Source organism: Paenibacillus glycanilyticus (assembly GCF_051200795.1).
Classification (GTDB): domain Bacteria; phylum Bacillota; class Bacilli; order Paenibacillales; family Paenibacillaceae; genus Pristimantibacillus; species Pristimantibacillus glycanilyticus.
The window spans coordinates 15,001-72,671 of record NZ_CP195155.1; the positions used below are offsets into that span (position 1 = coordinate 15,001).

The 57,671-nt window shown below is 51.4% G+C and carries 57 protein-coding genes, 2 rRNA genes and 1 riboswitch (2 of these 60 only partly in view); of the genes, 54 read left to right on the forward strand and 5 right to left on the reverse strand.

Annotation, left to right across the window (positions count from 1 at the left end; translation table 11 throughout):
* Window positions 1-1,357, forward strand: a 23S ribosomal RNA gene (locus ACR9FF_RS00065); it begins 1,576 nt to the left of the window's first position.
* 137 nt (window positions 1,358-1,494) lie between these two features.
* Window positions 1,495-1,611, forward strand: a 5S ribosomal RNA gene (gene rrf, locus ACR9FF_RS00070).
* Between the two features lie 51 nt (window positions 1,612-1,662).
* Here the strand turns inward: rrf and ACR9FF_RS00075 are convergent.
* Window positions 1,663-2,193 carry a transposase gene (locus ACR9FF_RS00075; protein WP_435168130.1) on the reverse strand — a complete coding sequence of 177 codons (531 nt, stop codon included), beginning with the start codon at window positions 2,191-2,193 and terminating at the stop codon, window positions 1,663-1,665.
* A gap of 175 nt (window positions 2,194-2,368) precedes the next feature.
* Between ACR9FF_RS00075 and ACR9FF_RS00080 the strand changes: the two genes are divergently transcribed.
* From ACR9FF_RS00080 to rsmI, 10 genes are all read left to right on the forward strand, one after another.
* The gene (locus tag ACR9FF_RS00080; RefSeq protein WP_127497050.1) at window positions 2,369-2,560 is read left to right on the forward strand and encodes a sigma factor G inhibitor Gin; all 192 of its coding nucleotides are present in this window, start codon (window positions 2,369-2,371) and stop codon (window positions 2,558-2,560) included.
* 90 nt (window positions 2,561-2,650) lie between these two features.
* Complete coding sequence (locus tag ACR9FF_RS00085) at window positions 2,651-4,123, forward strand: aminotransferase class I/II-fold pyridoxal phosphate-dependent enzyme (protein WP_435168132.1); 1,473 nt, start codon at window positions 2,651-2,653, stop codon at window positions 4,121-4,123.
* A gap of 110 nt (window positions 4,124-4,233) precedes the next feature.
* Window positions 4,234-4,887 (forward strand): dTMP kinase, encoded by a 654-nt coding sequence (tmk, locus tag ACR9FF_RS00090; protein ID WP_201008808.1) that lies wholly within the window; start codon window positions 4,234-4,236, stop codon window positions 4,885-4,887.
* Between the two features lie 59 nt (window positions 4,888-4,946).
* A complete protein-coding gene (locus ACR9FF_RS00095; protein WP_012772016.1) occupies window positions 4,947-5,276 on the forward strand; it encodes a cyclic-di-AMP receptor in 330 nt (109 codons plus the stop codon).
* A gap of 16 nt (window positions 5,277-5,292) precedes the next feature.
* Window positions 5,293-5,736, forward strand: a complete 444-nt coding sequence (locus tag ACR9FF_RS00100) for a YaaR family protein (RefSeq protein WP_127497044.1) — start codon at window positions 5,293-5,295, stop codon at window positions 5,734-5,736.
* Window positions 5,737-5,751: 15 nt separating this feature from the next.
* On the forward strand, window positions 5,752-6,729 hold the full coding sequence (gene holB, locus ACR9FF_RS00105; protein ID WP_127497042.1) for a DNA polymerase III subunit delta': 978 nt from the start codon (window positions 5,752-5,754) through the stop codon (window positions 6,727-6,729).
* Between the two features lie 4 nt (window positions 6,730-6,733).
* Window positions 6,734-7,543: a PSP1 domain-containing protein gene (locus tag ACR9FF_RS00110; protein ID WP_127497040.1), complete on the forward strand. Its 810-nt coding sequence runs from the start codon at window positions 6,734-6,736 to the stop codon at window positions 7,541-7,543.
* Between the two features lie 32 nt (window positions 7,544-7,575).
* On the forward strand, window positions 7,576-7,992 hold the full coding sequence (locus tag ACR9FF_RS00115; RefSeq protein ID WP_201008806.1) for an initiation-control protein YabA: 417 nt from the start codon (window positions 7,576-7,578) through the stop codon (window positions 7,990-7,992).
* Window positions 7,993-8,108: 116 nt separating this feature from the next.
* Entirely contained in the window at window positions 8,109-8,759 is a 651-nt protein-coding gene (locus tag ACR9FF_RS00120) for a tRNA1(Val) (adenine(37)-N6)-methyltransferase (protein ID WP_435172012.1), read from the forward strand.
* Window positions 8,760-8,789: 30 nt separating this feature from the next.
* On the forward strand, window positions 8,790-9,677 hold the full coding sequence (gene rsmI / locus ACR9FF_RS00125; RefSeq protein WP_435168136.1) for a 16S rRNA (cytidine(1402)-2'-O)-methyltransferase: 888 nt from the start codon (window positions 8,790-8,792) through the stop codon (window positions 9,675-9,677).
* Between the two features lie 122 nt (window positions 9,678-9,799).
* Here rsmI and ACR9FF_RS00130 read toward each other — a convergent pair whose 3' ends face one another.
* Window positions 9,800-10,054, reverse strand: a complete 255-nt coding sequence (locus ACR9FF_RS00130) for an AbrB/MazE/SpoVT family DNA-binding domain-containing protein (RefSeq protein ID WP_012772023.1) — start codon at window positions 10,052-10,054, stop codon at window positions 9,800-9,802.
* Window positions 10,055-10,338: 284 nt separating this feature from the next.
* Here ACR9FF_RS00130 and ACR9FF_RS00135 point away from each other — a divergent pair, with 284 nt between their 5' ends.
* From ACR9FF_RS00135 to spoVT, 21 genes are all read left to right on the forward strand, one after another.
* Entirely contained in the window at window positions 10,339-11,634 is a 1,296-nt protein-coding gene (locus tag ACR9FF_RS00135) for an HD domain-containing protein (protein ID WP_201008804.1), read from the forward strand.
* A 30-nt stretch (window positions 11,635-11,664) separates the two neighbouring features.
* A complete protein-coding gene (locus ACR9FF_RS00140) occupies window positions 11,665-12,438 on the forward strand; it encodes a TatD family hydrolase (RefSeq protein ID WP_127497030.1) in 774 nt (257 codons plus the stop codon).
* Between the two features lie 183 nt (window positions 12,439-12,621).
* Window positions 12,622-12,831, forward strand: a riboswitch (cyclic di-AMP (ydaO/yuaA leader).
* 244 nt (window positions 12,832-13,075) lie between these two features.
* Window positions 13,076-14,209, forward strand: a complete 1,134-nt coding sequence (locus tag ACR9FF_RS00145; protein WP_174806595.1) for a 3D domain-containing protein — start codon at window positions 13,076-13,078, stop codon at window positions 14,207-14,209.
* A 155-nt stretch (window positions 14,210-14,364) separates the two neighbouring features.
* Window positions 14,365-14,910 (forward strand): ribonuclease M5, encoded by a 546-nt coding sequence (gene rnmV / locus ACR9FF_RS00150; RefSeq protein WP_248757487.1) that lies wholly within the window; start codon window positions 14,365-14,367, stop codon window positions 14,908-14,910.
* Window positions 14,911-14,915: 5 nt separating this feature from the next.
* The gene (gene rsmA, locus ACR9FF_RS00155; protein ID WP_280525717.1) at window positions 14,916-15,812 is read left to right on the forward strand and encodes a 16S rRNA (adenine(1518)-N(6)/adenine(1519)-N(6))-dimethyltransferase RsmA; all 897 of its coding nucleotides are present in this window, start codon (window positions 14,916-14,918) and stop codon (window positions 15,810-15,812) included.
* 1,200 nt (window positions 15,813-17,012) lie between these two features.
* Entirely contained in the window at window positions 17,013-17,906 is an 894-nt protein-coding gene (yabG, locus tag ACR9FF_RS00160; RefSeq protein WP_127497025.1) for a sporulation peptidase YabG, read from the forward strand.
* A gap of 155 nt (window positions 17,907-18,061) precedes the next feature.
* The gene (gene veg / locus ACR9FF_RS00165) at window positions 18,062-18,337 is read left to right on the forward strand and encodes a biofilm formation stimulator Veg (protein ID WP_012772031.1); all 276 of its coding nucleotides are present in this window, start codon (window positions 18,062-18,064) and stop codon (window positions 18,335-18,337) included.
* 155 nt (window positions 18,338-18,492) lie between these two features.
* Complete coding sequence (locus ACR9FF_RS00170; protein WP_012772032.1) at window positions 18,493-18,678, forward strand: small, acid-soluble spore protein, alpha/beta type; 186 nt, start codon at window positions 18,493-18,495, stop codon at window positions 18,676-18,678.
* Window positions 18,679-18,804: 126 nt separating this feature from the next.
* Window positions 18,805-19,659 carry a 4-(cytidine 5'-diphospho)-2-C-methyl-D-erythritol kinase gene (gene ispE / locus ACR9FF_RS00175; protein WP_201008801.1) on the forward strand — a complete coding sequence of 285 codons (855 nt, stop codon included), beginning with the start codon at window positions 18,805-18,807 and terminating at the stop codon, window positions 19,657-19,659.
* A gap of 81 nt (window positions 19,660-19,740) precedes the next feature.
* The gene (gene purR / locus ACR9FF_RS00180; protein WP_012772034.1) at window positions 19,741-20,565 is read left to right on the forward strand and encodes a pur operon repressor; all 825 of its coding nucleotides are present in this window, start codon (window positions 19,741-19,743) and stop codon (window positions 20,563-20,565) included.
* Between the two features lie 62 nt (window positions 20,566-20,627).
* Window positions 20,628-21,023 (forward strand): RidA family protein, encoded by a 396-nt coding sequence (locus tag ACR9FF_RS00185; protein WP_127497020.1) that lies wholly within the window; start codon window positions 20,628-20,630, stop codon window positions 21,021-21,023.
* A 129-nt stretch (window positions 21,024-21,152) separates the two neighbouring features.
* Entirely contained in the window at window positions 21,153-21,437 is a 285-nt protein-coding gene (spoVG, locus tag ACR9FF_RS00190; RefSeq protein WP_012772036.1) for a septation regulator SpoVG, read from the forward strand.
* 228 nt (window positions 21,438-21,665) lie between these two features.
* Entirely contained in the window at window positions 21,666-23,066 is a 1,401-nt protein-coding gene (gene glmU / locus ACR9FF_RS00195) for a bifunctional UDP-N-acetylglucosamine diphosphorylase/glucosamine-1-phosphate N-acetyltransferase GlmU (RefSeq protein ID WP_435168143.1), read from the forward strand.
* A gap of 60 nt (window positions 23,067-23,126) precedes the next feature.
* The gene (locus ACR9FF_RS00200; protein ID WP_127497014.1) at window positions 23,127-23,780 is read left to right on the forward strand and encodes a 50S ribosomal protein L25; all 654 of its coding nucleotides are present in this window, start codon (window positions 23,127-23,129) and stop codon (window positions 23,778-23,780) included.
* A 126-nt stretch (window positions 23,781-23,906) separates the two neighbouring features.
* Complete coding sequence (pth, locus tag ACR9FF_RS00205; protein ID WP_127497012.1) at window positions 23,907-24,467, forward strand: aminoacyl-tRNA hydrolase; 561 nt, start codon at window positions 23,907-23,909, stop codon at window positions 24,465-24,467.
* A 63-nt stretch (window positions 24,468-24,530) separates the two neighbouring features.
* Window positions 24,531-24,761 (forward strand): anti-sigma-F factor Fin family protein, encoded by a 231-nt coding sequence (locus ACR9FF_RS00210; RefSeq protein WP_012772040.1) that lies wholly within the window; start codon window positions 24,531-24,533, stop codon window positions 24,759-24,761.
* Window positions 24,762-24,887: 126 nt separating this feature from the next.
* Window positions 24,888-28,415 (forward strand): transcription-repair coupling factor, encoded by a 3,528-nt coding sequence (gene mfd, locus ACR9FF_RS00215; RefSeq protein ID WP_435168146.1) that lies wholly within the window; start codon window positions 24,888-24,890, stop codon window positions 28,413-28,415.
* A gap of 128 nt (window positions 28,416-28,543) precedes the next feature.
* Window positions 28,544-29,650 (forward strand): foldase protein PrsA, encoded by a 1,107-nt coding sequence (locus tag ACR9FF_RS00220; RefSeq protein ID WP_435168148.1) that lies wholly within the window; start codon window positions 28,544-28,546, stop codon window positions 29,648-29,650.
* A gap of 122 nt (window positions 29,651-29,772) precedes the next feature.
* Window positions 29,773-30,645 (forward strand): SPFH domain-containing protein, encoded by an 873-nt coding sequence (locus tag ACR9FF_RS00225; RefSeq protein WP_127497008.1) that lies wholly within the window; start codon window positions 29,773-29,775, stop codon window positions 30,643-30,645.
* A gap of 12 nt (window positions 30,646-30,657) precedes the next feature.
* Entirely contained in the window at window positions 30,658-30,843 is a 186-nt protein-coding gene (locus ACR9FF_RS00230; RefSeq protein ID WP_201008796.1) for a hypothetical protein, read from the forward strand.
* 491 nt (window positions 30,844-31,334) lie between these two features.
* Complete coding sequence (gene spoVT / locus ACR9FF_RS00235; RefSeq protein WP_127497006.1) at window positions 31,335-31,874, forward strand: stage V sporulation protein T; 540 nt, start codon at window positions 31,335-31,337, stop codon at window positions 31,872-31,874.
* Between the two features lie 71 nt (window positions 31,875-31,945).
* Here the strand turns inward: spoVT and ACR9FF_RS00240 are convergent, their stop codons facing one another.
* Window positions 31,946-32,800, reverse strand: coding sequence for an AraC family transcriptional regulator (locus ACR9FF_RS00240; protein WP_435168151.1), 855 nt, complete (start codon window positions 32,798-32,800; stop codon window positions 31,946-31,948).
* A gap of 186 nt (window positions 32,801-32,986) precedes the next feature.
* Here ACR9FF_RS00240 and ACR9FF_RS00245 point away from each other — a divergent pair, with 186 nt between their 5' ends.
* Window positions 32,987-34,285, forward strand: a complete 1,299-nt coding sequence (locus ACR9FF_RS00245) for an alpha-glucosidase/alpha-galactosidase (protein ID WP_435168153.1) — start codon at window positions 32,987-32,989, stop codon at window positions 34,283-34,285.
* Between the two features lie 490 nt (window positions 34,286-34,775).
* Here the strand turns inward: ACR9FF_RS00245 and ACR9FF_RS00250 are convergent, their stop codons facing one another.
* The gene (locus ACR9FF_RS00250) at window positions 34,776-35,399 is read right to left on the reverse strand and encodes a GyrI-like domain-containing protein (RefSeq protein ID WP_435168155.1); all 624 of its coding nucleotides are present in this window, start codon (window positions 35,397-35,399) and stop codon (window positions 34,776-34,778) included.
* A 21-nt stretch (window positions 35,400-35,420) separates the two neighbouring features.
* Entirely contained in the window at window positions 35,421-36,560 is a 1,140-nt protein-coding gene (locus ACR9FF_RS00255; RefSeq protein ID WP_435172013.1) for a glycerate kinase, read from the reverse strand.
* Window positions 36,561-36,920: 360 nt separating this feature from the next.
* Between ACR9FF_RS00255 and mazG the strand changes: the two genes are divergently transcribed.
* The 20 genes from mazG to nadA form a co-directional block, all read left to right on the forward strand.
* Window positions 36,921-38,399, forward strand: coding sequence for a nucleoside triphosphate pyrophosphohydrolase (gene mazG, locus ACR9FF_RS00260; protein WP_435168157.1), 1,479 nt, complete (start codon window positions 36,921-36,923; stop codon window positions 38,397-38,399).
* Window positions 38,400-38,601: 202 nt separating this feature from the next.
* Window positions 38,602-38,874 (forward strand): HU family DNA-binding protein, encoded by a 273-nt coding sequence (locus ACR9FF_RS00265; RefSeq protein WP_012772051.1) that lies wholly within the window; start codon window positions 38,602-38,604, stop codon window positions 38,872-38,874.
* A 3-nt stretch (window positions 38,875-38,877) separates the two neighbouring features.
* On the forward strand, window positions 38,878-39,156 hold the full coding sequence (locus ACR9FF_RS00270) for an RNA-binding S4 domain-containing protein (protein WP_012772052.1): 279 nt from the start codon (window positions 38,878-38,880) through the stop codon (window positions 39,154-39,156).
* Between the two features lie 154 nt (window positions 39,157-39,310).
* Window positions 39,311-40,051, forward strand: coding sequence for a hypothetical protein (locus ACR9FF_RS00275; protein WP_435168159.1), 741 nt, complete (start codon window positions 39,311-39,313; stop codon window positions 40,049-40,051).
* A gap of 158 nt (window positions 40,052-40,209) precedes the next feature.
* The gene (locus ACR9FF_RS00280; RefSeq protein ID WP_127497000.1) at window positions 40,210-41,025 is read left to right on the forward strand and encodes a DUF817 domain-containing protein; all 816 of its coding nucleotides are present in this window, start codon (window positions 40,210-40,212) and stop codon (window positions 41,023-41,025) included.
* A gap of 109 nt (window positions 41,026-41,134) precedes the next feature.
* Complete coding sequence (gene yabP / locus ACR9FF_RS00285; RefSeq protein ID WP_127496999.1) at window positions 41,135-41,419, forward strand: sporulation protein YabP; 285 nt, start codon at window positions 41,135-41,137, stop codon at window positions 41,417-41,419.
* Window positions 41,416-42,024, forward strand: coding sequence for a spore cortex biosynthesis protein YabQ (gene yabQ / locus ACR9FF_RS00290; RefSeq protein ID WP_435168162.1), 609 nt, complete (start codon window positions 41,416-41,418; stop codon window positions 42,022-42,024). Before yabP ends, yabQ begins: the two co-directional genes overlap by 4 nt.
* 18 nt (window positions 42,025-42,042) lie before the next feature.
* Window positions 42,043-42,354, forward strand: coding sequence for an FtsB family cell division protein (locus tag ACR9FF_RS00295; protein ID WP_012772057.1), 312 nt, complete (start codon window positions 42,043-42,045; stop codon window positions 42,352-42,354).
* 97 nt (window positions 42,355-42,451) lie between these two features.
* Window positions 42,452-42,940 carry a S1 domain-containing RNA-binding protein gene (locus ACR9FF_RS00300; protein ID WP_127496997.1) on the forward strand — a complete coding sequence of 163 codons (489 nt, stop codon included), beginning with the start codon at window positions 42,452-42,454 and terminating at the stop codon, window positions 42,938-42,940.
* 692 nt (window positions 42,941-43,632) lie between these two features.
* Window positions 43,633-46,125 carry a stage II sporulation protein E gene (gene spoIIE, locus ACR9FF_RS00305; RefSeq protein ID WP_127496996.1) on the forward strand — a complete coding sequence of 831 codons (2,493 nt, stop codon included), beginning with the start codon at window positions 43,633-43,635 and terminating at the stop codon, window positions 46,123-46,125.
* Window positions 46,126-46,352: 227 nt separating this feature from the next.
* A complete protein-coding gene (locus tag ACR9FF_RS00310; RefSeq protein ID WP_127496995.1) occupies window positions 46,353-47,081 on the forward strand; it encodes a vWA domain-containing protein in 729 nt (242 codons plus the stop codon).
* Entirely contained in the window at window positions 47,065-47,982 is a 918-nt protein-coding gene (locus ACR9FF_RS00315) for a serine/threonine protein kinase (RefSeq protein WP_201008787.1), read from the forward strand. The genes ACR9FF_RS00310 and ACR9FF_RS00315 overlap by 17 nt, the downstream gene beginning before the upstream one ends.
* A gap of 53 nt (window positions 47,983-48,035) precedes the next feature.
* Window positions 48,036-49,463, forward strand: a complete 1,428-nt coding sequence (gene tilS / locus ACR9FF_RS00320) for a tRNA lysidine(34) synthetase TilS (RefSeq protein WP_435168165.1) — start codon at window positions 48,036-48,038, stop codon at window positions 49,461-49,463.
* A 54-nt stretch (window positions 49,464-49,517) separates the two neighbouring features.
* Window positions 49,518-50,057, forward strand: a complete 540-nt coding sequence (gene hpt, locus ACR9FF_RS00325) for a hypoxanthine phosphoribosyltransferase (protein WP_012772064.1) — start codon at window positions 49,518-49,520, stop codon at window positions 50,055-50,057.
* 104 nt (window positions 50,058-50,161) lie between these two features.
* On the forward strand, window positions 50,162-52,174 hold the full coding sequence (gene ftsH, locus ACR9FF_RS00330) for an ATP-dependent zinc metalloprotease FtsH (RefSeq protein ID WP_435168168.1): 2,013 nt from the start codon (window positions 50,162-50,164) through the stop codon (window positions 52,172-52,174).
* Between the two features lie 329 nt (window positions 52,175-52,503).
* Window positions 52,504-53,571, forward strand: a complete 1,068-nt coding sequence (locus tag ACR9FF_RS00335) for a BMP family lipoprotein (RefSeq protein ID WP_127496991.1) — start codon at window positions 52,504-52,506, stop codon at window positions 53,569-53,571.
* Window positions 53,572-53,680: 109 nt separating this feature from the next.
* Window positions 53,681-55,225: an ABC transporter ATP-binding protein gene (locus tag ACR9FF_RS00340; protein WP_435168170.1), complete on the forward strand. Its 1,545-nt coding sequence runs from the start codon at window positions 53,681-53,683 to the stop codon at window positions 55,223-55,225.
* A gap of 6 nt (window positions 55,226-55,231) precedes the next feature.
* A complete protein-coding gene (locus ACR9FF_RS00345) occupies window positions 55,232-56,326 on the forward strand; it encodes an ABC transporter permease (RefSeq protein WP_127496989.1) in 1,095 nt (364 codons plus the stop codon).
* The gene (locus ACR9FF_RS00350) at window positions 56,323-57,285 is read left to right on the forward strand and encodes an ABC transporter permease (protein ID WP_201008784.1); all 963 of its coding nucleotides are present in this window, start codon (window positions 56,323-56,325) and stop codon (window positions 57,283-57,285) included. The genes ACR9FF_RS00345 and ACR9FF_RS00350 overlap by 4 nt, the downstream gene beginning before the upstream one ends.
* A gap of 250 nt (window positions 57,286-57,535) precedes the next feature.
* Window positions 57,536-57,671: the 5' end (the start) of a quinolinate synthase NadA gene (gene nadA, locus ACR9FF_RS00355; RefSeq protein WP_012772070.1), read on the forward strand. 803 nt of this gene lie beyond the right edge of the window; the window shows 136 of its 939 coding nt (coding positions 1-136); the start codon lies at window positions 57,536-57,538; its stop codon lies beyond the right edge, outside the window.

Here is a 57,671-nt window from a genome sequence, read left to right on the forward strand (position 1 = left end):
ATGGGGAGCGAAAATTGCAGTAGCGAAGGTCATGTACTCCGGCTGTCAAGAAAAGCCTCTAGCCAGGTGAAGGTGCCCGTACCGCAAACCGACACAGGTAGGCGAGCAGAGCATGCTAAGGCGCGCGGAAGAACTCTCGTTAAGGAACTCGGCAAAATGACCCCGTAACTTCGGGAGAAGGGGTGCCTCGGTAGGGTGAATAGCCCGAGGGGGCCGCAGTGAAAAGGCCCAAGCGACTGTTTAGCAAAAACACAGGTCTGTGCGAAGCCGTAAGGCGAAGTATACGGGCTGACGCCTGCCCGGTGCTGGAAGGTTAAGGGGAGCGGTTAGGAGCAATCCGAAGCTGTGAACCGAAGCCCCAGTAAACGGCGGCCGTAACTATAACGGTCCTAAGGTAGCGAAATTCCTTGTCAGGTAAATTCTGACCCGCACGAATGGCGTAACGACTTGGGCGCTGTCTCAACGAGAGATCCGGTGAAATTTTAATACCTGTGAAGATGCAGGTTACCCGCGACAAGACGGAAAGACCCCATGGAGCTTTACTGCAGCTTGATATTGGACTTTGGTACGATCTGTACAGGATAGGTGGGAGCCTGAGAAGCATGAGCGCCAGCTTGTGTGGAGGCGACGTTGGGATACCACCCTGATCGTATCGGAGTTCTAACCTGCTACCCTGAATCGGGTAGAGGGACCGTGTCAGGTGGGCAGTTTGACTGGGGCGGTCGCCTCCTAAAATGTAACGGAGGCGCCCAAAGGTTCCCTCAGAATGGTTGGAAATCATTCGTAGAGTGCAAAGGCATAAGGGAGCTTGACTGCGAGACCAACAAGTCGAGCAGGGACGAAAGTCGGGCTTAGTGATCCGGTGGTACCGAATGGAAGGGCCATCGCTCAACGGATAAAAGCTACCCTGGGGATAACAGGCTTATCTCCCCCAAGAGTCCACATCGACGGGGAGGTTTGGCACCTCGATGTCGGCTCATCGCATCCTGGGGCTGAAGTAGGTCCCAAGGGTTGGGCTGTTCGCCCATTAAAGCGGTACGCGAGCTGGGTTCAGAACGTCGTGAGACAGTTCGGTCCCTATCTGTCGCGGGCGCAGGAAATTTGAGAGGAGCTGTCCTTAGTACGAGAGGACCGGGATGGACGTACCGCTGGTGTACCAGTTGTTCCGCCAGGAGCACCGCTGGGTAGCCAAGTACGGACGGGATAAGCGCTGAAAGCATCTAAGCGTGAAGCCCCCCTCAAGATGAGATTTCCCAATTAGTAAGACCCCTTGAAGACGACGAGGTTGATAGGTTCGGGGTGGAAGCACAGCAATGTGTGGAGCTGACGAATACTAATCGGTCGAGGGCTTATCCTAAACAAACCCCAAAAAGTGAAGTTAAGCGTTGCAGCTTATTCCGATTACTTTTCGGGGACCCCGCAAGAAACTTAAGGAATTCATAATTTCGCATCCAGTTTTCAAGGCGCAAGCTTTGAATAAGCCAAGAGCTTACGTTTGGTGGCGATGGCGGAGGGGAACCACGCGTTCCCATACCGAACACGACCGTTAAGCCCTCCAGCGCCGATGGTACTTGGACCGCAGGGTCCTGGGAGAGTAGGACGTCGCCAAGCAATGAAGAACCTGCCGCATTTCGCGGCAGGTTTTTTGTTTTGTCCCGGTATTTATTGATGATAATAAGAGGCTTCGTTTTTTTGGAGGCGGAGAATTCCGTCTTTACGCTGCTTGCGGAAGGCAAGAGATAAGAGCATGCGAGGGACGATAAGCCATAAATGCCAGCAGAGGATGCTGATCAAGAGGGACGGCTGGATCCATGGATACATAACCGCAACTGCGCAGAGGCCAATCCAGAAGAGATGGCGGTGTACGCGGCGGTATAGGGCAAGGCGGATATCGTTGGCGGGCTTAAAGCCGAACCATGGCGGCGTAATTCCCCAAACCCAGCGCCGGTCTACGGCATCGTCAACGCGTATAAAGGCAAGCAGCAGTATAACAAGATGAATGACCTGTATGATGGCAAAGCCAAGGAGCCAACTGAACAAGCCGTCCATGCGGTACATCAGCAGCTGGAAGGCCAGCAGGATGACTGCAATGAGGATATGGCTTTGGACTAGCTCAGGGCGGATGACTTTCCTCCGGACTAGCTTATATTGATAGATCGTGGCCGCTTGCTGTTCCAATAAGGATTGACGCATATTGTACTTCCCTTCTTCGTTACTCAGGTAGTATATCGGCAGTTTTGGATTCACCAATTAGGCGGATGCTGCATACGATATAGAAATATTTGAAATGGGCTATGAAACAAGTATAAACCGCTAGAATATATGCCATAATAATAGCTATATAGGATGACAGAAAGGCGGGATGGGTATGTCGGAAGAGCGCGCGCTTCATTGCATTATATGCGGGGAGCATAAAGCAGAGGGTGAAGGGATCCGCATCGTGTCTGAGTTTATTTGCGAGTCATGCGAATCCGAAATGGTTCGGACAGACGTTAAGGACGCCAAGTACCCTTTCTTTATTCATCAAATGAAACAGATTTTTATTGAGAAAAACGCCTGAGCGGAGTCCTTCTAATAGGATGCCGCTCTTTTTTTGTGCCTAAATCCGTTACAATAGACGAATAATAGATAGAAGGGAAGCTTTTAGACCATGAACCGATCGCACGCCCCTTTGTTCGAAGCATTAGTACAGCATTATGAGACGGAGCCGGTTGGATTTCACGTACCTGGGCACGGATATGGGCATATATATGAGCAGGAACAAAACAAAGCAATGAACTGGCTGTCCGGCATGATGAAGCTGGATGTGACGGAGCTGTCCTCTACAGATGATCTGCATCATCCGGAGGCATCCATAGCGGAAGCGCAGAGGCTTGCAGCGCAATGCTTCGGGGCCGATGAGACCTTTTTTCTCGTAGGGGGAAGCACATCCGGAAATCTGGCGATGATCCTTGGAGTATGCGAGCCTGGCGATCTCATGATCGTTCAGCGCAATGTCCATAAGTCAGTCCTTAACGGATTAAAGCTAGCAGGGGTGAGAGCGGTAATTGTCACGCCTAGAATGGATGAGGAAACGGGATTGCCAACAACCCCATCATTAGAGAGCATAGAACAAGCGCTTAAGCTGTATCCCGAAGCTAAAGCCGTGATGCTGACCAATCCCAATTATTACGGCATGACTGCAAATCTGACGAGCTATGCGGAGCTCATACACGGCTATAATAGTATGCTGCTTGTAGACGAAGCGCATGGCGCGCATTACGGATTACACTCTTCATTCCCCGAGTCGGCTATTCAGGCCGGTGCGGACGCGGTTGTACAGTCTACTCATAAGACGCTGTCCGCCTTAACGATGGGAGCAATGCTTCATCTGAAGGGGGACCGGATTCCAAGAGAATCGATAAAAGAAGTACTAGCCGCGATTCAGAGTTCAAGTCCGTCTTTTCCGATTATGGCATCCCTTGATGTTGCGCGCGTTATGGTAGACCGGTATGGGGCAGCATGGTTTGAACCGGGAATTGCTTCCGTACAGGCATTCCGGTCTTGGATAGAGCAGGAGGAAGGGGCCTTGAAGGTGCTCCCGGCCAATCAAAGCTCAGAAGCTTACGATAACTTGGATCCGCTAAGAGTTGTTTTATGGGATCGTACAGGGACCGTCACCGGCTTTGAACTGCAAAAGCTATTGGAGGAGCAGGGCTGCTGGGCGGAGATGGCGGATATCAAGCATGTAGTATTGGTGTGGGGATGCCGGACAGGAGATGACACTAGGTTAAAGCTTCAGGCTGCTTGCAAACAGATCGAACACATCATCAGAAACAGCTCCATCAAGAGCGTAAGAGTTTCAACAAGTTCCTATCCGGGTATTGGTTTCTCAACTCCGCAGAAGCCGGTAGAATGGAGCCGGAAAAAGAGGGAGCAGCTTAGACTGCCGTTGGAAGAGTCAGAGGGCTATGAGGTCGCGGAAATGGTTGTACCTTATCCTCCGGGGATACCGATTCTTTACCCGGGAGAAGCGTTGACCAAAGAGATGATAGGGTATATTTCGACATTAGCCGAGACTGGAGCCAAGTTTCAGGGAGCGGTCGACAGCAGGATGCAGACAATTGCCGTATATTCGCGTTAATTAGGTTAAAATAAGTAGTACAAGGGTATTCGCTTTGTTAGAACTTTGTTAAAATATATACTATACACAACTATAGTGTTGAGTAGCATAAGGTTAGGAGCCATACGAGGTTGAATAAGGGAATCTTTATTACCATAGAAGGCGGCGAAGGTGCCGGCAAAACAACACTGATTGAGCAGCTCGCGCATACGATGCAGCAGCGGGGCAAAACCGTTATTACGACCCGCGAGCCAGGCGGCATCCCGATTGCGGAGCAGATCCGTTCCGTTATCCTGGACCGTAACCATACGGGAATGGATGCGCGCACGGAAGCCTTGCTGTATGCAGCATCAAGACGCCAGCATTTGGTCGAGAAGGTTATGCCGGCGCTTGCGGACGGTCAGATTGTCATCTGCGACCGTTTCGTGGACAGCAGCCTCGCTTATCAGGGCCATGCCAGAGGACTGGGCATGGAGGAGGTATGGTCGATCAACCGTTTTGCGGTGGATGGAGCCATGCCTCAGCTTACGATTTACATGGATATCGATCCGGAGGTTGGATTAGCCCGGATCAGAGCCGCAGGCGAACGCGAAGTCAACCGCCTGGACCTGGAGTCGCTTGCTTTTCACCAGCTAGTGCGGGAAGGCTATAGGAAGCTGCTAGAGCAGTTTCCGGAGCGGATCGTGAAGGTTGATGCGGGAAAAGCGGCAAATGCTGTACTGGAAGAAGTTATTTTGACGATTGACCGCAGATTTAAAGGATTTTTCGCAGCCGATGTGCAATAAACAACGTATGAATGACTTCGTACCTGTTCTATTAACCTAACCAATTGGGAGGAATGAGGATGAAATTAGTCATTGCGATTGTACAAGATAAGGACAGCAACCGTTTGTCGAATGCTCTTGTGAAGGATGGCTTCCGCGCTACCAAGCTTGCAAGTACGGGGGGATTCCTTCGCGCAGGCAATACAACGTTTATGATTGGTATAGAAGATGAGCGTGTTCACGAGGTACTACAAGTGATCAGTTCGAACTGCAAGGTGAGAGATCAGCTGGTTACGCCTGTTTCACCGATTGGTGGTTCGACCGATTCGTACATTCCTTTCCCTGTAGAGGTGCAAGTGGGGGGAGCGGCGGTATTCGTCGTACCTGTTGAGCGTTTCGAACATTTCTGATTGGACGTGAATAGCGATGAAAATCGATCAAAGCTGGCGTCCGCTCGGCCAGAACCGTGCAGGCGGAGATACGGCGACGAAGCCGGCTCCTGCCAGAAGCTTCTCTGACGCCCTGGTACAGCAGGATGCCATGCGGACGCAGGAGCAGCTGCAGCAGAAGCTTACGGAAATTCATAATCAAGGCGAGCGTCTGGCCAGAACGATGACGGTCCGTGAGCTGAAGATGTACCGGCAGATGGTGAAGCGGTTCCTGGAGGATACCGTCAAACGCGGAATCGGGCTGAAGGAGCTGCGCGGTTTTGATCGAAGAGGCCGGACCAAGCGATACAAGCTGCTCGATGAAATTGATTCGGCGCTGGTATCCATGGCAGAGGAGCTGCTGGAGACGGAACAAGGCAGGCTCGAGCTGCTTGGCCGGATCGGAGAAATTCGCGGACTTCTAATTAATTTATTGTTTTAGAAAGGGTACGCAGCAATGAGCATGGAACAAGTAGCCGGCCAATGGAAAGCGAAGCGAATATTAAAGCATGCGCTGCAGAGCGACAAGGTTTCGCATGCTTATTTGTTCTACGGCCCTTCCGGTACAGGAAGAAAGGCTATGGCCAGAGCCTTCGCCAAGGCACTCTTTTGCACGTCTGGCGGGGATGACGCCTGTGATCATTGCCTGGAATGCCGTAAATTCGAGAATGGGAATCAGCCGGATCTGCTGACCATTACGCCGGATGGGCAATCCATCAAGATTGATCAAATACGCGAGCTCCAGCGCGAGCTTGCTTACCGGGGAAGCGGTACTTCACGGAAGGTATATATTGTCGAACGCGCGGAGACAATGACCCTTCAGGCAGCGAATAGTCTGCTTAAATTTTTGGAGGAGCCGCTTTCTCCTATTGTTGCCATACTAATTACGGATAATGGACAAGCCGTGCTTCCAACCATTCGTTCAAGGGCGCAGTGGGTGCCATTCCTGCCGTTCTCGGCAAACGAAATGCTGCAGTCTCTCGTTAACGAGGGAGCACCGCCGACTCTGGCCCGCGCAGCCGTTCAATTGAGCTCCGGACTTGATGGCGCTAGAGAGATTATCCAACAGAATCAGTTTGCAGAAATCAGAAACGTAGTGATACAATTAGGGAAGGAGAGTCTGACCCGATTCACCGCGGGAATGCTCACCGCCCAGCAGCAATTTTTCAAAACGGACCTTGCGGGTGAAACGCAGCTCATGCTGTCGTTACTTGTATTATGGTTCAAAGACATGATTCAATTTCAGGCCGGAAGGCAGGAAAGTATTGTTTATATAGATCAGTTGGACTGGATTGGCAAGCATGCGTTTAACCGCCCGATCGAGAGCTGGATTGCTTGTATCGAGCATACGCTTGAAGCGGGTAAAAAAATACGTTCCAACGTATCTCCGCAGCTTGCTGTCGAGCAACTATTGGTAAACCTACAGGAGGGCTAAATCCTTGTATAACGTTGTCGGTGTCCGCTTTAAGAAAGCGGGCAAGATTTATTACTTTGATCCAGCCCTGCACCCCGTGGACAAGGACCAGCATGTTATTGTCGAAACGGCCAGGGGGATCGAATACGGTAAAGTCGTGGTCGGACAGAAAGAAGTCGGTGAAGAAGACGTTGTCCTTCCGCTGAAGAAAGTGATCCGGATTGCCAGCGAGGTAGATGCGAAGGTCGTGGAAGAGAACCGTGCCGCCGCGAAGAACGCTTTTGCCACCTGCTTGGACAAGATAAGAGATCATCAGCTCAGGATGAAGCTGGTTGATGTGGAATTCACGTTCGACCGGAACAAAATCATTTTCTATTTTACGGCTGAAGGAAGGGTCGACTTCCGCGAGTTGGTAAAAGATTTGGCCAGTGTGTTCCGTACGCGTATCGAGCTTAGGCAAATCGGCGTACGCGACGAAGCGAAGATGCTTGGGGGCATCGGTCCATGCGGGCGTGTATTATGCTGCTCTTCTTGGCTCGGGGATTTCGAACCGGTATCCATCAAGATGGCCAAGGATCAGAACTTATCGCTAAATCCTACGAAGATCTCGGGGTTATGCGGCCGTCTTATGTGCTGCTTGAAATATGAGCATGACAATTACGAAAGCGTGCGGGAGGAGCTTCCTTCCGTTGGCAAAATCGTCGTCACGTCTTATGGCGAAGGCAAAGTAACGGGCATCAACGCTTCCACGAAGTCTGTGTACGTGCAGTTGTTCGATGTGTCGGGTAAACCGAAGGAGCTGCCGCTCGACGATGTGGTTGTGAAGGAAAATTGAACGACTACGTTTGAAAGCTCTGGGGTGAAAGCTTGGAGAACAAAGAAATCTTTAATCAAATGGATGAATTAGAAAGCCGGATGGGTGATTTTCATGTTCATCTGGGCGTTCTGAAGCAGCGTGTGAAAGAACTGCTGGAGGAAAATCAGCAGCTAAGCATGGAAAACGAACAGCTGCGCAAAATATTGAAAAGAGAGACGTCGCCGAAGCCAAAGTCGACTGCAAGCCGCCAAGGGGGACAAGCTGTCCAGCCTGCCCGCCGGGAGGTTGCAGTGCATGCGGAGGAAGATACGGTTCACGATACATCGCAGCAAGCCGGTCTCGTCGGTGAGGCGCATGATAATTTGGCTAGGCTGTATCACGAAGGATTCCACATCTGCAACGTATATTACGGGCATTTGAGGACAGAAGGAGATTGCTTGTTCTGCTTATCCTTCCTTAATAAATAATAGAACATTGCAAGTATACCGTCCTTGTCTATGAAGGGCGGTATCTTTATGTCAGGGGAGTTAGGACAAAGGTGCGGGAAGTAAGACTGGAACCAAATGAACGAATTGATGATTTGATGACGGAGACGGGTCTCCATATCATCCAAAGCCGGGAAGTATTCAGCTTCTCCCTGGATGCGGTGCTGCTATCGAAGTTCGCTACCATTCCGAAGCGCGGACGAATTCTTGATCTCTGCACGGGAAACGGGGTAATCCCGATGCTGCTGACGACCAGGACCGATGCGCGGATCGATGCGGTTGAGATTCAGCCAAGACTAGCGGACATGGCAAGGCGCAGCGTAGCGATGAATAACCTGTCGGAGCAGGTCTCTATTATAGAGGCGGATCTGAAAATATTCATGAAAGAAGCCGGCAATGGTATTTATGACGCCGTAACGGTCAATCCTCCATACATGGCGGTAAAAGCAGGCGACTCCAACGAGAATGATCATTACGCAATCGCCCGTCATGAAATACATTGCACGCTGGATGATGTCGTTCATGCCTGCGCAAGGCTTGTCCATTCGGGAGGAAAGGTGGCTATGGTTCACCGTCCTTCGCGGTTTATCGATATTATGGAGACGATGCGGAAATACCGTCTTGAACCCAAGCGCGTGCAGTTCATCCATCCCAATGCGCAAGGGGAGGCCAATATGGTATTAATAGAGGCGATACGCGACGGCAAGCCGGAGCTTAGGCTGCTGCCGCCGGTCTTTGTATACGAATAAACAATATTACGGACGGGAGGGAGCAAGGCAATGATACAAATTCAAAAAAGCTTTAAAGATCAAGCGGATAGCGATTATGGTATCCTATATTTGGTAGGTACTCCGATTGGCAATCTGGAGGATATGACTTACCGGGCAATCCGGACTTTAAAAGAAGTGCAGCTTATTGCGGCTGAAGATACAAGGCAGACACGCAAGCTGCTTACGCATTTCGAGATAGCCACCAGATTGGTCAGCTATCATGAGCATAATAAGCAGGCTAGCGGAAGCGAGCTTATCCGTCTATTGATAGAAGGACAGTCTATTGCGCTTGTCAGCGATGCAGGCTTGCCTGCCGTTAGTGATCCAGGGGCTGACCTTGTTAAAGATGCCGTGGAAGCGGGTATAAAGGTAGTACCTATACCGGGAGCGAATGCGGCCTTATCGGCGCTGATCATATCGGGACTCCCGACCGACAGGTTCATGTTCACGGGATTTCCCCCAAGGGATAAAAAGCCGCTTGCCGAATGGCTGACCCGTCTATCCCGTCAAGAAGGGACGCTTATGATGTATGAATCTCCCCATCGCCTGAAGAAGACGCTGGACGCTATGCTGGAACACTGGGGCGATCGGCGGATTGCGATGGTTAGGGAGCTTACTAAGCGCCATGAAGAGGCTGCGCGCGGAAGCATATCCGAATGTCTTGCTTTTCTTGAGGAGAATCCTCCCCTGGGAGAATACTGCCTTATTATTGAAGGGGCAGCTGCAGGATCGGGGGATGCGGGAGATAACGGAGAGATTTGGTGGACAACACTTGGGCTTGAAGAGCATGTCGCCCATTACGAGAATGAAGGCATCGACCGCAAAGAAGCCATTAAAAAAGCGGCCCAAGACCGTGGCCTGCCGAAGAGGGAAGTCTATAACGCAGTTAATCGCTAGATTACTGCGTTATTTGGGCAAAAAAAGACCTTCCTGGCCGGGTTCTAGCACAGGAAGGCATCAAGGAGTATAAAAAGGTTAGAATTAACAAGTTGGTGTATTTCTATTATAACCTATATTTCTTATTTTGTCACAGGAGAAGGCATCTCAGATAAACAAATATGGCAAACAATTTTGCCTTTGAAGTAGGATACGTTTTCCGCATTGCCGCAGAAGATACATGCAGGCTCGTATTTCTTAAGCATAATACGCTCGCCGTCTACATAGATCTCCAGAGCATCTTTCTCGCCAATACCAAGGGTACGGCGCAATTCGATTGGAATAACAACACGACCCAATTCGTCGACTTTACGTACAATACCAGTAGATTTCATCATGATTTTGTTTCTCCTCTCAGGAAATTACATTTCGTCACTATTCGACATAGTTTTTCTTTTTATGGCTACTATAATACCAACGATTCCCATAATAGTCAACCGAGAAAGTCTTTAATAGAGCTTACTAGACCTATATTTACGGGAATTTGACTCTATAGCAAGGTCATATTAATCTTACTATAGAATACAACAGCTTCGACAATTTGGAAACTATATTACGACAGTATTCGACATTCTACCAGAGTTTTGTGTCGAAACCATGAACAAAGGGGTTGAAAGGGCGAGTGAATCAGCAGCTGACCGAAGAGAAGGTTTTTAAGGATCCGGTGCACAAATATATTTACGTGCAGGATCAGACGGTGTGGGATTTGATCAACACGAAGGAGTTTCAGAGGCTTAGACGAATTCGCCAGCTTGGGACCTCTTATTTGACGTTTCATGGCGCAGAACACAGCCGCTTCTCCCACTCCTTAGGGGTTTATGAAATAACGAGGAAAATCATCTCTCAATTCGAGCGTAACGAGTATCCGGGCTGGCCGGCGGAGGAAAGACTGCTGGCTCTCTGCGCCGCTCTTCTGCACGACGTTGGCCATGGGCCTTTTTCTCATTCGCTGGAGCAGGTATTCGACACTCATCATGAGCAATGGACCTGTGCGATTTTGCTGGAGGATACGGAAGTTAACCGCGTGCTGCGCCGCGTATCGGAGGATTTCCCGGAGAAGGTAGCCTCGGTAATCAGCAAGACGTACCCGAACCCGATCGTTGTAAGCCTGATTTCCAGCCAGATGGATGCGGACCGGATGGACTATCTGCTGCGCGATGCTTATTTTACGGGAGTCAACTACGGCAACTTCGACCTGGAGCGGATTTTGCGCGTCCTGCGTCCCGTTCAGGGCAAGATTGTCGTAAAGGAAAGCGGGATGCATGCCATTGAGCATTACTTAATGTCCCGTTACCAGATGTATTGGCAAATTTATTTCCATCCGGTTACCCGGAGCTCGGAGATTATACTAAGGCAGATCACCCGCCGGGCCAAGGAGCTGTACGACAGCGGCTATACCTTTTCGTGGATGCCGGGACCCATTAACAAGCTGCTTGACGGCAGCATTACGGTGCCGGATTATTTGAAGCTGGACGAGGCCTACATGCAGACGATTTTCTCGTTATGGACCGAAGAGAAGGATGCATTGCTCGCCGGGTTGTGCGACCGGTTCCTCAATCGCCAGCTCTACAAATACATTACGCTTGATGATCCGGGGGATTCTTTATTGGAAGAAGCGGCTCTGGAGTTCATCGCGATCGGTCTTAACCCGGACTACCATATGGAAATCGATTTCCCGTTTGACCAGCCTTACGACATTTATCGCCCCGATGCGAAAAAAGGCGGGAAAGAGGATAAAGCGCCGATTTTGCTGCTTAACGAAGATAACACCTTAAGCGAAATATCGGTGAAATCCGACATTGTACGATCCATCAGCGGACTGCATCAAGGCCAGTATCATATCTATTACCCGATCGAGCCCCTGCTCGCCGCTGCTGACCGGTTAAGCCCGGCTGTCCGGGAATTATTCAAAATTTAACTCTATATATAGAAGGAGCTTGCAGCTAAGATGATATCTTTATTCGACACGCATACCCACCTGGACTCTCCGCAATTCGACAACGACCGTGCCGAAGTTATCGAAAGAGCGCGTGCTGCCGGTGTCGATTTAATGATCAATATCGGTTTCAACCGCGAAACAATTCCAACGACGATGGAGCTTGCGGAAAAATACGATTTTATTTATGCAGCAGTTGGCTGGCATCCGGTGGACAGCGTTTTCATGGAGCCGGGGGATCTGGAATGGATCGAGCAGCTTTGCGCCCATCCGAAGGTTGTAGCCATAGGGGAAATCGGTCTTGATTACCACTGGGATACCTCTCCGAAGGATGTGCAGCACCGGGTATTCCGGGATCAAATTCGCCTAGCCAGGAAGCTGGGTAAGCCGATTGTCATCCATAACCGGGATGCGCATGAGGACATTGTCCGTATTCTGAGGGAAGAGAAAGCGTCTGAAGTCGGAGGGGTTATGCACTGCTACTCCGGCAGCTGGGAAACGGCAAAAATGTGCCTCGATATGAACTTCTATATTTCGTTCGGCGGACCGGTCACTTTCAAAAATGCAAGGGTGCCAAAAGAGGTGCTTGCGAACGTTCCGCTTGACCGTCTTCTTATCGAAACGGACTCCCCATATTTGTCTCCACATCCATTTAGAGGGAAGAGAAATGAGAGCTCGTATGTGTCCCTGGTCGCAGAGGCAGCAGCGGAAATAACAGGAAAATCCAAGGAGGAAATCGCAGTTATTACAAGCGCAAACGGTAAAAAATGTTTTGGTATTGTTTAAAAACGGATTAAAACCGCTGAAATAAGGACTATAGCGGCGATAAAACTCTTTTTACTTGTTGGAATCGCCGATATTTGCCTTCAGAATCCTAAAATTTCGTTAAAATCGTCTTTTAACGCATCTTTACAATTCTGTGGTCAGGAATGTATGATTTTTCTCAGAGCTTTAACTTTTGTATTGGATTTCCAGTTTGCGCTTAATCTCCGAAAGCCGGAGAGCGGGGGAACCAACGACAGCGGATGCGTAGTTAAGACGTCTTGAAGCATCGCGTGGCGTATGAATTCTTCAGGGGTGAATTTTGCGGCGATTGCCATGAGCATTCGTTCCGCGGATAGGGCAGCTCTCTCGCCCGAACCCGTCAGCTAACCTCGTAAGCGATTATAGAGAGCGATCAACCTCGTGTATTCACCTTTTCCTGAATGTTTGATTACCCAGGAAGCCACGATCAGATCCTCTGTCGAAGGCTTCTTTTTATTTTCGATTTTCGCTATTCGGAAATAGTCTTTACAGGGTAAATCTTGGAGGTGGGAGGCCGTAACACTGGAGCGTGCTTGTCACGCCAATATACTTAATAGTCGCGTCAATAGTATCATGCGTAACAGTTTGGCGGCGGGGCTATGAAGGAGGACCGATAGAAGTGGGAATGATCCAGGCTAAGGAGACCCATGGGAAGCGATCATCCAGCATGACTTTCGCATTGCGATGGAAGCATGAAAACTTGCGTTTAATTGTTCTGAGTGCAATTATCTCAATCGCTATGACTTTCATGTTTTTGGTGTTGTTGTACGGATCGGCTGATAAGAGCGTATCCGTAGTAGTGAACGGACAAGAAACTGTTGTTAAGACAAAACAATGGGTCCTGCAACGCCTACTGGATGAACAAGCTATAACGGTTGGACCCTATGACGAGGTATCTCATCCTCTGAATGCGTCCATCAAAGACGGAGACCGCATCGAAATCAAGTACGCGGTTCCGGTTACCGTAAAAGCAGATGGCAAAACATCGACGGTGTACACGACAGAGAAAACAGTACAGGCGGCGATCGGGAAATTAAATATTCCTGTCCGCGATCAAGATAAAGTTATCCCGTCTCTCGATACTCAGATTTCGAAGGCAATGACGGTGACCGTTACCCGCATCGATACCAAGGTAGCAGAGAATGAACGGACTTTGCCGTTCTCGATCGTAAAGAAACAAGATCCTACCCTCGAGAAAGGGAAGGAGAAGCTGGTGCAATCCGGCAAGAATGGCGTCGTTATCGAGCGCGTGGAGAAAAAGTACGAGAACGGTGTTCTTGTCTCCTCCAAGCTGGTCGACAAGGTCGTTCAGAAGCATACGGTCAGTCAGGTCGTAGCGGTCGGATCGAAGAAGGACGTACATACGCTCTCGGCTGCGAGCACGGGCTCCTATACAAAGAGCGGCGTAACGTTTAAGGCAAAGAAGATTCTCAAGAATGTCACTTTAACCGCCTATTCGGCAGGCGTAGCTTCTACGGGCAAGGATGAGAGTCATCCGGGATACGGCATTACGGCTTCCGGCGCGAAGGTGAAGGAAGGCCGTACGATCGCGGTGGATCCGGATGTTATTCCAATTGGCTGGTGGGTGTACATCGAAGGCATTGGCTTCCGCAGAGCGGAGGATACGGGCAGCGCCATCAATGGCAACAAGATCGACGTTTACTTTGACAGCACAAGCTATGCCAATAAGTTCGGCCGGAAAAAAGGGTATACCGTATACGTGCTTGGACCAACCAAGCCAACCGCAAGCTAATGGCTTCACGCTATCGTATTTCATTGTTAAATATGCCATTATAAGAAGAGGCGCTGCCTCTTCTTTTTGTGTGTATGGAGATGCTAAGCAGGCTGCATAATCATTGACGGTGAAAGAAGAGCGAAAGTTGCTGCTTTGGAAAGGAATGTTCGCTTGTGATTAAGGAAATTATTGTGGTGGAAGGCAAAGACGATACGGTAGCCGTGAAGCGGGCCGTTGAGGCGGATACGATCGAAACGAACGGTTCTGCGGTTGGCGAGGAAGTGCTTCGCCGGATCGAGCTGGCGATGGAACGCAGAGGCGTTATTATATTTACGGACCCCGATCATGCGGGCGAGAGAATTCGCAAAATTGTCGCGCGGCGCGTGCCGGGCTGCAAGCATGCTTTTCTGCCGCAGGAGAAGGCCATGTACAAAGGCGATATCGGAATCGAGAACGCAAGCCCCGAAGCGATTCGTCAGGCGCTCTCCGAGCTGCGGACGGAGATGGCGGCGGGAGAAGGGGACATTACCTGGGAGGATCTGATGGAAGCGGGTCTTATCGTCCATCCGGACGCGGCAAACCGCCGTCTTCGGATGGGCAAGCTGCTTGGGATCGGATATGCGAACGGCAAGCAGTTTTTCAAACGGTGTACAAGCTTCCGGATCTCCCGCGAAGAATTCGCGGAGGCTCTGCGTACGATGGAACAGGGACAGGAGTGAACGGTATGAGCGGAAACGATATGAAGGCGATTGAAGTAGCAACGCCGAAACGCACGAAGGAAATTATCGCGAAGTATGGCTTCTCGTTTAAGAAGAGCTTGGGCCAGAACTTCCTGATTGATCAAAATATTTTGCACAAGATCGTAAACGCGGCCGGACTCGACAAGACGAAGGGCGCTCTTGAGATCGGACCGGGCATCGGCGCGCTCACGCAGCATCTGGCTGCGGCAGCGGGCACGGTAACGGCTATTGAGATCGACAACCGGCTTATTCCGATACTGGGTGACATTCTGGCGGGCGAGGAGCATGTGAAGGTCGTGCATGGCGACGTGCTTAAGCTGGATCTGAAAAAGCTGTTCGAGGAGCGTTTCGCTGACGTGACTGGCGTAAGCGTCGTGGCGAACCTGCCGTATTATGTGACGACTCCGATTCTGATGAAGCTGCTGGAAGAGCGTCTGCCGCTCGAGAACATCGTCGTCATGATTCAGAAGGAAGTCGCGGAGCGGATGGCGGCGAAGCCGGGCGGCAAGGAATACGGCAGCTTGAGCGTAGCCGTGCAGTATTACTGCGAGCCGCAGCTTGTCTGCATCGTGCCGCATACGGTATTTATTCCACAGCCGAATGTAGACTCGGCTGTCATCAAGCTGGCGGTGCGCGAGAAGCCGCCGGTCGATGTGGAGGACGAGGCGCATTTCTTCCGCATCGTCCAGGCGAGCTTCGCCCAGCGCCGCAAAACGCTGGCGAACAATCTGACGGCGTTCGTGGGCAAGGAACGCCGCGAGGAAATGACGCAGCTGCTTATCGGCTGCGAGATTGATCCTGGCCGTCGAGGAGAGACCTTGTCCCTCGACGAGTTCGCCCGCATCAGCCGCGCCTTCCTGGCGGCGGGCTGGCGGGGTTAGCTCGGCCTGCTGTTAGCAGCCGAGCCTTGTTTGAGCCGGCGGCGAGCGGTTAGCGCCGCCGGTTTGTTGTGGCCTTGCCCGCCGCCGGAGTGGCGGGCGGGGAGAGCCTTGGCACGGCTGCGAAGCGCCGTGCGGGTCCTCGGGCCTGTACGGGGGCATTGTGGCCCCCAAACAGCCCGCTCATCCGTTCAGAGTATCCCACTGAGATCTGTCAGCTACCAGATGCTCCTGTAACGCGGAAAAAACGACTTTCGCGGCTCTACTGTCGTTTGCTCCATCCACTATGGCCTCAGCAACACGAAAAAACCGACTTACACGAATTATCTTCGCTTCATTTGCCCTCCAGAACCCCAGCAACACGAAAATTTCCTCTTACAGCCCACAAAGAATACTAAGCACACTGCTTAAAGATCCTGTAGCATGAAAAACCGACTTACACGGCCTCACCGTCGCTCCACCATTACCCGGGCAATACGCAAGTGAGGGAATGGGGAGAGACAGTTTAATTTAAGGAATAACGCAAATCGTTGCTCCAGGGGAACAGTAACTACTCTTCGGTGAGATCTTGCAATTCCCAACCTGTTGACGGACTAATTATGGCGGTGGGCGATGTGCATCTAGTGAGGCGCAAAGGCGGCAAAGAGTGATTCAGAGCAATATAATCATCCTTATATGCGTGATTTGCTAACGGCCCCCAGATGCAGCTCTGATGCCGTTAATGGTTATTCTCCGCCTGGGGCTCTGTCGCAGGCAGGCATTGCTACGCCACTACGCTACGTGGAGCAAAGGTGGGTCACGCTTGTAAGGCACTCGTTGCCAGCAGGCAAAAGTTGGCCTCGAGTGTGTAGGCAACGCAACATCGGGCAGGCAACGCCGCTGCCCGCCCGCCATATCGCCGCGCCAGGTGCAGCAGCGCGGGCAGCCTCGGCCTCCCATAAGGAATGTGGGGAGGCAATTGGGAGGCGCAGGCTACCCGCAAGAGGGTAAGGGGTAACTCCCATAAGGAGCGGAGCGTCCGCCTTTGCCTGTACATTGCCACCCATGTGGCATAGTTCAAGCAATGTACAGGCAACAGCGGCCGTTGGGAGTTACCCCGTCCCTCAAAGCGGCAGCCGGAGCCCGTCCCCTAAGCAATCGCACAATTTTCTCCGCACATTCCGTCCCCTCCACCCATACGATAGACGAAGAGGTGATTTACCCATGAAGCAAGGGGACCTGGTCGTCCGCAATTCCTATGGCGGTGACGTGCTGTTCCGAGTTGAAGAGATGCGATCCGATCAAGCGTTATTGAAAGGCACGGATTACCGTTTGCTTGCGGATGCGCCAATTCCCGACTTGTCGGTTGTTCGTGACCCGGAAGCGACAAGCGCGCGGCAGCAAGTGAAGATTAAAGTGAACGACTCTCTTAAACGGATGCGGCAGGAGAAGGCGCATCTTACGGTGTTATCAAGCCCTGACCGAGCTGCTTTGCAACAGCAAAGCCAGTCTTATTTCGAATTGCCGGGCAAAGTGCTTCATTTGGACGGAGACGGCAACTACTTACGGAAAAGCATGCAGTTGTACCAAACGATGAAGGTGCCCGCGCATGGCGTGCATGCTCACGAATCGCAGATGGCACAGCTGCTGTATCGTTTGCTGCCGCAGGTAAAGCCGGATATCGTTGTGATCACCGGTCATGACGGAGTCCTCAAAAACCGCGAGGGCGAAGATCTGTATAGCCTGAGCAGCTATAAAAATTCGCAGCATTTCGTAAATGCCGTGCGCGTTGCCCGCCAATACGAAAAGAATATGGATGGGCTTGTTGTGGTAGCCGGCGCATGCCAATCGCATTTCGAAGCGCTGCTGCAGTCGGGCTCCAACTTCGCAAGCTCCCCGGGAAGAATATTGATCCATGCCTTGGATCCTGTATATATTGCAATTAAAGCAAGCTATACGTCTGTCAGGGAGTCAATCAACCTCTCGGACGTGATTCACGGGACTATCAGCGGGATTGACGGGGTAGGCGGTATTGAGACGATGGGCAGGCACCGGATGGGGCTGCCGAAGCCGAAAAAAGTGACCCATTCCACGGCCAGCATGAAGATAACGTCTTAATATGTACACTTTTTATGAGAATATGCACCAAATTCGAAAAAATGGGCGAAAAAACCGTTGACAAGAAAATAAAAACGCTGATATAATATTTTGCTTCATTTGACAAACCTCCTCTTTCTGGTTATAATGGACAAGGAAAGAGGTGGTAGTGGACAATGGCAAAAAACGCGCTATTGGAAATTAAACGCAATTTGGAAGCTCACGTAGGCTCCAAAATCCGTCTTCGAGCTAACGGTGGCCGGCGAAAGACCATCGAACGCACCGGCACGTTAGAAGAAATCTACCCTTCTGTTTTCATTGTCAAACTGGACCAGGAGTCTCACGCGTTTAAGCGCGTTTCCTACAGTTATGCGGATATACTGACAGAGTCGGTTGAAGTGACCGTGTGCAATGACGAAGGTCAAGTCCGAATCACCCATATTCAACAATAGATGCATGCAGCATGCTTAAACGCGGATCAATTGGATTCGCGTTTTTTTTCATATCGGAGGATGCTTGAATTCAGTCTGCTGCATAATCGACCGTCTGCTTGGCACATACTAAACCGCAATCACATACCTTTCTAAGGACAGGAGGTGCACGGAACATGGGCCGCAGAAGAAGTGTCATGTCCGAGCAACTGAAATACGAGCTGGCGAAGGATCTGGGTTTCATCAACAAGGTGGAACAAGAAGGCTGGGGCGGTATTAGCACAAAGGATGCCGGCAACATGGTAAAGCGGGCAATTCAGCTCGCGGAGCAGGCCGCAGCCAGAAACCACGGACAGCAATAGACTGGAAATACAGCCGTCAGAAAAGCTAAGAGAACGGGGCGTTTAAGGCCAGCGTTGACCTCTTAGCTTTTCTTGTGCCCGTTTGTTATAATGTTGCTTAGCTAACAACGAACGGGAGAGCTTGCCATGAAAATTTACGAAAAGGCTCCGGCGAAAATAAACCTGCTGCTCGATGTCCTGCGGAAGCGGGAGGACGGATTCCATGAAGTCGAGATGATCATGACGATGGTCGATCTGGCTGACCGTCTGGAGCTGGAGGAGCTGCCGAGGGATACGATTATTATATCGAGCCAGGCTGGATACATACCGCTTGACGAGAAGAACCTGGCCTTCCAGGCTGCGCGTCTGATCAAAGAGCGTTACGACGTCCGTAAGGGCGTATATATACATCTGGATAAAAAGATACCGGTAGCCGCGGGGTTGGCCGGGGGCAGCAGCGACGCTGCCGCCGCACTGCGCGGGCTGAACCGCCTGTGGCAGCTAAATATATCGGAGGACGAGCTTTGCCGCCTCGGCGCTGAGCTTGGCTCCGACGTACCGTTCTGCGTAACGGGCGGTACCGCGATAGCGCGCGGACGCGGGGAGAAGCTGGAGCGCATCAGCAATCCGCCGCAGTGCTGGGTCGTATTGGCCAAGCCTCCTATTAACGTATCAACGGCCGATGTATACGGAAAACTGCGTGCCAATGAGCTGAAGAACCATCCTTCAACGAAGGAGATGGTATCGGCCATCGAACGCGGGTCCTTCACGGATATCTGCGCCGGACTCGGCAATGTGCTCGAGAATGTGACCTTGGATTTATATCCGGAAGTGCTGCAGCTGAAAGAAAGCATGCAAAAGTTAGGTGCCGATGGCGTCCTCATGTCGGGTAGCGGACCAACGGTGTTTGGTTTAGTCTCGAAGGAAGCCAAGCTTCCACGTATCTATAATGGACTTCGCGGATTCTGCAAGGAAGTCTACGTGGTAAGAATGCTGACATAATGCTGACGTTTTTCTTGATTAAATCCGTATAAAAATGTTATATTGACTTTATATTATTCGGATTTAGTGGGGGGAATGGCTTTGAAAAAATTGAAGCGAAGCGCAAGACTGGTAGAGATGACGCAATATTTGCTGAGTCGTCCCCACACGTTAATTTCGCTCACAGCATTTGCTGATCGCTATCAGTCTGCGAAATCTTCCATCAGTGAAGATTTGGCCATTATAAAAGAGGTCTTCGAAGAGGAAGGCTTCGGTGAATTAAATACGCTTGCCGGTGCTGCAGGGGGCGTGAAATACACGCCTAAGATGCATACTTCCACGGCTTTATCGATTATGGACAACATTTGCCGCCAACTGGAACAACCTGAGAGGGTACTTCCGGGCGGTTATTTGTATATGACCGATATGCTGGGACAACCGGAGCTGCTGGCCGATGTTGGACGAATGTTTGCGACAGCTTTTGCTGACCGAAATATTGACGTGATTATGACGGTTGAGACCAAAGGAATTCCGCTTGCTTACGCAACGGCGGCTTGCCTCAATCTGCCGGTTGTGATTGTAAGACGAGATAATAAAGTGACGGAAGGTTCGGCGGTAAGCATCAACTACGTTTCCGGCTCCAACAAACGGATCCAGACGATGTCCCTCGCCAGACGTGCCCTCAAGGAGCAGTCCCGCGTCCTTATTATTGATGATTTCATGAAAGCCGGAGGTACGATACAAGGGATGATGGATTTGCTTTACGAATTCAAGGCGACCGTAGCGGGCGTTGGCGTATTTGTAGAATCGGGCGAAGTGGAGCATGAAGAGCGCCTGCTCGAGGATTACGTATCGCTTGCGACCTTGACGGCCGTTGATCTGAAGACGAAGCAGACAAAAGTTATTCCGGGCAACTATTTCAAATAAAAGAGCAAAGCGGCGCAGCCGCTTTGCGTGTATTACATGAATAGAAAGGTTGGGAATTCGCAATGACAGACAAAAAGCTGCAAGTAATCGCTACAGATAAAGCGCCGGCTGCAATCGGGCCGTATTCGCAGGCTATTAAGGTGGGGGATCTGCTGTTCACCTCCGGTCAAATTCCGCTGGACGCATCGGGCCAATTGGTAGAGGGCGGAATCGAGGAACAGACGCACCAGGTTTTCCGTAATTTACAGGCAGTATTAGAAGAAGCAGGAGTAACATTAAATAATGTTGTAAAAGCAACAGTATTTATGAAAGACATGAATCAATTTGCAATTGTTAACGGCATCTATTCTTCCTACTTCGGCGACCATAAGCCAGCACGCTCCGCGGTTGAAGTGGCGCGGCTTCCGAAGGATGTGCTTGTCGAAATCGAGCTCATTGCATCGACTGTTGTCGAATAGAAACGAAAAAAAATTATCTGTAAAAAAATATTTTAAATATCGCATTTTTTTCCAAAAAAGCAGAAGGAATTAGCACAAAAATGTGGAAGTATACACCAAGTCTCAGATAGGCAAAGGTGGTGAACACAAGTGCAAATTACTGATGTCAGACTCCGCCGTGTAAATTCGGAAGGGCGTATGAAAGCTATTGCTTCTATCACCATTGACAATGAATTCGTTGTTCACGATATTCGCGTCATCGATGGTAACAATGGCATGTTTGTGGCTATGCCTAGCAAACGTACGCCAGATGGAGAATTCCGGGATATCGCTCACCCAATCTCTTCGACGACCCGGGAGAAAATCCAAGCTGCTGTACTCGCTGAATACGAGCGTGCGGCAGTGGAAGAAGTGGCAATTGAAGAAGGAGCTTAAGCCTATCCTTTAAGTAACGGAATTGCGTCCCTTTGTCGGGACGGCGGACGCCGTTTTAACAAAGGGATAATAGAAAAGAGGGCCGTGAGGCTCTCTTTTCTTTTTGTGTATAATGGGATATAGTCTTTTACAAGGTGGCGGAACGCGTACTTTTGCGTAATTTATTCATAGGACATCCAAACTTATAAATAACAACATTCAAAATAGGTAGTGTAGGAGGAATTTCAATTGAAGGTAATGACGATTGTATTGGCTGCCGGTCAAGGCAAGCGGATGAAATCGAAACTATATAAGGTTCTTCATCAAGTGAGCGGCAAACCGATGGTTGGCCATGTGCTCGATACGGTTAATGAAGCAAAGAGCGAGCGGACGGTAGTTATCGTTGGTCACGGGGCGGAAATGGTAAAAGGCTACCTCGGCGACCGCGCGGAATACGTGCTGCAGGAGCAGCAGCTGGGCACCGGCCATGCCGTACGCCAAGCAGAAGCGCTTCTCGGTTCGGAGGAAGGCACAACGATCGTCATTTGCGGCGATACTCCGCTTGTACGGGCGGAGACCATTCAATCGATGCTGGCCTTGCATACATCCACCGGCGCGGCAGCAACGGTTCTGACCGCATCCTTCGATAACCCGACGGGTTACGGACGCGTTATTCGCGGAGCGGACGGCGCCGTCCAGCGCATTGTCGAGCAGAAGGATTGCTCGGCCGAAGAAGCAGCCGTGAAGGAAATCAACACGGGTACGTATTGCTTCGACAACAAGAAGCTGTTCGCGGCTCTGGCGGAAGTGAAGAACGAGAATGCGCAAGGCGAATACTATTTGACCGATGTTATCGGTATTTTCCGCAATGCCGGCGATACGGTTCAAGCTTATTGCACGCCGGACCTGGCGGAAGCGATTGGGGTAAACGACCGCGTAGCGCTGGCGGATGCCGAACGATTCATGCGCGAGCGCATTAACCGCAGGCATTTAATTGAAGGTGTAACGATTATTGATCCCGCGAATACGTACATTGAAGCCGATGTGCGCATTGGAGCGGATACGATTATACATCCGGGCACCGTTCTGCGCGGCAAAACGGTTATCGGCGAGGATTGCGAAATCGGGCCTCAGGCCGATATCACCGATTCCGAGATTCAAAACGGCGCTGCCGTAAAATATTCGACGGTTGCCGATTCGGTTGTGGGCAAGGACAGCACGGTTGGTCCTTACGCGAACCTGCGTCCGGGCTCGAAGCTTGGCGAGGGCTGCAAGGTCGGCGATTTCGTCGAGCTGAAAAACGCTACGCTTGGCGACGGCAGCAAAGTGTCGCATTTGAGCTATGTGGGCGATGCCGTAGTCGGCAAAGACGTTAATATCGGCTGCGGAGCGATTACGGTCAATTACGACGGCTTCAACAAAGCGATCACGGAGATCGGCGACAATGCTTTTGTAGGCAGCAACGTCAATCTGATCGCACCGGTGAAGCTTGGCGAGGGAGCTTACGTCGTAGCCGGATCGACCATCACTCATGACGTTCCCTCCGGGGATCTGGCGATTGCTCGTCAGCGTCAGGAGAACAAAGCCGGTTATGCGGATAAGATCCGTGCCCGCGCGAAAGCGAAGAAAGAAAGAAGCAAGAAAGAATAGGTTTTCCAGCAGTTGGGCAAAGTGATATGGAAATTGACTTTTTAGGAGGTTCCTATCCCGATGTCCATAGCAATGACGGCAGAACAAAGAAATACAACCATGAAGAGCGAACTCCGCAGCTTGAGGGCAAGCGGCCGGGTACCCGGCGTCGTTTACGGCAAGCAGCTCGCTTCCCCGGCTTCCGTGGCCATTCAGGAGAAGGAGCTGCTCGCTTTGCTGCGTTCCCATCCGAATGCGGTCATCGACCTGGACATTCCGGGCGCGGGCAAACAGTCGGTCATGATTGCCGACGTACAGCGCGAGAAGCTGTCGCGTAAGCTGATCCATGTTGATTTCCAACAAATCAATATGAATGAGGAAGTAACAACTCATGTCCGTATTGATCTGGTTGGGGACTCGCAGGGCGAGCGCGAGGGCGGCATCGTGCAGGCTTTGCTGCATGAGCTGGAGGTGCGCTGCCTCCCGGGAAGTATTCCGGATTCGATTCCGGTTGACGTAACCGGCCTTCTGATGGGAAGCAGCTATCTGGTGGGAGACGTTCAGGCTCCGGCTGGCGTAACGATTATGACCGATCCTTCGGCGGTGCTCGTGACGGTTCTGGTACCTCAGAAGGACCTGACGGCCGAGGAAGCGGAGGCGCAGGAAGTGGAAGCGAAGGAAGCGGTATCGCGTTCCACGGAAGCGCAAATGCACGAGGTTGATTTCGCAAAATAAAGGAATGGACAAACGGTATCTGCCCTCCGCGGGAAGATACCGTTTCTTCCTTTCGTGCAGGGAATATTGCCCATCGTGTAGAATGAATATAGACATACGCAAAATGAGATTGGAGAGCAGGATAGCATGAAGTGGATTGTAGGGCTGGGGAATCCCGGCACAACCTATCAAAGCACGCGGCATAATGTAGGCTTTATGGTCATAGACGAGCTGGCTCGGCGCTGGAACATTCAAGTGACGCAGAGCAAATGCAAGGCTTTGATTGGCGAAGGAAATGTACAAGGCACGAAGGTTGTCCTCATTAAGCCGATGACGTATATGAATCTGTCCGGGGAATCTGTCCGGAGCTTCATGGATTACTTCAAGGCTGATTTGGAAGACGGACTTATTGTTTACGATGATATGGATACGGAGGTCGGTAAAGTCCGGCTTCGTTATCAGGGCAGCGCAGGAGGCCATAACGGCATCAAGTCGCTTATTCAGCATTTGGGCACGCAGCAGTTCAACCGGATCCGAATGGGCGTCTCGCGTCCGCAGCCGGGCCGCAACATTGCCGACTACGTGCTCGATAATTTCCCGAAGAGCGAGCAGGAAGCGCTGAAGAGCATGATTGAACAGGCCTGCGACGCGGTGGAGTATAGTCTGAAGGCGAGCTTCGACAATACGATGGCCAAGTTTAACAAGTAACCGCCTAAGCTCGGACAAAACGGGCATACTGAAGGGTATAACTATTCTTCAGGAGGCATACATATGGCTGTGAACTATATTTGCCGGCACTGCCGGACGCCGATGGGGACGATAGAGGAGAAGGAAATTTCCGAGTCGCGGCTTGGTTTCCATTTCTTGACCCCCGAAGAGCGCAGCGATATAATAGCGTATAACTCGAACGGCGATATTACGGTTAAGGTTGTTTGCGACTACTGCCGCGAGGCGCTGGAAGCAAACCCGGAGCTTTTGCTCGTCGTAAATCCGCTGCAGTAATGTAACGCAATAGCGTTCGTAGCCTTGGCATTCGGCTGAGGCTTCTTTTCGATGATTCCTATTGTAAAATAAAGCTTCTATTTCTTTGCCTTTTGTCTTGTGTATAGAAACGGGGTGCCTTCACGATTGAAAGCGTTAGTACAGGCTTTTGCCGCGGATCCGGATGTACAATCGATTATAGCCGGCGTCCGCAAAGGAATGCGCGAACAGATGATATCGGGACTTGCGGGCTCTTCCAGGCAAGTACTCGTTGCGGCGGTGAAGGATGATCTAGACCGTCCGCTGCTTGTTGTCACGCATAATATGTATGCCGCACAGAAAATTGCAGAGGATTTGCAGGAATGCATCTCTGCCGATGATGTATTGTTATATCCCGCGAATGAGCTGGTAGCTGCCGAAGCGGCGATCTCAAGTCCTGAGACGCTGGCGCAGCGCATGGATGTGCTGATCAAGCTGTCCGAAGGCTTCCGCGGGATTATTGTCGTTCCGTTCTCCGGGATTCGGCGCTATCAGCCGATAAAAGGGGTTATGTCGGACGCGAAAATCACGGTTAAGGTTGGCGACACGATTGAGCTGGATGATTTCCTGCGCCAAATGACCGGTCTTGGCTATATTCGCGCGGACCGCGTGGAGTCCAAAGGCGAGATGAGCGTACGGGGCGGTATCGTAGACTTTTATCCGCTCACGGCGGAGCTCGCGTACCGGATCGAATGGTTTGGAGACGAGATTGATTCAATCCGTACCTTCGACCCTTCCGACCAACGTTCGCTTGATAACCTGCAGACGTTTACCGTAACGCCTTGTCAGGAGATCGTTGCCGACCAGCGGCGCTTTAGCGCTGCAGCGGAGCATGCGGCGACTCTTCTTGCCCAGCAGCTCGACAAAATGACGGACCGAATGGCGAAGGATCGCCTCCGTCAGGAAATCGGCGGCGAGATCGAGAAGCTGCGGGAGCAAGTCTATTTTCCTGAAATCTATAAATATATATCCTTGCTGTACCCGGAAAGACAGACCATTCTGGACTATATGCCGGAGGATACGGTTCTGATCCTGGATGAGCCGACAAGGCTGATCGAGACGGGCCGCCAGCTGGAGCGGGATGAGGCGGAATGGTCGACCCATCTGCTCTCCAACGGCAAATCGCTGCCAAGCTTTACGCTTGCCCGGGAATCGGATGAGATTCTGCATCACCGGAAGTTCCAAACGCTGTTTATGTCGCTCTTTCTGCGTCAAACTCCGCATTCGCAGCCTCAAAATATCCTGAATATGACGAGCCGAGCGATGCAGAACTTCCACGGCCAGATGAATGTGCTCAAGGCGGAGATGGAGCGGTGGAAAAAGACCGGCGCGAAGGTGATGATGCTGGGCGGCAACGCCGAGCGGCTCGACCGGATCCGCCGCGTGCTGCAGGATTACCATATCGAGCCTCCGATCCTGATTGAGGGTAATCTTCAATCCGGCTTTGAGCTGCCCTCCTCGCATCTTGTCATTATTACGGAAGGCGAGATGTTCTCGCAGAAGCAGCGCAAAGCGCGCCGGATGGATAAGAAGATCGACAATGCCGAGCGGATCAAGAGCTATACCGAGCTGAAGGTCGGCGATTACGTCGTTCACCAGAACCACGGTATCGGCAAATACGTCGGTATTGGCACGCTGGAGATCGGCGGCATTCATAAGGACTACCTGCATATCCTGTATGCCGGCGGCGATAAGCTGTCCGTGCCGGTCGAGCAGGTCGACATGATTCAGAAATACGTCGGTTCCGAAGAGAAGGAGCCGAAGATCAATAAGCTGGGCGGCAGCGAATGGGTACGGGCGAAAAATAAAGTCCGCGCTTCCGTTCAGGATATTGCCGATGACTTGATCAAGCTGTACGCGGAGCGTCAGTCGGCGCCCGGATTCGCTTTCGGCCAGGATACGGCCTACCAGAACGAATTCGAAGCGATGTTTCCTTACGATGAGACGCGCGATCAGCTGCGGGCGATCGAAGAGATCAAGAAGGATATGCAGAAGCCCCAGCCGATGGATCGTCTCCTCTGCGGCGATGTAGGCTACGGCAAGACCGAAGTGGCGGTTCGCGCCGCTTTCAAGGCGGCAATCGAAGGGAAGCAGGTAGCTATTCTAGTGCCAACGACCATTCTTGCCCAGCAGCATTACGAAACCTTCCGGGAACGATTCTCCGGATATCCGTTCAACATTCAGGTATTAAGCCGGTTCCGTTCCCGCAAGGAGCAAAACGATACGATGAAGGGCTTGAAGGCGGGTACGGTCGATGTAGTGATCGGCACGCACCGCTTACTGTCGCAGGATGTTATTTTTAAAGACTTGGGTCTGCTTATCGTCGACGAAGAGCAGCGGTTCGGCGTGTCGCATAAGGAGAAGCTCAAGAAGCTGAAGACCAATGTCGACGTACTGACGCTGACCGCTACGCCTATTCCGCGGACCTTGCATATGTCTATGCTGGGCGTTCGCGATTTGTCGGTTATCGAGACGCCACCGGAGAACCGTTTCCCGGTGCAGACTTACGTCGTCGAATACAGCACCTCGCTCGTGCGCGAAGCGATTGAGCGGGAGCTTGCCCGCGGCGGGCAGGTTTATTACTTGTATAACCGCGTGCAAGGGATTTACCAGATGGCCGAGCAGATCAATGCGCTTGTGCCGGATGCCAAGGTTGCGGTCGGTCATGGCCAAATGTCGGAGCAGGAGCTGGAGAAGACGATTCTGGACTTCCTGGACGGCGAGTCCGACGTGCTAGTCAGCACGAGCATTATCGAGACCGGCGTCGATATTCCGAACGTAAATACGTTGATCGTGCACGATGCGGACAAAATGGGCCTCTCCCAGCTGTATCAGCTGCGGGGTAGGGTTGGCCGTTCGAACCGGATTGCTTACGCCTATTTCACCTATCAACGGGACAAGGTGCTCACCGAGGTGGCGGAGAAGCGCCTGCAGTCGATCAAGGAATTTACGGAGCTGGGTTCCGGCTTCAAGATCGCAATGCGCGACCTTTCCATCCGCGGAGCGGGTAATTTGCTTGGAGCGGAGCAGCATGGCTTTATCGCCTCCGTCGGTTTTGATCTGTATTCGCAGATGCTGGCTGACGAAATTGCGAAGCGCAAGGCGGAGATGGAAGGCGTGGAAGTGAAGGAAGAGCGCCGCGTCAGCACGCTGATCGACGTCAGCATCGACGCTTACTTGCCTTCCGATTATATTTACGACAGCATCCAGAAGATCGAGATCTACAAGAAGGTGGCTACCGTTACGTCGATTGACGAAGCGGAGGATCTGGCAGAGGAGCTGATCGACCGTTTCGGCAATCTGCCGCAGGCCGTGGACAATCTGCTCTCGGTTGCGCGGCTTAAGGTATACGGCACGCAATACGGCATTGAGCAGATCAGCCAGAAGGGCGATGACCTTATCGTCCGCTTCAGCGAACGCGAGAAGAAGCGGATTGACCGCAAGCTGGTGGATCAGCTGTGCGTGCAGTACGAGAACCGGTTCCGCCAAGGCGCAATTCAGGATGAGTATCCAACGCTTCTGCTGCGCGGCAAAGGGCTTGAGATGGATCAGAAGGTCCAGCTTCTTGAGGGCTTCCTGAAGAAATTCAAGGATGCGAGAAAAGGCGAAGAAGCGCTGCAGGATGCAAAAAGCTGAGGATAAATCAGCGCTTCGAATGCCGGGCTGCTCCTCCTTGCGCGGGGCAGCTGTTACAACCTTGTGGTCAAGCCTTGTCGTTTTCTGTTACAATACAATAAACTTCTCATATTGAAAGGGGATTCAACATGTTGCACACAAAACGCAAATCGACATGGCGCAGAAGCGCACTGCTCGTAATCGCGGCAGTGCTGGTCATGACGATCATGGCGGCTTGCGGTGGCAAGAAAGATAACGAGGGCGGCTCCACGGGCCTCACTTTCGCGGGGGCAGGCAAAGGTACTGTCGTTGCAACCTACAAAGACGGCAACGTCACAGAAGCGGAGTTCAACAAGTACCTGGATATCTTCAACATCATGCAGCCGGGCTACGAGCAAGTGATTGCAATCCCGCAATTCAAGGAGCAATTGCTGCAGCAATTCATTTCGTACAAGATCCTTGCCAAGCAAGCTACGGAAGCAACGCTTAAAAAAGCAGGCGATCAAACGGACGAGCAAATGAAGAGCTTTGAAGATACGCTTAAAACGAACGCCGACGTGAAAAAGACGCTGGACGACAAAAAAGTATCTACAGCTGACGTAAGAACCTACCTCAACCTGATGCTGGTTGTAGTTGAGCATATGAATTCGAAAGTAACGGATGACGAGATGAAAGCCGAGTACGCGAAAAACATCGGCAACTACAATCCGGTAACCGTTCGTCATATTCTCGTAGCAACAACGGATCCTTCGGATTCCACGAAGACGCTCCGCACGAAAGAAGAAGCTCTGGCCCGTGCAAAAGAAGTGAAAGCGAAGCTTGATGCAGGCGGAGATTGGACAGCTCTTGCGAAAGAGTATTCCGACGATACAGGCTCGAAGGATAACGGCGGCGAATACAAGGACGCGAAAGCTTCGGATTGGGTAGAGGGCTTCAAAAATGCGGCTCTGACGCAGCCAGTAGGCAAAATCGGTGATCCGGTTGAGACCGAATACGGCTACCATGTTATCAAAGTTGAAAAACGCGACCAAGTAGCGTACGACAAAATTACGGCCGAGCAGAAGCAAGAAGTACAAAGCGTAGTGGCTTACAACCACATGAATACGTTTATGACGGACGAAATGCCGAAGCAAGACGTGAAAATCACGCTTCCTGAAGCATCCGCATCGCCAGGTGCATCCGCATCGCCAGGTGCTTCGGAGTCCCCAGCGGCGTCCGAATCCCCGGCTGCATCGGAATCCCCGGCAGCTAAATAAGCCTTTAAAGAAAGCTGATCCCATCATGCAAATGATGGATCAGCTTTTTTTGATGAAACACTTTCTTGTATTTGTAAAAAGTGATATCATAATTATATCAAAACAATATAAGGGGTGTTCTTATGAAGGAATATAAGGCTTGGCACGTAAACGGATTCCTCGCATTGCTCGCCGCGATTATTTCTTTTGCCGGAGGTATCGCACTTATTATATTTGGCTCCGATCAGCTGGACCCGAACGTTTTCCTGATTGTTCTTGGGATATTGCTTGAGGTGGTCTTTATAGTGGCAATATCCTCGCTTACAATCGTTCAGCCGAATGAAGCGAAGGTGATTACGTTCTTCGGTACGTATGTAGGTACGGTCCGTATGAGCGGCTTGTGGATTGTAGTACCGTTCACGAACAAAAAGAAGGTGTCGATGAAAGTCCGCAACTTCAACAGCCAGACCTTGAAGGTGAATGACGCGGAAGGCAATCCGGTTGAGATTGGCGCCGTTGTCGTATTTAAAGTGACGGAGACCGCTAAGGCCTCCTTTGACGTGGATAACTACGAGCGCTTCGTGGAAATTCAGAGCGAGACGGCTGTTCGCCATATCGCTGCCCAATATCCTTACGATACCTTCACCGACTCCGCACAGCAGTCGCTACGCGGCAATGCGGATGAAGTAGCGGCGGAGATGATGAATGAACTGCAGAATCGTCTGGCTGTAGCCGGCGTAGAAGTGCTGGAGACCCGCCTGACGCATCTGGCTTACGCGCCGGAGATCGCAAACGCCATGCTGCAGCGCCAGCAGGCGATTGCAATCGTATCGGCACGCCAAAGAATTGTGGAAGGCGCGGTTGGCATGGTGGATTCCGCATTGAAGCAACTGGCGGAGAACGGAATCGAGCTGGATGAGGAGCGTCGCGCGGCAATGGTCAACAATCTGATGGTTGCCATTGTATCCGACCGGGGGGCAACGCCGGTTATTAATACGGGCACGCTGTACTCCTAAGAGGACCGTCCAATGGGGAAAGAAAAGAAAGCTTTTGCGCTCCGGCTCGATCCAGATTTACACCGTGCCATCGAGCAATGGGCGAATGATGAATTCCGCAGCGTGAACGGGCATATCGAGTTTTTGCTCCGGGAGGCGCTTGGCAAAGCCGGAAGGCTGCCTAAACCAGCGCCCAGCAATCCGGCTAATAATGAGTGATGTTTGGCAGCCGCCGTTCCATCTTTTAAAGGGTGGAACGGCGGTTTTCTCATGTATGGATTTTTTCACGTGGAACAATTAGTGGGGTTAATTATTAAAAAGAAGGAAATGAAGCAAGGTTTTTGGCATAGAAGGGAATGCTTTAAATGGTGCTTTACGGATTGTCTTACACATCTGTCCGAGATTGCCTGGCTTCAGCAGGAAACCCGCGGGAAGCGGCGGATGGCCGTGCATAAGAAATTGGGAGCCGATGAATACTATGGTCAGATTCACAAAAGAATTCGTTATCGAACGCGCTAGACATAAGAGCCGCCGAAACACAACCAGCATAACGGCAGCTTTAGAATAGGCGCTCCGCTAGCTGAATCATTCTTTTTCCGCGAGAACGCTTTAATCCTTGGGTTATGGACCAGGTGGGCGGCAATCGCTTGTTATGAAGGCTAATCGTATCCAGTGACTTAAAATCCTCTAGGAAAGTGGGGCAACAAGAAATGAAAGCAACTGGAATTGTACGTCGCATCGATGATCTCGGGCGTGTGGTGATTCCGAAGGAGATCCGCCGTACTTTACGTATCCGTGAAGGAGATCCGCTCGAAATATTTGTTGACCGCGATGGTGAAGTAATCCTGAAGAAATACTCTCCAATCGGAGAGCTTGGCGACTTCGCCAAAGAGTATGCCGAATCCTTATTCGAGAGCACCAACCATGTTACCCTCATTACCGACCGCGATACGGTTATTGCCGTAGCCGGCGCTTCGAAAAAAGAACTGCTGGAGAAGCAGATCGGCTCGATTCTGGAAGGCTGCATGGATAACCGCAAGACGATTGAAGGCACTTCCGGCACATACGAGATCGTTAAGGATATGCACGACACATACTCCGCATATGTAGCAGCACCAATCGTTGCAGGAGGAGATCCAATCGGCACCGTTGTCCTGCTCAGCAAAGACGAAGCGGTTAAAATGTCGCAGATGGAAACCAAAATGGTGGAGACGGCGGCAGGCTTCCTGGCAAAACAAATGGAACAATAATAAGGGCGAAAATGAAGGCTTGGTTCCCGTTAACCGACTGCAGGTTGCATCGTAACGGAAACCAAGCCTTTTTATGTGGCGGTGCGGTTGATATGGTCCCGGGATGCCCGTGGAGAGCTTCCGATCACTCTCTTGAACATTTTCGAGAACAGGAATGGGTCGGTATATCCGACGGAGCGGGCGATGTCGCCAATGGTAAGCTCTTGGTGATGCAGAAGCTCAACGGCCCGGTTCATCCGGAAACGGAGCAGGAAGGCCTGCAAGGATACGCCCAGCTGCGCTTTGAATAAGCCGGACAGGTAAGTGCGGTCGAGCCCCACGAAATTCGCGATGTCCTGAACGGAGATCGGAAGGCTGTAACTGTTCTCGATAAAGGCAACCGCTTTGTTGATGTAGGCTTCTTTCGTATTAACGGCATGCGCCGGGGCAGAGGGCATCTTATTGCAGGCAACCAGCCGGGCCATGTACTGGTACAGAAGACTTTGACTGAATAGATCCGCGCTGCCGGGATGATCTTCAAGGGCTTGATGGAATTGCTCATAGACGGATTCGAAAAAGTCTTTCTGCTCCGTCGCGTCAAATATTGGATTTACGGAGCTAAGTCCGGCCCGCTGCAGAAGCGATTTCGCATGAAGTCCTTTAAGTCCTACCCAGGAGTAAGTCCAGGGGTTCTCCTCGTCAGCTTTGTAATGCACAAGCGAGCCCGGAATGATAAGAAAGCCTTGGCCGGCATGCAGCTCATAGCTGAGCTCGCCTAACCGGAATTGACCGGTGCCGCTGTGGATGTAATGAATAATATACATATCGCGCAGACCGGGACCCCAATAATGCCCGGGATCGCAATCCTGTTTGCCCCAAAAGAGCAGGCTTAAGTCCATATAACGCTCTGTTGCCGGACTGGGCAGATAAATTTCGGTTAACGGCATAGGGCGGTTCCCTCCAATGCGGATGGTACACAGCTTATTTCTTTATTATAAACAAGGCGGCGCGGCTCGTCATAAGGAAATGGGATTATGACAAATAAATAAGAGGCTTTGCCATGTTCGCTTGCCTGCTTCGGATATATAGTGAAGGAGTCAATTCCTTTTACGAAAACGGAGGCGGAAGCAAAGATGTCTAAAATTACTTTTCTAGGTGCGGGAAGCACGGTATTCGCGAAAAATGTTCTTGGTGACGTAATGTCAACGGAGGCCCTGCAAGGCTTCGAGCTTGCCTTATTCGATATTGACGCGGGACGGCTGCGCGATTCCGAGCAGCTGCTGTTGAATATGAAAGCATCCCTCGGAAGCAGCTGTGTCGTTAAAGCCTATTCCGATCGGAAAGAAGCGCTCCGCGGAGCTAAATATGTGGTCAACGCCATTCAAGTCGGCGGCTACGATCCATGTACGATTACGGATTTTGAGATTCCGAAAAAATACGGGCTGCGCCAGACGATTGCCGATACGGTTGGCATCGGCGGTATTTTCCGCAATCTGCGCACGATTCCGGTTGTGCTTGATTTCGCAAAGGATATGCGCGAGGTATGTCCGGACGCTCTGTTCATGAATTATACCAATCCAATGGCGGTTCTGACGAACGTGCTGTCGACGGCGGGCGGCGTTAGAGCGGTGGGCTTGTGCCACAGCGTGCAGGCTTGCGTGTCCGATCTGTTCAGAAGCTTGGAAATGGACGCTACGGGAGTGGAATCCAAGATTGCGGGCATCAACCATATGGCGTGGCTGCTTGAAGTGAAGAAGGATGGCGTGGATCTCTATCCGGAGATTAAGCGCCGTGCGGCGGAGAAGCAGAAGGAGAAGCATCATGACATGGTCCGGTTCGAAATGATGCTGAAGTTCGGCTATTACATCACGGAGTCGTCCGAGCATAACGCGGAGTATCATCCGTACTTCATCAAGCGCAATTATCCGGAGCTGATCGAGCGCTTCAATATTCCGCTGGATGAGTATCCGCGCCGTTGCGTCGAGCAGATCAAAGGCTGGAATAATATGCGTGAATCGTTGCTTGCCAACAGCAATATCGAGCATAAACGCAGTCATGAATACGCTTCCCATATTATGGAGGCCATTGAAACGGGCAAACCGTTCAAAATCGGCGGCAACGTTATGAACACCGGCTTGATTACCAACCTGCCGAAGGAAGCTTGCGTAGAGGTTCCGTGCCTTGTTGACCGCTCGGGCATCAATCCGACGTATGTCGGCGATCTGCCGCCGCAGCTGGCTGCTCTTAACCGCACGAACATTAATACGCAGCTGCTGACGATTGAAGCGGCGCTGACGCAGAAGAAAGAGCATATCTACCATGCCGCTATGCTGGATCCTCATACTTCGGCGGAGCTGTCCATGGATGATATTGTGGCTTTGTGCGACGATTTGATCGAGGCTCATGGGGATTGGCTTCCGCGATTCTCATAATCGATGCTGGCGGGACAGAAAATATACTTCCTTCCAGTTGCTGTTGTACCCATGAAATTTTGAATTCACTCGCTCAGGCGAGATTTCATGGGTACAAAGGCAAGCGCTACGCTCTTCCAGTAAGTATATTTCCTTTACCCTATCTATCGATCGCAACGCGATCAAAAACCGCACAAAGCGCGGTTTTTATAGGCAAATTAGGCCGCCCACTCATACTGGGCGGCCTAATTTTTTTCTGGGCGGCCTGGTGGACTCAGGCCGTCCCTAAAATAATTCGGCTGCCCGGTTCAGTGGGCAGCCTATTGTGGTTTAAAGCAATGGATGGAGGGGAGGGATTGTATCTCTTTAAGGAGCGGAGCTTTTGCCTTTGCCGTCTAAAAGCCTCGTTTACGAGCTTATTCAAGCTTTTAGACGGCAACAGCAACCGAAAGAGATACAATCCTGGACTGAGATCGCATATGCGTCAATCAGTAGAATCCCGTACGGAATATCAATTGCGCCCCGCCTGGAAACGGAGGACGGTTTTTAGTTTTTCCGGCTGCGTTTTTCTGGCATCGGATATGTAGATTTCTTTATGGAGCTTGGAGATCCGCCGGAGCCCCTGTTCCTCGCAATACTGCTCCATCTTTTCGAAGCTGGCCGGTTCGTCATCGTAAGGACCGTGATGCATCATCTGGACGCAGAGACCTTCCTCCAGCTGTCCGAACGTTACGTTGCTTAGGAGCGGGTGGGGCTTTTTCCTGCTGACGTTCTCGATAACTTCTCGTGCCAATGCCTCCGTTACGAAGTCGGGCTGCCTGATCATAAGGGTGTAGACGAGCTTGTCCTTGTCGAGAACGGCAGCTTGTCTAGCCTCCTCCTCCAGATCCCATATACCCTCGAGCGGAAAAACGGCGTATTCGTAATATCCCTCCGGCGCAGCTCCTTTTTTAGGCAGCATTTTTACGGTGTAGGACAAGGAATAGAGTACTCCAACCGCCTCTGCGAATTCCGGGTGATTGGGATTGCCTTTGCCATTCAGCATGAAATAGTTCATTGCGGGGACTTCGATGACGGAAGGGGAATTTTTGGGCAGATAAAGCGGCTTGTCGTTCTTTTTCCAATCATATTTCATTTCGAATATCCCTCCGGTCCTTTATGGTTTGCTTGCGCGTCCTGCCAGAAAAGCACGGATAACTTGCTCAGCCGACTGCTCAAGCAGGATGGGGGCACGCTCCATCGCTTCCTGTAAGGTCATTGGCGTATTCATGATGCTGTGTACGCTGCTAATTCCCTCCGCATGCAGGACATCAATGCCGGAGCCGACGGAGCCCGCCAACGCAATCGCAGGTACTCCATGCTTCTTGGCCAGTTGGGAGACGCCCATCGGCGCTTTGCCGGAGGAAGTCTGGTGATCGATGCGGCCTTCCCCGGTTATGACCAGATCCGCACCGTCTAGATGCTCCTCCAGACGCACATGCTCCAGAACGACATCAATGCCGCGGCGAACGGAAGCGGGAAAGAAGGCCAGATAGGCGCCGCACAAGCCGCCGGCTGCACCTGTGCCAGGGCGTTCGTGAAGCCGGATTCCCGTTTTCGCTTCGATTAGATCCGCCCACGCCGTCATCCCATGCTCTAGCAGGTCTACCGTCTCGGGAGAAGCGCCTTTCTGCGGACCAAATACGCTTGAAGCCCCCTGCTCCCCGATAAGCGGGTTTTGCACGTCAGTGGCGATAACAAAAGAAGACTCCGCAATGCGCGGATCCCATAGACTGTCGTCAATCGTCGCAATATCCGCTAGAGACCCTCCGCCGGGCGAGACGGGATTGCCCTGCCGATTCAGCAGCCGCATCCCTAGAGCCTGCAGCATGCCGGTCCCGCCGTCATTAGTGGCACTGCCGCCTACGGTGAGCAGAAACCGCCGGCAACCACGGTCCAGCGCGTGGCGGATAAGCTCGCCTGTCCCGTAAGTTGTCGTCAAGGCCGGGTTACGCTGCTCCTCCGTCAGCAAGCAAAGGCCAGAAGCTTCCGCCATCTCAATAACGGCCGTCTGTTCGATTATTCCGTAAGAAGCGCTGACGCTTGCCCCTAGCGGGCCCGTTACGATAACGGTTATGCGCTCACCGCCCGTAGCGGCGAGCAGGCTGTCGAGCGTTCCCTCTCCGCCGTCAGCGATCGGAAGCTTGACAATGCCGGCATCCGGCACGCACCGCCGAATGCCTTGAGCAATGGCTTCCGCTGCCGAAGCGGCGGACAAACTGCCTTTGAATGAATCCGGTGCTATAACGATTTTCAGAGCAGCCCTCTCCTTTTATGTTCCTTATTGCCTTTAGTATACCTGATTCCCCGGTCCCTGCGCTGCAAGAGGGGGAAAGGAGCAACATGAGCGGTCAACGCGGGCCGCAGCAGGCAAAAAGCCTGCTACATGCGGCAAACGGCGCCGTTAGTGCGGGCCAAACGGGCCGCAGCAGGCAAAAGGCCTGCTAAATACAGCAAACGGCACCGCAAGAGCAGCCTGCACAAGCTGCAGCAGGCAAAAGGCCTGCTAAATGCGGTAAACATTGTTGTCTCCAGCTGCCGGGTATTATTAATCCCCATGCAAGAAATGGTATACTACCTGTAGAATCTGCTTGTGGCAGGAAGGAGCATTACGAATATGGCGCAAACGATAACGGTAGTTGGCCTGGGATCGGGCGATCCCGATCAATTAACGCTTGGCGTGTGGCGGAGGCTGCAGGAGGCGGAGGCGATTTATGTCCGCACGGAGCAGCATCCGGTGATGTCGCTGCTGCGGGAGCATCAGCTGGATTACACGTCCTTTGACAGCGTTTATGAACAGCATGACACCTTTCCGGAGGTTTATGATACAATAGCGGATACGCTTGTCCGCAAGGCGCAGGAGGCATCCGCGCCAATCCTGTATGCCGTACCTGGGCATCCGATGGTAGCGGAGCGTACGGTACAGCTGCTGCGCGAGCGCTGCTCGTTGGCTGGTATAACGCTCGAAATTATCGGCGGGGAAAGCTTCCTTGACCAGGCTTTTATCCGTCTTGGCATTGATCCGATCGAAGGCTTTGCGCTGCTTGATGCGGCAGAGCTGAAGGCGGCTCACGTGCAGCCACGCGTACATACGATTATCGGGCAGGTCTATGATGCTTATACCGCATCGGATGTGAAGCTCGCGCTGATGGAGCGTTACCCGGATGACTACGAGGTTGTTGTTGGTCACGCGCTTGGAGTAACGGGCGAGGAACAGATCCTTAAGGTTCCGCTGTACGAGCTCGACCGGACACCGGGCTTCGGCAATCTGTCGCTGATTTGGGTACCCCGTACGGAAGAGGATGCCGTTCTTAACCGCACGTTCGACCGTCTGCATGAGATCGTTGCTATTCTGCGCAGCCCCGAAGGCTGTCCGTGGGACCGCGAGCAGACGCATCAGTCCATCCGCAAAAATTTCATCGAAGAGCTGTATGAAGCGCTTGAAGCCATTGATAACGACGATCCCGACAATATGCGGGAGGAGTTTGGCGACGTGATCCTTCAGGTGATGCTGCACAGCCAGATGGAAGAGGAGACGGGAGCATTCTCTGTCTATGACGTTATCGAAAGCCTGAACGAGAAGCTGATTTTCCGCCATCCGCATGTGTTTGGCGACCGTAGCGCCGGGGATGCCGGCGAAGCGCTTGCCAACTGGGAGCAGATGAAGGCGGAGGAGAAGAAGCGGAAAGGCGAAGCCGATGCCCGCAAATCGCAGCTGGACGGCATTCCGAAGGATCTGCCGGCGCTTATGAAGGCCTACCAGCTTCAGAAGAAAGCGGCGAAGGTTGGCTTTGATTGGGAGGAGCTGGGACCGGTTCTGACCAAAATAGAAGAGGAGCTTCGCGAGCTGCGCGAGGCGATAGATTCGAAGGATTCGGAAGAGCAGGCAGGAGAGCTGGGAGATTTGCTGTTTGCGGTTGTGAACGCTTCTCGCTTTATCCACGCGGATCCTGAAGAAGCTCTCTCTCGCACCAATGCAAAATTTAAGAGCCGATTCTCTTATATTGAGGAGCAGCTTCGTATAAACGGCAAAACTTTTGACCAGACTGATTTAACAGAAATGGATCGTTGGTGGGAAGAAGCGAAGCGACAATAGAGCCTCGGATTCGCCACGAATCGCAACATTTCTGCATCTTTCGGTAAATTTTTTTACTCGTGCAGCAGGATTTTTTTACAGACAAGCAGAATAAGTATCAACGTGTTTGTGTTTATGCTTAAAATTACCAAACAAACGGCAGCACCCAGTAGCAGCGCTGACCGAACAAAACAGGCGAATTGAATTTAGGAGGATATTAATAATGAACAAAACAGATCTGATCAACAACATTGCAACAAAAAGCGGTTTGACTAAACGTGACGTAGAAGCGGTACTGAACGGCTTCCTCGGCGAAGTTACTGACGCGCTTGCAGGCGGAGACAAAGTACAATTGATCGGCTTCGGTACTTTCGAAACTCGTAAACGTTCCGGCCGCGTTGGCCGCAACCCGCAAACGGGTAAAGAAATCTCCATACCAGAATCCAAAGTTCCTGCATTCAAAGCAGGCAACAAACTGAAAGACGCTATCAAGTAATACATGCGTCTCGATAAATTCCTCAAAGTATCCCGGTTGATCAAGCGCCGTACGGTAGCAAAGGACGTGTCCGAGCAAGGACGCGTCTGGATCAACGGCCGTGAAGCGAAAGCTAGCAGCACGGTTAAAGCAGGGGATGAGCTAACGATCCAATACGGACAGAAGACGGTAACCGTTCGCGTCGAACGAATTGCCGAGACGACCCGCAAGGATGAAGCCGGTGAGCTCTACACTTTGATCAAGGAAGAACAACGCCCGCGCGAGGATAATCTCGGCTGGTAAACAACAAAGAGCTGTCACCTTAAGTGGCAGCTCTTTTTTCAATTCCAGGAATGTAGGTTTGCGTCTCCCATAAACATGGCTTAGAATTCGCCGGATCAATCCCGTCTAAGGGCGGGAAGCCGGTTCACCTTGATGCTCAGGAGGTAGACAACCCTTGATTCCCGCCATGACGAATTTGCCCGAAGTCCGTCCTTCAAAGGGCGGAGGCGTATTGGGACTAACCTTTTCTCTCTTTATTAAAAATGCCGCAGTGCTGCTGTTCATAACGGCAATCACAATCGTGCCGGTCGAACTCATAATCTGTTACGGTTTTTCCAACGTGTCCATCGATAATATTCTCAAGGATATTATCATCTCCCAGCTATTCCTAACCTTGCTGACCCCCGTTGTCGTTTACTGCTTAATTGAGAGACTCCGGGGCGGCAAGGGCAGCGTTGCCGATGCTTACCGCTGGGGGCTCCGCAAGTGGCCTCGGATGATCATGTATAGTTTTCTCCAAAGCGTCATTTTTTCGGCGGGGCTCCTGTTGTTCGTCATTCCGGGTTTGTTCATGTACGTCAGGCTTCTGCTGCTTCCCGCTGTCGTCTCGATTGAGAATACCTCCGTGACGAATCCGCTCGAGAGCAGCCGCAATATGGCCGCAGGACAATTCTGGCGTTTTCTCGGACTTGGCCTTGTTGTCAATCTAGTTAATTTTCTCTTAGGCTTGGGTGCAAGCAAGCTGCTGCTAGAGTCGGGGATGATCAACGGGATTACGGTTACGCTTTATTATCTGTTCATAGACTGGTTATCGCTGATTGGGGTTATTCTATCTCTCGTTCTTTATCTCAAGATCAGGACGGAGCAATATGCGGCGGCTGCCCGGGGGGCGGAAGAAGCTGCGGTAACGGCATAAATAGTTAAGGAAAAAGAGCATTTCTCCGAACGGGGAAGTGCTTTTTTCATTCTCCGGAACAAACATATCAATGATATCATTAAATATTTATTGTAAAACGATAAATATCTGTGGTACTTTAATGGTGAATTTCCATCAAGCAGAGGAGGGGCATACTTATGGAATTGCAGCCCTTATTGAATGCCGTCTGGATTCGCCGTATATGGCAGCTTTTTATTTTTGGTTATCAGCAGGCCATGTCCTGTATTTTTCCTGTTATTATATTCGCTTCTCTTGCTTTAACCAAGGTTATATCCATACCTTACGTTCATCGTTACGATCTGCTTTTGCTGATCTGCCTGTTTGCCCAGATTGGAATGGTGGTATTTAAACTGGAGACGATCGACGAGCTCAAGGTCATTTGCATGTTCCATATTATCGGATTGATGCTTGAACTGTACAAAGTGCATATGGGTTCTTGGTCTTACCCGGGGGAAGGCTGGTCGAAGCTGTTTGGGGTGCCGCTCTACAGCGGGTTTATGTACGCCAGCGTTGCGAGCTATATCTGCCAGGCATGGAGGAGGCTGTCGATCTCCGTATACGGGTGGCCGCGGCAGCGTTATGCCGTAATGGTGTGCGCTGCTATTTATCTAAACTTTTTTACCCATCACTATTTGTGGGATATGCGGTGGCTGCTGACGCTGCTTCTGATTATCGTCTTTTACCGGACATCCTTTGCTTACAAGGTGGGGGGGAGGGAGTACCGCATGCATGTCGTGCTGTCCTTCCTGCTTATCGGCTTTTTCATCTGGCTCGCGGAAAATATTTCGACGTTTATGGGGGCATGGGCCTATCCGGACCAGGAGCATACCTGGCATATTGTCCACCTGGGAAAAATCAGCTCCTGGTTCCTGCTTGTTGTCATCAGCGTCATTATCGTTGCGCAGCTGAAGCGCGTAAAAAGCGCCAGAGACGGAGGAAATCCGGCGCTCTAGCGAAACCGAATATGAAAGAGTAGAATTGCCCTCGCGCGAATGTTCTAAAGTTCGTCCAACCCCCATAAGCTAGTCTCAAGCTATGCTTTCGAAGTGGAGGGACGGGTCAATGGTTGAACAAAGCAAAGGGCAGAAGCGGCAGGAAGTCAAAATGCTGAACCGCAAGCTGCTCGAAATTACCGGCGTATTAAATGTGGAAAGTTTCGACAGCGAAGAGTTTCTGCTCGATACCGATCTTGGCTTCTTGATGATAAAAGGGCAAAACCTGCATATCAAGCATCTCAATCTGGAGCAAAACCTTGTCGCCATCGAGGGGTATGTCCATTCACTCGCCTATTTGGACGCCAATACCTCTACCAAAACTAAAGGCTTATTCGGAAAGCTGTTTAAGTGACCTCCTTAAGCCTACAGTTTCTCACAATGGGGATGATGCTGCTGTCAGGCATCGGGATGGGCGTGATCTTCGACGGCTACCGGGTTGTGTCGAATGAATTGCGCTTCCCGCGGTGGACGCTGCCGGTACTCGATATGGTGTACTGGCTTGCCGCATCGCTCATCGTATTTCGTGTGCTGTACGCCAGCAACTATGGCGAGGTGCGGGCGTATGTATTCCTCGGCTTGCTTATTGGCGTGCTAAGTTATTATTGGCTGCTGAGCAAACCGGTCATCCGTACGGTAAAATGGCTGATTGATGCGGTACGAGCCCTCATCCGGTTCACGCTGCGGACATTTGACCTTCTAATTGTGAAGCCGGTCGTCCTTTTATACCGGTTTATCCGCGTATTAATCGGATTTGGGACCGCACTCACTATTTTCCTGTTAAAAATTGTGCTACAATTGGTTCGTCCGTTCTGGCTTTTGCTGCGTTTTCTGCTTGGTCCGCTTACGCGCCCGCTATGGCGATGGCTTGGACCAAAGCTTTCCAGCCTGCAGCTCAAAGAAAGATGGGACAAGATCCTATCGGGCGTTATTAAATTATGGAAACGCCTGTTCAAATGATTTAGGAGGTTTACCGTTATGACGACTGCCACAGCCAATCCATCGACAGGGAACGCAGGATCCAAACGCCGTCTGCGCATATGGGCCATGTGCATCACTCTATTTTTGTGCTGGGCGGCGTATACCTTTATTGGTCAAATCAAGGATGCGCGTGCCACGCAGGCGCAATTGACGGAGATCAAGAAGCAGGTGGATGATTCCACTTTGCAGTCTAAGCAGCTTCAACAACAGATCGATCGGCTTAACGATCCGGAATATATCAGACAACTTGCAACGAAGGAACAAGGAATGGTAACACCTGGAGAACAACAGATTCAGGTCATTAAATAGACGCTACAACGGGTGAACGTCTGTTGACCTTACTTTGACGATTCGGTTATAATCACGATAGTAACGCTATTTAGCTTAGGGAGGAACATTTTATTTTATGGCAATTGAAGTAGGAGCCAAGTTAGAAGGCAAAGTGACAGGCATAACGCATTTCGGAGCATTCGTTGATTTGTCCGGGGGTGTCACAGGGCTCGTTCACATCTCGGAAATTGCCGATAACTACGTCAAAGACGTGAAGGATCACCTGAAAATTGACGATGTTGTTAAAGTCAAAGTGATCAACGTTGATAAAGACGGTAAGATCGGACTTTCCATTAAACAGGCAGTTGACCGGCCTGAGGGCCAAGCAGCACCACAACGTGAACCACGTGCAGGCGGTGGCGGCGGTTTTAACCGTGGAGGCGGCGGCGGTCAAGATCGCGGTGGACGTCCTTTCAACAAGCAGTCGGCTGGCAGACCGTCTTACAACAAACCGTCATTCGAGGATAAAATGTCTCGCTTCCTGAAAGATAGCGAAGAACGTATCTCCTCCCTGAAGAAAAATACCGAAGGCAAACGCGGCGGCCGCGGTGCTAAACGGGTCTAAGCTGGATTTTATACAATCATATGAGGGCAGAACCTAAACGGTTCTGCCTTTTTTACCGCAATGGACCATGAATATGGTCCATTCGGCGATAAAACCTACCGCTAAACGCGGTCGCTCCTCCTCGAATTGCATCGATAAGGGTTTTCTCACGGCAGCACGCCTTCTCGTCACTCCCCAAACTCTATGTTTATAAACGATTCAAGCGGGGGAATTAAGACCATCCCGTACGGAGCGACAAACTTCCTCATAAAAGCAGACTTCAATTGTCTTCGTGAGGCAGCGAACGGAGTTCTACGAAGCCCCTTCTCGCCCCAGACGCAAGAAAAAAACGCTCCATTCACGTTTTTTGGCCCCCCGCTATGCACATTTTTCAAAAAATATACCTCATTTCAAAAAAAGTTTCAGCTTGTTTCCCCGATACTCCCTGCAATCCCGACAGCAGAAAACAAAGAATTCACGGACAGAACGAGGCGCGACGCGACGGTTTTTGTTGAAGCAGCAGCAGTGCCAATAGTCATGTGTCAGGTTAAAACCCAGTAACGGCACGTATTTGAAAGCGTTGACAATTTGTCGGTGAAGGATTTGGCTTTTGTCGGAAAAAACTTTGGCACGCCCACGTTAAACTGACAAACTTCATACGGACATGCTCCTATAATGAGAACCACAACAAAACGAAATGGGTGGTGTTCGATATGAAAAAAGAAAACGTGATTATGTTTCCCGCAGGTGAGCAACAAATGGGATGGGGACGTTCCATGATGGAGAAGGGCCGTGGATGGTTATCTTCGAGAAGGCTGGTCCAGCTGGTGCTTGCGAAAAAATGGACAATCATGCTTGTGGGCCTTGGCTTCCTGCTCGGAAGGGCGGTGATCCTGGAATCCCTGATGCCCTTCGCTGCGGCTTACTTTGCGGTCGTCTACTTTCTTCGAAAAGACGCGTTCGCCTGGACAGCCGTATCGCTGGTCGCCGGGAGCTGGTTCGCGGTTACGCCCGCACCCTTATGGATTGGGATGGAGCTCGCCGTTCTATTCTTATTATTTAAAGGCCTGGAGGCTTACGAGAAAGCGGAGCTCGGGACTGCTCCCTTACTCGTCTTTATCTCCACCTTACTTGTGCAGCTATTTGGACTCTTCATAGGAGATACGATGAGCTGGTATGGGTTCATGATGGTGGTGGTAGAGGCAGCGCTCAGCTTTGTGCTTACGCTTGTCTTTATTCAGGCCATACCGGTTCTGACCATGGCGAAAAAAACCGCCTCTCTCAAGAATGAAGAGATTATCTGCCTGATGATTCTGCTTGCCTCCGTAATGACCGGAGCGGTAGGCTGGCAAATTTACGGTCTGTCCGTTGAACATATTATGTCGCGCTTCCTGCTGCTATTGTTTGCCCTTGCAGGCGGAGCTCCGCTTGGAGCCTGCGTCGGCGTAGTTGCCGGACTTATTCTTAGTCTCGCCGACTTTAACGCGGTTGTGCAAATGAGCTTGCTTGCTTTCGCGGGTCTATTGGCCGGCCTTCTGCGCGAAGGCGGTAAAGCCGCGGTTGCCTTCGGCATGCTGCTCGGCACCTCGATCCTCGCGATCTATGTGGGAAGCGGATCGGATGTGATGACATCGACATGGGAGTCGGTCACCGCAGCTGTCCTGCTTATGCTTACCCCAAAAATTATGATTCGAACCATCGCCCGCTATGTTCCGGGTACAAACGAGCATGCCAAGTCGCAGCATGAGTATGCTAAGCGCGTACGCGATGTAACGGCGGAGCGGGTATCCCAATATTCGGAGGTGTTCCGCCAGCTCTCGAAGAGCTTTGGCCAGCTCAATAACACGGCGGGTGCCGTGAAGCAGGAGGAGGAGCTTAATCATTTCATGCAGGCGGTGTCGGCGCGAAGCTGCGCGGATTGCCACCGGAATAAGGCTTGCTGGGAGGGCAAGTATTTTCAAACCTATCAAATGATGAAGGACATGATCTCGGCGGTGGACGAGGATCGCATTCCAACGCACAATATGCCGCGCACATGGGCGTCCCATTGCGCGAAGCCTGCTCAGGTGCTTGGCATTATCGAGCAGGAGTACGAGCTTTATAAGAATGATATGCACTGGAAAAAGCAAATATTCGATTCCCGGCAGCTGGTGGCGGATCAATTATCGGGCGTATCGCAGGTGATGGAAGACCTGGCGCATGAAATTAAAAGGGAGGGACAGACCCTGCACCTGCAGGAGGAACAGATCCGTGAAGCCTTGGAGGGACTGGGATTATCCATACAGGAAATTGAGGTCATTAATCTGGAAGAGGGGAATGTGGAAATCGAACTGTATCACCATTTTGCCAGGGGCTACGATGAATGCCGCAAAATTATCGCTCCGCTCTTATCGGATATACTGGGCGAGCATGTGGCCGTCAAATCGGAGAGACCGGCAGAGAAGAATGGCGAACCAACCCTTGTCGTGTTTGGTTCGGCCAAGGAATTCGAGGTGGAGACAGGCATTGCCGGTGCCGCCAAAGGAGGCGACCTGCTGTCGGGAGACAGCTTCAGTATGCTGGAGCTTGGCAATGGCAAATTCGCCGTAGCCATTAGTGACGGCATGGGCAATGGAGAACGCGCGCGCCAGGAGAGCAGCGCAGCCCTGTCGATTTTGCAGCAGCTTTTGAAGTCCGGGATGGACGAGAAGCTTGCCATCAAATCGGTCAATTCGATTCTTCTCTTGCGATCGCCGGATGAGGTGTTCGCGACAATCGATCTGGCGATGATCGATTTATATACGGCGAGGACGACCTTCATGAAGATTGGCTCGACGCCAAGCTTTATTAAACGAGGAAACGAGGTGATTCCCGTAACGGCGAATAATTTGCCGGTCGGTATTTTACAGGATATTGAATTCGACCTGATCTCCATGCCGCTGCAGCCGGGCGACACGATCGTCATGATGAGCGATGGGATATATGACGCGCCGGGACATGCGGTCAATAAGGAGATGTGGATGAAGAGGATTATTCAGGAGCTGAAAACCGAAGAACCGCAGGAAATGGCCGATGCCTTGCTGGAGACCGTGGTGAGGTATCATGAGGGCGATATTAAAGACGATATGACGGTGCTTGTCGCAAAGATCGATAAGCATTTGCCGGAATGGGCGTCATTCCGATGGCCGGGAATCAACCGGCTGGAGCGGCCGCGGACGGTTAGCTGAAGGAGGCAGATGACAAATGGGCGGATGCAGGCTCTTGGACGAAAGCGCGGCAGTTTGCGCTTTCGCTCCGGGAGCCTTTTCGCATGGCTTAGGCATGATTATAAATTTTTCATTGCAGGGGCTGCATAATTTCTCGGGAAATAGGGCAATCTAGCGGTTTATCCCTCGCTTCAAACGGCAAAACTAATAGAGAGGTTATGCTTGTTTTGAAGAGGAGGCAAGGAATAATGAAACAAATATTGCTGGTGACGGATGGCTGCTCCAACGTCGGAATGAGTCCGGTTGTAGCGGCGGCGCATGCGAAGTCGGAAGGTATTGCGGTTAACGTGGTAGGAATTCTCGATTACGGCGATGTGGGAGAACTTGGTGCATCCGAAATAGAAGAGATTGCTCGCGCCGGAGGGGGCCTGAGCAGGCTTGTGAATATGCGGCAGCTGTCGCAGACGGTTCAAATGATGACGAGAAAAACGGCGGTTCAAACGATTCAGCTGGCGGTCCAAAAGGAACTGAAGCAGGTGCTTGGCAACGGTTCGATCGAAGCGCTCCCACCCGAGAAGCGGAGCGAGGTCGTCCGTGTTATCGACGAGCTTGGAGAGACATCCAAGCTGCAGGTTGCCCTGCTGATAGACGCAAGCGCCAGCATGAAGCCTAAGCTTCGCGCGGTGGAGGAAGCGATTCATGATCTTATGCTAAGCCTGCAGGCGCGTCAGGGGCAGAGCGAGATTGCCGTGTTCCATTTCCCAAGCAGCAAGCATGGCGAGGACTGCAAGCTGGATCTGGATTGGACCGATAATCTGAAAGGCATTTCTTCTATATTTACGAAATTCCCCATGAGCGGGACAACGCCGACGGGTCCGGCGATGATGCAAGTCATTGATTTTTACCGGCAGGGGGATTATGGTAAGAAGAGCAGAAACGATGAAACGGATGGGATGATGAGTGACTACGTCGTTTAAGTTGAATCTCCGCCGCGGTGCCGTTGTAACGGGGAAATGGAAGCACTCCCGTTATCGAGTCGAGCGGTTGCTTGGAGAGGGAGCGAACGGCAAGGTTTATCTCGTTCATGCCGACCGCGGCTGGTGCGCATTAAAAGTAGGGATGGACGCCATTGATCTGCAGTCGGAGATCAATGTTCTGCAGGCTCTCGAGAAGCAGGACCGGAAGCAGACTTACCTTTATGAAGTGGATGATCTGCTTGGAGAGGATGGCAAAGAGTATCCTTTCTATATTATGAGATACGTGCGCGGCGTAACGATTTCCGACTTCCTGGATAAAAACGGGCCCGAATGGTTCCCGCTCATTGGTCTTAACCTGCTTGGCAAGCTGGCCGAGCTTCACCGCAGGGGCTGGGTATTCGGCGATCTGAAGATCGATAACGTGCTGGTGGCCGACTACGGGTATGTGGAGCTTGTCGATTACGGCGGCGTTACGGCGATGGGCAAAGGGATCCGCCAGTTCACCGAAATTTATGACCGAGGCTTTTGGAATGCGGGCTCGCGCTCGGCGGATGCCAGATACGATCTGTTCTCCTTCGCCATGCTTTGCATCATGCTCCATGAGCCGAAGAAGCTTCACGCGCTGACGGGAGGGTTGCCGCAAATCCGTTCAACCGAAGAGCTGGAACGTTTAATTGGCGAGTGCAAGGGGCTGGCTCCCGTAGCGGGATGGCTGAGGCAGGCGCTCGGCGGGCAATTCTTCGACGCTTCGGAAGGAGCGGAGGCCTGGAGGAGACTGCTGCACCGCAGGGATACGCGGGTCAAAAGCGCAAAGACGCCCGGATGGCTCAAAGGGCTTGCCGCCGTGTCGGCCGTTGTGCTTGGCATTTCGGTTTACTGGCTGCTTCGAAGTGGTATATAGCTGATATATAGAAGAAACATATACTAAAAGGGAATGGGGAGATACATACGCATATGGAAACGGGAGACCATAAGCTGCTGAACGACATGATGAAATACGCAGCAACCGAACAGCTATGGTCAAAGGGCGACCGAATCGTGGCTGCCGTATCCGGCGGTCCCGATTCAATGGCTCTGCTGCATCTGCTCTGGCTTGCAGCCCGGCAGGAGCAGCTTACGATTATTGCGGCCCATGTCAATCATGGCTTCCGCAAGGAGGCTTCCCGGCAGGAGGCGGAGATTGTCCGCCAATACGCGGTGAAGCTGGGCGTGCCTTTCGAGATGATTGAACTCGATATGCCCGCATACATAGAAGAAACGGGAATGAATGCGCAATCCGCGGCGCGGGAGAAGCGTTACGCTTTTCTGCATGAAATCGCGGTAAAATACGATGCATCCTCCATCGCGCTTGCCCATCATGCCGATGATCAGGCGGAGACGGTGCTGATGCGGGTCATCCGCGGAGCGGGCCTAACCGGCCTTGCGGGAATGGCCGCCAAACGGAAAGAAAAAAACGTGGAACTTATTCGACCATTACTTCGTATGAACAAGTCAGACATTGTGCGCTACTGCTCCGGGCAGGATATTCCTTATTGCCTCGACGGCAGCAACAATGAGCGATATTACTTTCGAAATGTCGTTCGGCTGGATGTTATCCCTTATCTTTCGCAATTTAATCCTCAGCTTACCCACTCGCTCAGGCGGATCGCCGATGTGGCGGGGGCGGAGGATGACTGGATGGAGCTTGAAGGACACCGGCTCTTTGCATCGCTCGTAACGTCGTCGCCGGATGAATGCAAGCTTAATGCCGGCGAGCTTGTCGGTCTTCATGTCGCTTTACAAAGAAGATTGATTAAACTAATATTAAATTATCTTTCGAAGGATGCAGAAATTGCCTCCTTTGACGCGATTGAGACGATGCGGCTTGCGGCAGCCCCTGCAGCCCCGAGTACCTGGCGATACGACGCAGGCTCGGGTGTTCGGTGCATCCGCGAGTATGGCAGCATCCGATGGGTGCGAGTGCTGAACGCATCGGGCACGTCCGAAGATAGCTATGCCTTTTCCATTTCCGGGGATTCGAAGTCGGCGTTTATCACGGCCGGCGGAAGAGCGCTGCATATCGAGCGGCTGAAGCGGGGTGAAGCGGTAAGACCTGCGGGACGGAGCGAGGTTTGCTTTGATGCGGACCAGCTTGATTTTCCGCTTACGGTACGTAATCGGCAGCCTGGCGACCGAATTCAGGTTTTAGGATTAAATGGGTCCAAAAAAGTGCAAGATATGTTCGTTGACGAAAAGATCGCGCCATCCGAGCGTGAGCGATATCCGCTGCTGGTTGATGCGAATAACCGCCTGCTCTGGATTCCGGGGATACGACGTTCAAGCCATGCGCAAACCGGTCATGAGACAACGGACTTCCTGTTCATTCGAATGGAGAACGAATAAGAAGCACTGCTGTATTCATAATTATAAAGTGAAAGATATAGGAGGATTTACATTTTGTTGAACGATATTAAAGAGGTACTCTACGACGAAGGCCAAATCAAGGCGAAGGTGAAGGAGCTTGGGGAAACGTTAAGCCGCGACTTCGACGGGCGTAATCCGCTCGTTATTTGCGTCCTCAAAGGTGCGTTTATTTTCATGTCTGACCTGGTCAAAGAGATGCCGATTAAACTTGAGATCGATTTTATGGCGGTATCGAGCTACGGGGCTTCGACCAAATCGTCGGGCGTCGTAAAGATTATTAAAGATCTTGATGCCTCCGTGGAAGGGCGTGACGTCCTGATCGTCGAAGATATTATTGACAGCGGTCTGACGCTGAGCTACCTGATCGATGTGCTGGAACGCCGCAATGCCAAGTCGGTAACGGTTGCCACGCTGTTCGACAAGCCTGCACGCCGGTCGGTTGATCTTGAAGCGGACTACACCGGATTCTCGCTGCCGGATGAGTTTGTTGTCGGCTACGGCCTCGATTACGCAGAGAAATACCGCAACCTTCCGTTCATCGGAATTCTGAAGCCGGAAGTTTACGAGAAATAGAATTTGCGGTTAAACCGGCATGTCTCCCCCTCGCTCTTGGTTCTATTGAGATGGAAAGTCATGCTATGTTAAAATATTAAAAGCGTCTTGAGAGGAGGTAGGGGATGAATCGGATCATCCGTAATACTGGATTTTATTTGATCATCTTTTTAGTAACGGTTGGGATTATTCAGTTTATCAGCAGCCAAAATAATACTACCGTCGGAATTCGTTACGATCAGCTTCGCCAAGCGATCAGTTCCAATAACGTGGAAGAGCTGACCGTGAAGTACGATGGTTATACTTATTTGGTTTCAGGTAAATATAAAGAACCGCCTGCGGACTCCAAAAACGGAGAAAAGAACTTCTCCTCGCGTATCGGTCTAGAAGCGGGGCAGGATATTCTTGATGCAGAGAAGCAATACGGATTTAAGCTGAACTACAAGCCAATGGATACACCCAGCATCTGGCTTACGTTCCTTACTTCCATAATTCCGTTTGTGATCATATTTATTTTGTTCTTCTTCCTGATGAATCAAGCTCAGGGCGGCGGCGGCAAAGTGATGAACTTTGGCAAGAGCCGCGCAAGGCTGTACAACGAAGAGAAGAAGCGCATTACCTTTGAGGATGTGGCGGGTGCCGACGAAGAGAAGCAAGAGCTTGTCGAAGTCGTTGACTTCCTGAAGGATCCTCGCAAATTCAATGTCGTGGGCGCACGTATTCCGAAGGGCGTATTGCTTGTGGGTCCTCCGGGTACCGGTAAAACGCTCCTTGCCCGTGCGGTTGCCGGCGAGGCAGGCGTGCCGTTCTTCAGCATCTCCGGTTCGGACTTCGTGGAAATGTTCGTCGGTGTCGGCGCATCCCGTGTCCGCGACTTGTTCGAGAATGCGAAGAAAAACGCTCCGTGTATCATCTTTATCGACGAGATCGATGCGGTTGGTCGTCAGCGCGGCGCCGGACTTGGCGGTGGACATGACGAACGCGAGCAAACGCTCAACCAATTGCTCGTTGAGATGGACGGCTTTGGTGCCAACGAAGGCATTATTATCGTCGCTGCGACGAACCGTCCGGATATTCTTGACCCGGCGCTTCTTCGTCCGGGACGCTTCGACCGTCAAATCACGGTTGACCGTCCAGACGTAAAAGGCCGCGAAGCGGTATTGAAAGTCCATGCGCGCAACAAGCCGCTTAACAAAGATGTGAAGCTTGATGTGATTGCAAAACGTACGACGGGCTTTACCGGCGCGGATCTCGAGAACCTGCTGAACGAAGCAGCGCTTCTTGCAGCCCGCCGCAACAAGAAAGACATTGCCATGCAAGAGGTTGACGAGGCGATTGACCGCGTAATCGTCGGTACGGAGAAGAAAAGCCGTGTCATCAGCGATCGCGAGAAACGGATCGTCGCTTACCACGAAGCTGGTCATACCATTGTCGGCTACTTCCTGGAGCATGCGGACATGGTACACAAAGTTACGATTATCCCACGCGGCCGTGCCGGTGGTTACGTCATTATGCTTCCTAAGGAAGACCGTATGCTCGTAACGAAGCAAGAGCTGCTTGATAAAGTTACGGGTCTGCTTGGCGGACGCGTTGCGGAGGAATTGTTCATTGGCGAGATTGGTACGGGCGCATACAGCGACTTTAAGCAAGCGACCGGTATCGTCCGCAGCATGATCATGGAATACGGTATGAGCGATAAGCTTGGTCCGATGCAGTTCGGCCAATCGCAAGGCCAAGTATTCCTGGGCAGAGATCTTGGGCATGAGCAGAACTACTCCGATAAGATCGCTTACGAGATTGATCAGGAAATGCAATTCTTCATCAACGATTGCTACGCTCGCGCGAAGCAGTTGTTAACGGAGAAGAGCAGAGAAGTACATTTGATCGCTCAAACGCTTCTTAAAGAAGAAACGCTCGAGCTTGAGCAAATCAAGAATTTGATCGAATCCGGCGGTCTTGAAGGCGGAGATGAGCCTTCAGGAGAAGGAAGCGGTGCAGCGGAATCCTCGTCCGAGCCAATCGTAGATACGATCGGCGGCGTGAAGGTCCGCATTCAAACCCGCGATGCAGGCGAGATTACGCCTCCTGAGCTGGATGAACAAAAACCAGACGACGAAGATCCGAATAAAGGATCCTAATTAAAAAACAGCTGTCCAATGTTTGCTTGATAGCAAACGAAGGACAGCTGTTTTTGTTTATCGTTCGGGTTTTGAGGGTATTCATTAGAGGACTAACCAAGACTTGTTAGCTATTTGTCCGAAAATTTCGAATTTTACTCGCACAAATGTTACATAATTGATATGTTGTTTAGTGAACAAAATTTCTGTGTCAAATTAGTTGACATAATGTGATTGACGGCTGTTAGATTGTAATTATAATTAAGGAGAATAGTGGCGCTGGACATCAAGAATAATAAAGATAGTGCAATTGCCCTAAACACAAATATAAAGCAGGGGAGAGAACAGGTATGAAGAAACAAGTTGGTTTAATGCTTATGATCATCCTGGCGTTGACATTTGTCTTGTCCGCATGCGGCAGCAAGAGCCATGACAACACCAATAACTCTAACAAAGGCGGCAACGAGGGTGCTGCATCCCCGGGTACTTCTGGAGCGACTTCCAAACTTAAGATTGGCATGGCTACAGACGTTGGCGGCGTTAATGACAAATCCTTTAACCAAAGCGCTTGGGAAGCTCTGAAGAAAGTAACGGCTGATACCGGTGCTGAAACCAAATATCTTGAATCCAAAGGCGATGCCGACATGGAGCCGAACTTGAAGGCTTTCGTATCGGAGAAATATGATCTGACTTGGGGTATCGGCTTCCTGTTTACGGACGCGATGACGAAAGTCGCAACAGAGAATCCAAACTCCAAATTCGCGCTTATCGATGCTGAAGTTGATCTGCCTAACGTTGAATCCGTATCTTTTGCGGAAAATGAAGGCTCCTTCCTCGTTGGCGTTGTTGCCGGTCTGATGACGAAAACAAACAAAATCGGTTTCGTAGGCGGCATGGAAATTCCGGTTATCAAAAAGTTCGAGGCCGGCTTTAAAGCTGGTGTAGAAGCGGTTAACCCTGAAGCTGCAAAAAGCATGAAAATCAACTATGTAGGCGACTTCTCCAAGCCTGACCTTGGCAAGCAAGCGGCTGCAACGATGTATGACGCTGGCGTCGACATCATCTTCCATGCTTCCGGCGCATCCGGTAACGGCGTATTCAACGAAGCTAAATCCCGTAAAGACGCTGGCAAAGACGTATGGGTAATCGGCGTAGACAAAGACCAATCGCTCGAATTCGGCGACGAAATCACACTGACTTCCATGATGAAGGGTGTAGAAACGGCTGTTTATAAAGTTTCGACGGACCTGATCAACGGTACATGGCAAGGCGGCAAAGTCGTAACGCTTGGTCTGAAAGACAATGGCGTAGGTTTGCCTGAGACTTCCACGAAAAACGTTCCAGCTGATGTTCTTGCGAAAGTTGAAGAGTACAAACAAAAAATCATCAGCGGCGAGATCACGGTGCCAGTTAAATAATTTTCCTCGCGAAAATATTTGATGTCGCTGTGTCAAGGCAAGGCCGGCAGTAAGCCGGTCTTGTCCTTTTTTGCCATACAGGTAGAAACCCCGGGGGGATGATGAAAGAATGGACCGGAGCACAACGGCTGTTGAACTAAAAGGAATAACGAAACGTTTTCCAGGGTTAGTGGCCAATGACAACATCAATTTTGAACTGAAAAAAGGCGAGATTCATGCACTGCTCGGCGAGAACGGGGCGGGCAAATCAACGCTGATGAACATTTTGTTCGGTTTGTATCAGCCTGAAGAAGGCGAGATTTGGGTTAACGGCAAGAAGACCGTCATTGACGGTGCAGGTAAGGCAATCGAACTAGGGATCGGCATGGTCCATCAGCATTTCAAGCTTGTGCAGCCGTTTACGGTGGCAGAGAATATCGTGCTCGGCAACGAGCCGTCGAAATTCGGTTTTTTGAAATATAGAAAAGCAAATCAGAGAGTTCGGGATCTCTCCGAACGTTACGGATTGAAAGTAGATCCGCAAATGCGGATTCAAGATATTACAGTCGGCATGCAGCAGCGGGTAGAGATTCTGAAGACCTTGTACCGCGGTGCCGATATTCTGATCTTCGATGAGCCAACAGCCGTACTGACGGTTCAGGAAATCGAAGAGCTGATTGAAATTTTACGGAACCTGGCGGCAGAGGGCAAATCGATTATTTTGATTACCCATAAGCTGAAGGAAGTTATGGCGCTGGCGGATTCGGTAACGGTTATCCGCAGAGGCAAGGTTATTCGCACCCTTCCAACATCGGAAACAAACGAACGGCATTTGGCCGAGCTGATGGTCGGCAGAGACGTCACCTTCGAAGTCGAGAAATCGAAAAAGGAGCCTGGCGATGTTGTGCTGTCCGTTGATTCGCTGCGTATGAAGGGCGATCAAGGCAAGCAGGTTCTCGATGGCATCAGCTTTGATGTGCGCGCCGGTGAGATTCTTGGTATTGCAGGGGTTGACGGCAATGGCCAAAGCGAGCTTATTTATGCGATTACGGGGATGCGCGGCGTTAACGGCGGAAGCGTAAACCTGAACGGCAAGGATATTACGAACCGAACGCCGCGCGAAGTGTCGCTGGCCGGTATAAGCCATATTCCGGAGGACCGGCACAAGCATGGTCTTGTCCTTGATTTTACGCTGAGCGAGAACATGATTCTCGGCAGTTATTTCGATCCGCAGTTCGGCAAGAACGGCTTTATCGACTTTAAGGCGATGGACACGCTGGCCGATAAGCTGGTCAACGAATTTGATGTCCGCGGCTCCGGTATCCATGCGAAAGCGCGCTCGCTCTCCGGCGGCAACCAGCAAAAGGCGATTATCGCCCGCGAGCTCTGGAAAAACCCGGACCTGCTTATTGCGGTTCAGCCAACGCGCGGTCTCGATATCGGTGCGATCGAATACGTACATAGGCGGCTTGTCGAAGCGCGGAATGAAGGCAAAGCGATTCTGCTCGTTTCCTTCGAGCTGGATGAGCTATATTCCTTGTCCGACCGAATCGCGGTTATGTACGAAGGACGTTTGATGGGTGAAGTGGATGCCGATCATCGCGACGATCAGCAGCTTGGCATGATGATGGCAGGCGATGCATCCGCAGTAGCTGCAACCGAAGGGAGGAAGTAGAACGAAATGAACACGATGAGAAAAATATTCGACAAGTCTTCCTTCCTCGTGCCGCTCGTGGCGATCATTCTTGGTCTTATCTGCGGCGCGCTTGCGATGCTTGCGGGTGGATACGATCCTTGGATGGCGTATACTGCCTTGGTGAAGAAGCTGTTCGGTAGTCCTTACGATATCGGCGAAGCCATCCGTGCGATCACGCCGCTTATCTTTACCGGTATTGCGGTAGCTTTTGCTTTCCGTACAGGCCTCTTTAACATTGGCGCTGACGGTCAGTTTTTAATGGGGATGACAGGCGCAACGATTGTCGGGGTAACGCTTGATTTGCCATGGTATATTCATGCGCCGCTAGCGATTATCGTAGGCGGCCTGTTTGGCGGCCTGTGGGCGGCGCTCGCCGGTTACTTGAAGGCAGCGAGAGGCGTTAATGAGGTTATCTCCTCCATTATGCTGAACTGGATCGCCCTATTCCTGTCCAACTATATCGTAGGCACGTATCTCGTCATGGAAGGCCAGCAGAAATCGAAGCCGGTTCACGAATCGGCGCTTGTATCGATCAAGTGGTTGTCCGAAAGCATGGGCAATGCCCGTATGCATTGGGGAACGCTGATTGCGCTCATCGGTGTGGTCGTGTTTTACGTTATCTTGTGGCGCACGAAAAAAGGCTACGAGCTCCGCGCGGTTGGCCTCAATCCGAACGCTGCGCTGTATGCGGGGATGAACGTTAACCGCACGATCATTACTTCGATGTTTATCAGTGGCGTGTTCGCCGGACTTGGCGGCGTATTCGAGATTCTTGGCGTCTTTGGTTACCAGACGGTTATGGCCGCGTCATGGGGTTACGGCTTTGACGGTATCGCGGTTGCTCTTCTTGGCGGTAATACGCCAATCGGCGTATTCCTTGGCGCCGTGCTGTTCGGCGGATTGAGCTACGGCTCGGCTGGCATGAGCTTCGGAGCGAATGTACCGCCGGAGATTGTACGGATCGTTATCGGATCCATTATCTTCTTTGTCGCTTCGCATGGACTCGTGAAGTTCTTCCTGAAGCCGTTTATGGCTCGCCGCTCGAATAAAGGCAAGTCGGAAGGAGGCAGTGCCCTGTGAACGCACTAGATACAATCGGACAATTAATTAGCATTACGCTTGTTTTCTCAACCGCTCTGATCTTTACCGGACTTGGCGGCGTGTTCTCGGAGCGGTCCGGCGTCGTGAACATCGGCCTTGAGGGACTTATGATCGCAGGCGCTTTTGGGGCTGCCGTATTCGCCGATCAAGCCATTCAGGGCGGGATGAAGCATGGCGCTCCGTGGATCGGACTTCTTGCCGGTCTGGTTTTGGGACTTGTGGTGTCTCTGCTGCATGCGGTTGCCACGATCACGTTTAAAGCCGACCAGACCATTGTAGGCGTCGTTATTAATATTTTGGCGGCGGGCCTTGCCATCTATCTGACGAAAAGCCTTTATGAAGGCTCCGGACAAACACCAACGCTGGAATATGTGTTTAATCCGGTCGCTATTCCGGGACTATCGGATATTCCTTTGCTCGGCAAAGGTATTTTCACGGCCTACCCAACCACCTATATTGTGATCGGTGTTGTTATTCTCAGCTATATCGTTCTGTACCGTACAACCTTTGGCCTCCGCCTCCGTGCGGTGGGCGAGCATCCAAGCTCGGCTGATACGGTTGGCATCAGCGTAACGAAGTACCGTTACATCGGCGTTATGCTGAGCGGTGCATTGGCCGGACTTGGCGGTGCAACGATTGCGCTGACAACAACAAGCAACTTTGCCCATAATACGATTTCCGGTCAAGGCTTTATCGCGATTGCGGCCGTTATTTTCGGTAAATGGAATCCGCTTGGCGTAGCCGGAGCGGCGATCTTCTTCGGGATGGCGCAGGCGCTTCGGAACTGGGCGCAGCTGTTCGAATGGTCGCATCATATTCCGAACGAATTTTTCTATATGCTTCCGTATTTGCTGACGCTTCTTGTGCTTGCCGGCGCAGTTGGACGCTCGGCGGCGCCAGGTGCGCTGGGCGAGCCGTATGATCCGGCGAAAAGGTAGCCGGAATCCCTTTGAGGCAGCCGTTTATGCCCTCTTCTCCACTTCATGCAAAATTTGCTGTGGAGAAGAGGTTTTTTATTGTCTAAATACATTGACAGCATCCTGCACCTGGAGTAAATTAAACCTTAACAAAAGAATCATAAATAGGCCATTGACTTTGAAATAGTTTGTGCATCAATTCACAAAGTCTGGATAGCCATAATCGGAATGGGACTCATCGCCCATCCCTCATAAGAGGAGAGGATCAACTGTGGAAGCACTGGCGCTGGAACGCAAGGCGGAACAGAATCGTGAACTGCGTGAAAGGCTCATGCAATTGAAGAAGGAACGCAATGCCATCATTCTTGCCCATTATTATCAACGAGACGAAATTCAAGAGGTGGCCG

Bases quoted from the DNA above. Each gene is read 5' to 3' on its own strand.
- yabP (WP_127496999.1), top strand. From the start codon at position 41,135: ATGGTTGAACAAAGCAAAGGGCAGAAGCGGCAGGAAGTCAAAATGCTG.
- ACR9FF_RS00240 (WP_435168151.1), bottom strand. From the start codon at position 32,800: ATGCCGTTAACCGAAATTTATCTGCCCAGTCCGGCAACAGAGCGTTAT.
- ACR9FF_RS00335 (WP_127496991.1), top strand. From the start codon at position 52,504: ATGAAGAAACAAGTTGGTTTAATGCTTATGATCATCCTGGCGTTGACA.
- ACR9FF_RS00280 (WP_127497000.1), top strand. From the start codon at position 40,210: ATGGAATTGCAGCCCTTATTGAATGCCGTCTGGATTCGCCGTATATGG.
- spoVT (WP_127497006.1), top strand. From the start codon at position 31,335: ATGAAAGCAACTGGAATTGTACGTCGCATCGATGATCTCGGGCGTGTG.
- ACR9FF_RS00225 (WP_127497008.1), top strand. From the start codon at position 29,773: ATGAAGGAATATAAGGCTTGGCACGTAAACGGATTCCTCGCATTGCTC.
- yabG (WP_127497025.1), top strand. From the start codon at position 17,013: ATGAAGCAAGGGGACCTGGTCGTCCGCAATTCCTATGGCGGTGACGTG.
- ACR9FF_RS00250 (WP_435168155.1), bottom strand. From the start codon at position 35,399: ATGAAATATGATTGGAAAAAGAACGACAAGCCGCTTTATCTGCCCAAA.
- ACR9FF_RS00120 (WP_435172012.1), top strand. From the start codon at position 8,109: ATGACGGAGACGGGTCTCCATATCATCCAAAGCCGGGAAGTATTCAGC.
- ispE (WP_201008801.1), top strand. From the start codon at position 18,805: ATGAAAATTTACGAAAAGGCTCCGGCGAAAATAAACCTGCTGCTCGAT.
- ACR9FF_RS00100 (WP_127497044.1), top strand. From the start codon at position 5,293: ATGAAAATCGATCAAAGCTGGCGTCCGCTCGGCCAGAACCGTGCAGGC.
- rsmI (WP_435168136.1), top strand. From the start codon at position 8,790: ATGATACAAATTCAAAAAAGCTTTAAAGATCAAGCGGATAGCGATTAT.
- ftsH (WP_435168168.1), top strand. From the start codon at position 50,162: ATGAATCGGATCATCCGTAATACTGGATTTTATTTGATCATCTTTTTA.
- ACR9FF_RS00210 (WP_012772040.1), top strand. From the start codon at position 24,531: ATGGCTGTGAACTATATTTGCCGGCACTGCCGGACGCCGATGGGGACG.
- ACR9FF_RS00185 (WP_127497020.1), top strand. From the start codon at position 20,628: ATGACAGACAAAAAGCTGCAAGTAATCGCTACAGATAAAGCGCCGGCT.
- veg (WP_012772031.1), top strand. From the start codon at position 18,062: ATGGCAAAAAACGCGCTATTGGAAATTAAACGCAATTTGGAAGCTCAC.
- ACR9FF_RS00140 (WP_127497030.1), top strand. From the start codon at position 11,665: ATGATATCTTTATTCGACACGCATACCCACCTGGACTCTCCGCAATTC.
- ACR9FF_RS00345 (WP_127496989.1), top strand. From the start codon at position 55,232: ATGAACACGATGAGAAAAATATTCGACAAGTCTTCCTTCCTCGTGCCG.
- rsmA (WP_280525717.1), top strand. From the start codon at position 14,916: ATGAGCGGAAACGATATGAAGGCGATTGAAGTAGCAACGCCGAAACGC.
- ACR9FF_RS00220 (WP_435168148.1), top strand. From the start codon at position 28,544: ATGTTGCACACAAAACGCAAATCGACATGGCGCAGAAGCGCACTGCTC.
- ACR9FF_RS00245 (WP_435168153.1), top strand. From the start codon at position 32,987: ATGTCTAAAATTACTTTTCTAGGTGCGGGAAGCACGGTATTCGCGAAA.
- ACR9FF_RS00310 (WP_127496995.1), top strand. From the start codon at position 46,353: ATGAAACAAATATTGCTGGTGACGGATGGCTGCTCCAACGTCGGAATG.
- ACR9FF_RS00230 (WP_201008796.1), top strand. From the start codon at position 30,658: ATGGGGAAAGAAAAGAAAGCTTTTGCGCTCCGGCTCGATCCAGATTTA.
- holB (WP_127497042.1), top strand. From the start codon at position 5,752: ATGAGCATGGAACAAGTAGCCGGCCAATGGAAAGCGAAGCGAATATTA.
- ACR9FF_RS00075 (WP_435168130.1), bottom strand. From the start codon at position 2,193: ATGCGTCAATCCTTATTGGAACAGCAAGCGGCCACGATCTATCAATAT.
- ACR9FF_RS00300 (WP_127496997.1), top strand. From the start codon at position 42,452: ATGGCAATTGAAGTAGGAGCCAAGTTAGAAGGCAAAGTGACAGGCATA.
- tilS (WP_435168165.1), top strand. From the start codon at position 48,036: ATGGAAACGGGAGACCATAAGCTGCTGAACGACATGATGAAATACGCA.
- ACR9FF_RS00340 (WP_435168170.1), top strand. From the start codon at position 53,681: ATGGACCGGAGCACAACGGCTGTTGAACTAAAAGGAATAACGAAACGT.
- ACR9FF_RS00270 (WP_012772052.1), top strand. From the start codon at position 38,878: ATGCGTCTCGATAAATTCCTCAAAGTATCCCGGTTGATCAAGCGCCGT.
- ACR9FF_RS00080 (WP_127497050.1), top strand. From the start codon at position 2,369: ATGTCGGAAGAGCGCGCGCTTCATTGCATTATATGCGGGGAGCATAAA.
- mazG (WP_435168157.1), top strand. From the start codon at position 36,921: ATGGCGCAAACGATAACGGTAGTTGGCCTGGGATCGGGCGATCCCGAT.
- ACR9FF_RS00295 (WP_012772057.1), top strand. From the start codon at position 42,043: ATGACGACTGCCACAGCCAATCCATCGACAGGGAACGCAGGATCCAAA.
- ACR9FF_RS00265 (WP_012772051.1), top strand. From the start codon at position 38,602: ATGAACAAAACAGATCTGATCAACAACATTGCAACAAAAAGCGGTTTG.
- ACR9FF_RS00095 (WP_012772016.1), top strand. From the start codon at position 4,947: ATGAAATTAGTCATTGCGATTGTACAAGATAAGGACAGCAACCGTTTG.
- ACR9FF_RS00085 (WP_435168132.1), top strand. From the start codon at position 2,651: ATGAACCGATCGCACGCCCCTTTGTTCGAAGCATTAGTACAGCATTAT.
- ACR9FF_RS00130 (WP_012772023.1), bottom strand. From the start codon at position 10,054: ATGATGAAATCTACTGGTATTGTACGTAAAGTCGACGAATTGGGTCGT.
- spoIIE (WP_127496996.1), top strand. From the start codon at position 43,633: ATGAAAAAAGAAAACGTGATTATGTTTCCCGCAGGTGAGCAACAAATG.
- pth (WP_127497012.1), top strand. From the start codon at position 23,907: ATGAAGTGGATTGTAGGGCTGGGGAATCCCGGCACAACCTATCAAAGC.
- ACR9FF_RS00170 (WP_012772032.1), top strand. From the start codon at position 18,493: ATGGGCCGCAGAAGAAGTGTCATGTCCGAGCAACTGAAATACGAGCTG.
- ACR9FF_RS00200 (WP_127497014.1), top strand. From the start codon at position 23,127: ATGTCCATAGCAATGACGGCAGAACAAAGAAATACAACCATGAAGAGC.